Raw genomic sequence first — 56,577 nt, 5'->3', positions numbered from 1 at the left:
TCGATGCTGGCTGGCATCGCCATCTTCCCCGCCGTGTTCACGTTTGGCTTTGCCCCTAGCGCGGGACCGTCACTGGTGTTCATCACCATCCCCGCCGTGTTTTCGCAAATTCCCATGGGACAAGCGCTGATGGTGGTGTTCTTTATTCTGGCAGCCGTGGCCGCCACGGGCGCGATGCTGTCGCTGATGGAAGTGCCGGTGGTGATCTTCCATGAACGCTTTGGCTGGACACGTGCCAAGGCTACGGTAGTGACCATGCTGCTGCTGGCCATGCTCGGTTCCGTATGCGCGCTGAGTAACAGCACACTGGCCAATTTCAAGCTGTTTAACTTGAATATGTTTGATCTGTTCGACTTCGTCTCGTCAAATATCTTCCTGCCCGTGGGCGGCATCGCAATTGCCTTGTTTACAGGCTGGGCCTGGGGCAAGCAGCATTTCATCGATGCGATCAGCAATCACGGCCGGTTGCAGAACAAGACGCTGGCGCATGTGCTGCTGTTCCTGCTGCGCTTTGTCTCGCCTGTACTGATCCTGATGGTGATGCTGAAGGGCCTGAAAGTCTTTTAACTAGTTAAGTAATTAAAGCACCCGGGTGTAGGTCTGGCGCACCAGCACCCGGTCGCCGCAATCAAAATGCCACCATTCGCTGTTGATGCCAAAGAAGCCAGCCTGGAACATGGCGTCGCGCAATAAGCGGCGGTGTTCTACTTGCACCTGCGTAACTTCTCCTTTTTCCAGCAAAACCAGCTCCAGCGCCGGATGCGAGCGCTCACTCAGGTCGTCAAAGCCCGTGCCCATGTCCAATTCCTGCCCGTCCGGTCCGACGATGGTGATGTCGAGCGCCATGCCAAACGAGTGGATCGAGCCGCGCGACGGTTCCGCGATATAGCCGAGCAACTCCGTTCCCTGCAGCGCATCCCACAGTTGCTGCTGCACCCGTTGCGGGCGCAGGGCATCGAGCACCAATAAATGATGATCTGGGCGATGCGCGGCCAGCCAGGCCACGGCCTGTTCCAGTGCGGCGGCCGCATCGCGGTGCAGCCAGGCGCAATCGATGGGGCTATATAAATCGCGGCCGACAAAATTGTCGGGCGTAGCGTAGCGCAAGTCGACGGCGATGCCGGCAATACTGCTCAGGTGGCGAAATTGCGGATCGCTGCCGACCGCTTCCAATTGCAAACTTGCAACAGACATCAGACTCCTCTTTCCAGGCAGTTGCGCGCCGCCACGCCAATGCTGTCGGCCAGGCGCCGCGCGCCATGCGACAGCGGCGAGTGGCTCGCCGTCAGTAAATACAGTTGGATGGGGATGGTGGGCGCCCAGGGACGGCGCTGCAGGCGATCGGGCGAGCCGGAGGCGGCCGTAAACGGGTCGACCACGGCCATGCCGGCGCCCGCTTCCACCAGGGAGCGGGCAATTTGATAAGTTTGCACCACGGTACTGAAGACAGGGTGGATATCCTGCGCCTCGCAAGCGGCCACCACCAGTTCGCCCAGCGGATCGTTGTCCGCATGGCCGATCAGCTCGCCATTCAGGCCATGCGCCGTCAACGGCGTGCCGCAATCGGCCCCCTGCCAGGTGCCGGTCGGCGCAATCACCGTCATGACACCGTGCGCAATCGGTTCGGCCACGATGCCAGGATTGCGCGGGTCTTGCAGCGATACGGCCAGGTCCGCTTCACCGAGGCGCAGGGTATTGACGATCTCGCCGGTGTGATGGGTGGCCAGTTGGCAACGCGTGTGGGGAAAGTCGCGGCGCCACTCCGTCATGGCAAACGGCAAGACGCTGATGGCGAGCGTCGGCGTGGACACCAAACGGATGGTTTCCACCGCATGGCCCTTCAGGCTGGCCGCCAGGCGACGGATGCCCAATAAATCGCGGTTGAGCTTTTCCGTCTCGACAAACAGGCGGTGCGCCTCCGGTTTCGGGTACAGCTTGCCCCGCACGCGCTCGAACAGCGGCATGCCCAGTTGCAACTCACAGTGCTGCAAGACCTTGGTCACGGCCGGCTGCGAAATATGCAGCACCTGGGCCGCGCCGCTGATGGTGCCAACTTGCATGATGGCGTGAAACACTTCGATATGACGCAGCCGCATGAGCTATTCCTTTACCTTGCCATGGCCGCTTGGGCCGTCAACGTTCAGCATATAAGAAAAAGTCATGGGCTGAAACGGCCGTGCTACTTTGTTGCAACAGCCGGCGCCGGCGTCGTCAGCACTTCCAGCAAGGCCGCCGTTTCGCCATCCGGGGTGCCGTCAAACAATGTGTTGCGGTATTTCATCTGGAAGGCGATCAGCACATTGCGCGTCGCTTCGTCGAAGATGCCCGTATTCGGCGTCGCATAACCGTGCTGGGCCAGCTTCTTCTGGAACCAGACGGCATCCGGCACTTGCTGCTCAAAAATAAGGCGCTGCGCGGCAACACGGTTGGCATCGGGCCAGACGATCAGGCCAGCATCGGCCAGCTGGCGCCATGGAAACAGCGGTCCCGGATCCTGCTTGCGCTGCGGGGCGATTTCGTTGTGGCCGAGGATATTTTCCGGCGCGATGTTGTAGCGCGCCTTGATATCTTTCAACAACGGAATCAACTCATCAATCTGTGCCTGCGGGAACGGATACCAGAGGCGACCTTCCGGCGTATCCTTGTAGCCGGGGTTGACGATCTCGATGCCAATCGAGCTGACATTCAACTGTGTATAAGTCTTCCAGTTACTCACACCCGCGTGGTTGGCCTGGCGCGATTCGTCGACCAGCACGTAAAACTTCGGCTTGTCCGCGTCGGTCAGCAAATAATGGCTGCTGACCACTTGTTCCGTCAGGATCTTGATCGAGCGGGGCAAGTCGCTGACCGTGTAATGGATGACGATGAATTTCACGCGCGGGCTCTGGCTGCGCGCCGTCAAGCTATGGTCGAGGTGCGGCGCGGGCGTGGTACAGGCGGAGAGCAGGGCCACCAGCAGGGCGAGGGCGATTTTTTTCATGAAAGATCCATGTTCGGGTTAATAAAATAATCAGTCTTTGCCGGCATACAAGCCAGCCGTCCTGGCTGCCAGCTTGGCTGCGGCCTCATGCGAACGGCCAACTTTTTGCTCCATCATCAACGATACAGGCAAAGCGGCGCGCATGGCAGCTACGATGGCTGGGTGCAATTGCGCCGCGCGTCCCGCCAGCACCACAGGACGGGGGCCGTAGCGCGCCGTCAGTGCCAGCGCCAGGCGCGCCAGTTCCTGTCCCGCGCGCTGCAAGATATCCAGCGCCAGCGGGTCGGTTTCTGCACTGGCGGCCACGGCCAGCGCCAGCCGACCGATAGCGCCCCGGTCCTGGCCATACATGAAGGCACGCGACAGCGACCAGTCGCTGCCGCCCAGTTGTGCAAACACGGCCCCGGCCATGGGCGAGCTTTGCCAGCTGCCGGGCACCTCGTCTTCGCGGCGCCAGATGTGGCGCAAGGCTTCGCGCGCGATCCAGTAACCGCCGCCGCCATCGTCGAGCAGCACGCCGCGCCCGCCCGCGCGGTGAAAGCCGCCAGCCGCATCGATCCAGGCGGCAATCGAACCCGTGCCAGCGTAGACCAGATAACCTTCGCCCGGTGCAAAACTGTCGCGATAAGCGATATCGATATCGTTACCCACGCTGACGTGGGCGGCATCCAGCGCCAGCAAAGTGGCCAGCGTTTGCGCCAGGACAACATCGTCTCCGCCAAAGCCCGTCAAGCCAGCTACCACGGCGCGCGGCTGGCCGACAGCCAGCACGGTTTGGCACAGCCGGGCAAACGTGGCGTGCACGGCTGCGCGGCCCGCATCGCTGCTCATTTGCAAGGCAGACAAGCCTTCCACGGCACCGTCGGCCACGATGACGCCGTCAACGGTGGCCAATGCCCAGCGCGTCTGCGTGCCGCCCGCGTCGATGCCCAGGCCCAGCACGGGCAGCGTATTATTGGCTGTAGGAAAGGAAATCATGGCATGAGTGTAAAGCCAAGCGAAGCTTGCAGGCATGAAAGCTTGCGCATGTTTCATGCCTGCAGGTTATGGACTGCCGGTGAGCCGGCAACAATTACTTGGCGGGGGCCGTAAACGGTTCACGCACGGTGACGCGGGGACTTTCATTGCCGAGACGGTCCACGGCGCTGACCACCACCGCGTTGACTTTACCAGTGGCGTCATCGACCAGGGTCAGCTCGCCTTGCACGCCCGTGACCACGGTAAAACGCCAGTCTTCACCGTAGCGGGCCCAGACAGCGTACTGGGCTACGGGTTTGCCGCCGCCCGCCGCCAATTTAACGTTCAGGCTGCTGGAATCGCGGCGCAAGGCCAGCACAGGCGTCCCCGGCGCATCCTTGCCCAGCCACGGTGTAGCGGGAATCAGGGCTGGGCTTTGATACACGGTCGCTTTGAGTTGCTCGCTGACACCCTTGCGGTTCTGCATCAGCGGCGCCATGCTGAAATGCACTTGTCCATTCGCGCCGGCGCGCGTGCGCGTCACTTCGATCTGCTTGATGATCTCTTGCGGCGTGAAAGACTTGGCGGAATTGTCGATCCGGCTCGTGTACAGGCCGGGCCACACATGGCGGCCATACGGATTTTGCGCCAGCCAGTAGTCGAGCAGTACGCCAAACGCTTGCGGCGCCTGCGCCACGGGCCAGTACAGCTGCGGCGACAGATAGTCGAGCCAGCCCTTGGCCAGCCACAGTTCCGCATCCGCATACAATTTATCGTACTGGCTGAAGCCGACGATGCCGGCAGGGCGGCGGTCGGGACGGCCGATGCCAAACGGGCTGATGCCGAAGCGCACCCAGCTCTTTTCGCGGTGGATGCCTGTGTATAACGCTTCGATCAGCTGGTTGACATTCTGGCGGCGCCAGGAAGGGCGGTCCAGCTGGCCACCGGCCAGCAGATATTGCTGCCAGGAAGGTTCATCGGGAAACGGCAGTTCGCGCTTGGCGCCGCCATTGCCCGCATCCAGCGCGGCCGTCTCCGCACCGGCACCGGCGCCAGGCGCGTCGATCGGATACGGATAAAAGTAATCGTCGATGTGCACGCCATCGATATCGTAGCGGCGCACCACGTCCAGAACCACGTCCGTCGTGTGCTTGGAGGCGGCGGCGTCGCCCGGGTCCATCCACAGGTAGCGGCCGTATTGCTTGACGGACGCCGGGTTGGTGGAAGCAAAACTGTCGCGCGCCAGCGGCGACTTGGCTGTCGCGTGACGGGCCCGGTAAGGGTTGAACCAGGCGTGCAATTCCAGGCCCCGCGCATGCGCCTGCGCTACCCAGAAAGCCAGCGGGTCATACAGGGGCAATGGCGGCTGGCCTTGCTTACCGGTCAGGTATTCCGACCACGGTTCCAGCTGCGATGGGTAAATCGTGTCGGCGCTGGGCCGCACCTGCAGCACAATCGCGTTCAGATTCAAGGACTTGGCGCGGTCAAGGATGGCGATAGCCTCGGCTTGCTGCTTGGCCACCGGCAAATTGTTGCGGCTGGGCCAGTCGATATTGGCGACCGTCGAGACCCACGCGGCGCGAAATTCGCGCGGCGCCGGCGGCGGCACTTCGCCCGTGATGTGCTGCACGGGCGGCACGGCAGGCAAACCCGCGTCGCCCGGCGTCACTGCGGAGGGTAGCTTGGTGCTGGTACAGCTGCTGAGCAATGTGGCGGTGGCCAGCGCGGCCAGCACGCCGGCCGTGGCGCCCAGGCGTTTTTTGAAAGTAGACAACAAAACAATTCCTTGCAGTGGTGGAGCGCAGGTGTATCGGTGCGGGCATTTTACTGTGCGCCCGCCATCCTTGCGGGCGCACGGTTCAAAAGAATCAGGCCTCGGCCTTCTTGCCGAATTCGGGATCGATCTTGACCAGCGCGGCCATGATGAAAGCAGGAATGGTGGCGATGCACACCCAGATGAAGAAATGCTGGTAGCCGAGCATTTGCTGGATCCAGCCGCTCGCCATACCCGGCAACATCATGCCCAGGGCCATGAAACCCGTGCAAATGGCGTAATGGGCCGTTTTATGCGCGCCATCGGAGACCATGATCATGTACAACATATAGGAAGCGAAACCGAAGCCATAGCCAAATTGCTCAAGCGCAATGCCACCGGCGATCACATAGATGCTGCTGGGCAAGGCGCTGGCCAGGTAGACAAACACCAGATCGGGCAAGTGGACGGACAGCACCATGATCCACAGGCAGCGTTTCAAGCCGAAGCGGGAAATGATGAATCCGCCCAGCAAGCCACCGAGGGTCAGGGCGATCACGCCGATGGTGCCGTAGACCAGGCCCACCTGTTCCGTGCTGAGGCCCAGGCCCCCCTTGGCGACGGGGTCGAGCAGGAAGGGCGCGGCCAGCTTCAACAGTTGCGCTTCGCCGAGGCGGAACAGCAGCAAAAATCCCAAGATGACGAGAATATCCTTCTTCTTGAAGAAGGCGGCAAAAGTGGCGATGAACTCTTGCAAAGGAGAAATACCGGCACCCTGGATGCTGGGACGATCCTCCTTCGGTTTCGGCAAGACAAAATAGTGATACAGGAAGAGGGCGATGAACAGGCCAGCCAAAATCGCAAACACGACGGACCAGGCCAGCTGCACATTGCCCGTCGCATGCGTCAAATAGCCGGCTAGAAACACCAGGCCACCCTGGCCCGCAATCATCGCCAGACGGTAGAACGTGCTGCGCACGCCGACGAAGGCCGCTTGTTGGTGTTCTTCCAGGCCCAGCATATAAAAGCCGTCGGCGGCAATATCATGCGTGGCGGAACTGAAGGCCATCAGCCAAAAGATGGCCAGGCTAATCTGGAAAAAATGCGGCAAGGACGTCGTCAAGGCCACCAGCGCCAGCGCAGCGCCGATCACCAGCTGCAAGCCGACGATCCAGAAGCGCTTGGTGCGGTACATATCGATGAAGGGCGACCACAGGGGCTTGATGACCCAGGGCAAATACAGCCAGCTGGTATACAGGGCGATATCCGTATTGCTGAAACCATAGTTCTTGTACATGATCACGGACAAGGTCATGACCACTACATAGGGGATGCCCTGGCCGAAATACAGGGAGGGGATCCACAGCCACGGCTTATTGGTGCGCGCCGCGGTGGTTTGTTTCGCTAGCTCCATACATCCTTCTTTGTCTCCCAGACAGAAGAATGCCGCGCCATCGGATCAGGCCGCCAGTGCCGCCCGCACACTGCCGTCCGCGCCGGCCAACAATGCCTGTGCCTGGTTTGTGTTGATTTTTTTGATCAAGGCAACAATCGCCACCTTGACGTGAAATTGGCATTGCTCGAGCACGGTCCTGGCCTGCGCCTCGCTGGCGCCGGTGGCATGCATGGTCAGACGCACCGCCCGCCAGATCAGCTTGGCGTTGGTCGGCTTCAAGTCTACCATCAAGTTTCCGTAAGTTTTATGCAAACCCACCATCAGGGCGCTGGAAATCGTGTTCAGGGTGATTTTTTGTGCCGTGCCCGCTTTCAAACGCGTACTGCCGGAAATGACTTCCGCACCCGTGTCGAGCACGATGCCGCATTGCGCCTCGTGCGCCACCGGAGCATCCACATTATTGGCGATGCCGATGGTCAGGGCGCCCGCCGTGCGCGCGGCCAGCAGCGCGCCCATCACATACGGCGTGGCGCCGGAGGCGGCCAGCAGGATCACCACATCATTGGTCTGCGGCTGCAGGGCCAGCAAATCCCGCTCGCCTTGCTGCACATCATCTTCCGCCCCTTCGACGGCAGCAAACATGGCACCCGCGCCGCCAGCCAGGATGGCGACGGCCCGCTCGGGCGGCCAGGAAAAGGTGGGATGGAGTTCAACGCTGTCGAGTACGCCCAGGCGGCCCGACGTGCCCGCCCCCACATACAGCAGACGTCCGCCAGCGGCGATGCGGGGCAGGGCGGCCGTGATGGCGGCAGCAATGTCGGGCGAGGCCAGCCGCACGGCTTCGACGGCCCAGAACTGGTCATCGACCAGGGCCGCCACCAATTGCTCTACCGGGTACAGATCCAGATCCGGATGCCGCCGGCTCGGGGTTTCAGTTTTCAACATGATTTCAGAACATGGTTGAAGGTGAAACCAGTTTAATACCGATGTGCAAGTTCAGCCATGAAAGCTTGGCGTGCAGGCATAACGGGAGCTTATGGCTAATGCAGGAAGGTGGCGTACTACTTGTCCTGCGATACGCTCCCGTTTGTGTCTATACTTGGATTCGACGCCCAAATCCACGACACGCCCCATGATCGCTCGCCAATTGCTGTTCCTGTTTAGCGCCCTTGGCGCCATCAACGGTATTTTTTTGGCCGTCTATTTTTTCAGCCGCCGGCCCCGCTGCCTCGCCGACTGCATGCTGGGTGCATTGCTGCTTGCCGTCGGGGTGCGCACCGCCAAATCCGCTTTCCTCTTCTTTAACCCTGCGATCGCCCTTGAATTCCGCCAGCTGGGCCTGTCGGCCTGCCTGCTGATCGGTCCCTTGACCTATCTCTATGTACGCTCTTTCATCGCCGGGCACGCGCAACTGCCTGCCGGCCAACAATGGCGTTGGCATCTCGGCTTGTCCTTCCTGCTGATAGTCATTGGCGTTGCCTTTCCGTATTCCGCGTATCGTTCTGCCTGGGACCTGTCGAGCCATGCCATTCATGTGTTCTGGCTATGCTACCTGCTGGGAACTGCCAAGTTGCTCTGGCAAAGCCGCCATGCGTGGCTGAACGACGGACAGCGGATGGCCACCAGCAGCGTGCTCCTGCTGAGCGTCTTTGCAGGCAGCTGTGTCATGCTGGCGGCGTACGCGAGCACGCCGTTCACGTCCTATATTGTCGGCGCCTTGTCGTTCACCTTCTCGCTGCATGTGGCGGTCATGGTCTTTCTGCTGAGAAAGGAAACCTCGACGCCTGCCGAGCCGAAGCAGAAGTACCAGAATAGCCGTCTGACGCACGACGATGCGCTTGCCGTGCTCGCTGCGCTGGAACATCAGATGAGCGGGCAGAAATCCTATCTGAATCCGAACCTCACCCTGGCCCAACTGGCCAAGCGGGCGGGATGCACGCAGGCGCAGGTATCGCAGGTGCTGAATGACAAGCTGAGCAAGAGCTTCCATACCTACGTCAACGAATACCGTATCGCCGAAGCAAAACAGGTATTGACCGACGAGCCGCAACTGAACATGGATACCGTTGCCGAGCGCTGCGGATTCAATTCCAGTTCCACCTTCTACTCGACCTTCAAGAAAGTTACTGAGCAGACGCCAGCCAGCTTCCGCGCCCAATCTGGCCAGGCGGCCAGGGCCATTTCCGCGTAAAACCTCTCCGGAATCGCCATTCCGGAGTCTGAAATCATGTTTGGCGACATCAATTCCCCTGCATTTCGATAACTTATCGACCAGCAACGATCTGAAATAGTCGTTGCTCCGATAAACGCAGTTCTTCATTCAGGGTAAAGTCATGATTCAGTTTTTATTGCGCACGGTACTCGCCTGTTACTTGCTAAGCATCGCCGCCGTCGGCACCGCCGCAACCGCAGACCAGGACGACAATGCCATCCGGGAAACCGTGCGCTTGTATCTGCATGGCACCAGCTTCAACGTACAGGACGAGATCAACCAGGCCTTCCATGCCACCGCCCGCCTTTACCTGGACGGCAAAAACGATGCGGAATGGGAGTTGAGCGGTCAGGAATACACAAAACTCTTTTCCCAAGAGAAAATAGGGCAATTCAATGGACGCCACTGGCGACTGATCAAGGTAGATGTGAGCGGCAAGGTGGCCACCGCCAAGGCCGAGATCCACATTCCGCAGCAAGGGGTACGCTATGTGGATGTATTCCTGCTGAAAAAGATCGCCGGCAACTGGAAGATCGTCAGCAAGTCGGCCCATCGCGAGCCAGCAGCCCCGCGCCATGCACGCAAGGTGCTGCTGGTCGTGTCGAATGTGCATCAATATCCCGGCACGAAAATTAACGCAGGCAATAATTTTCCCGAGCTGGCCTATACCTATGATGCCTTTCGCAAAGCAGGGTACGCGGTCGACTTCGTCAGTCCCGAGGGTGGCGCCATTCCGCTGGAAATGATCGTCACGTCGGACGAGTTATTAAAAAGGCATCTTTACGACAGTGATTTCATGTGGGCACTGGCCCATACCAAGCCTGTCTCCGAGGTCAGGGCAGACGAGTATGCGGGCATGGCGTTCGTCGGCGGCGGCGCGGCCATCGTCGGCATCCCGGACAACAAGCCGCTGCAGGACATCGCCTTGCGCATCTACGAACAACAAGGCGGGGTGATCGCGGCCATCTGCCATGGCACCGAGGGCATCAAGAATCTGACGCTCAGTGACGGTACTTTCCTCATCCAGGGCAAGGTGCTCACCTCATTCCCCGATGCGTTTCTCAACAAGGAATCGCCGGTATACAAGGCCTATCCCTTTTCGGCAGAAGCCAGCATCAAGCGCCATGGCGGCATATTCAGGCATGGCGCCAATGGCAAGAGTCACGTCGAGGTCGATGGCCGGCTGGTGACCGGCATGAGCTGGGAATCGTCCGTCGGCGTGGCGGAATCCATGATCCGCCTGTTCCAGCAGTAGATTTATGGGGCGCGGCGCATTTCGGCGACGAAATCATAGTGATCGCTGCGGCAATACGAATGCGTGAGTTCCACCGCTTCGCCCGACTCCAGGTAGGCGATGCGCGTGATGAACAACACGGCCTGGCCATCGGGGATGCCCAGCTGCTTGGCCAGCACGTCCGTCGCATTCATGGCGCGGATGTGCTGCAAGGCGCGCACGGGGGCCTTCTTGATACTGCTCAAGTATTCATACAGCGAATCGCCCATTGCGGCCGGGTCCGGCACCACGCTGAAGGGCAGCACGCTCACTTCATACGCCATCACCACGTCGTCGGCCAGGCGCAGGCGCTCCAGGCGCGCCACTTTCGTATTTTGCGCCAGCCCCAGGCTCAGCTGTTCATCGCTGCTGGCGATGACGACTTCACGCTTGAGCCAGCGCGAGCCGGGGCGGTAGCCGCGCTGCTGCAGTTGTTCGGAAAAGCTCGACAGGTTCGACAGCGGCTGCTCGATGCGGGGTGCAATATAGTTGCCCGAACCACGGCGGCGCACGACGAGGCCTTGCTCGACGAGCTGATCGATGGCCTTGCGGGCAGTCACGCGCGATACGTCAAGCAGTTCGGACAGGGTACGTTCAGAGGGCAGGGCCTGGTCTACCTGGTAGCGGCCGTTGCGTACGTCATCGCTCAGCTTGCGGGCGATCTGCATATATAAAGGCGAATTGTCATTTAAATCGACCTTGAGTTCTACGCTGGTCTGGCTCATACAGTTCTCCTTGTCCTCCTAGTGTAATAGCGATGACGCTTGCGCGTAGCCCGTCCGCCCATGAATAAATGGAAAATAGCTATAAATAACGGTTATACACTTAAAAAAACAATGTTTTACCGTACGTATAGCTTTACATTATAGATAAATAAGCAATTTTCATTAGCGTAGCAAACCATCCCACCCTATGCTGGCAAGGCGTCCATCCACCATGACACAGGGAAAGCATGATCAACAAGATGACGGGTTTGCTGGGCTTGCTGATGCTGGGTACGACCTGGACGGCGCTGGCCACCCCGCTTGGCACCAGCACCAGCACGATGCGACACGACCAGCAGCGTGCGCTCGATGCAGCGCTGTCGGCCATCGTCGATGACCCGGCCCACCCGCTGGCCAGCCTGTCCGTGCTGGCCATTCGCCACGGCAAGGTATCGTATCAGCAACAATTTGGTTACCGGCACATCGGCGTTACGCCAGCGGACAGCTTGCCCGTAACGCCGGCCACCCTGTTTCGCGTCGCCTCCGTATCGAAGATGATGACCGCGCTGGGCCTGATGCGGCTGGTCGAGCAGGGCAAACTGAGCCTGGACCAGGATGTGGGCATCTATCTGGGCTTTTCCCTGCGCAACCCGCATTTCCCCCAGCAAGCCGTGACCCTGCGCAGCTTGCTCAGCCACACGTCCTCGCTGCGCGACGCGGGAGGCTACGCATGGGGACCAGAACGCAGCCTGCGCGACGTGTTTACAGCCGGTGGCAACCTCATGTGGGACAAGCACACCGCGCCGGGCGGCTATTTTACGTATGCCAACTTGAACTGGGGCGTGATCGGCACCGTGATGGAAAAGGTCACGGGCGAGCGCTTCGACCTGCTGATGCGGCGGCTGCTGCTCGACCCCCTCGATGTACGCGGCGGTTATTATCCGGCAGCATTTTCCACGGACGAGGTGGAGAATACGGCCACGCTGTACCGCAAGCGCACGCTGGAGACAGAAGTCTGGCAGCCGCACGGCCCCTGGATCGCCCAGGCCGATGATTTTTACAAGCGCCCATCGGCCGGCAAGGACAACTATGTGATTGGCAGCAACGCCACCGTCTTCAGCCCCACGGGCGGCTTGCGCATTTCCGCCGCGGGACTGGGCACCGTCATGCAGATGCTGCTCGACGGTGGCCGCCATCAAGGCAAGCAACTGCTGCAGCCCACCAGCATCGCGCTGATGTTTGGCCGGCAATGGCAATTGGCACCGGACGCCAGCAATGGCAACAGCGAGCGGGGCCTGTACCGCGCCTGGGGACTGGGCAACCAGCAATTCGATGCGCTGGCAGGGCAGGGCAACGGCCTGGTCGAGGGCGCCAGTTTCTCCGCCGTGGGGCATCTGGGTGAGGCGTACGGCCTCGTCTCCGCCTTCGTGCTCGATTTCAAGAACAAAAACGGCATGGTGGTCCTGGTGGGTGGCACGGGCAGCGACCCAGAACACTATCCGGGCACCTATTCCGCCATGGGGCGCAGCGAGGAATTGATACTCACCACCTTATACCGTGGTGCGATCGACAAGCATGAATCATCTCACTGAAACAGTGCATTCCTGAAAGTTATGGCTGCACCATGATGTTTCATTGGCTCCCTGAACGGCCAGCCTCTAAGCTCTTCCCGAATGCTTCCGCATCATGGGAGCGCAACGCAGCGAGGCAACATGCAGCAACAAGTCATCATCATCGGCGGCGGCGTCGTCGGTCTGACATCGGCCTGGTGGCTGGCCGAGGCCGGCTACAAGGTCACTGTACTCGAACGCAATGAACAGGTGGCCATCGCCGCCAGCTACCGCAATGGCGGCCAGCTCAGCTATCGCTATGTGGCGCCCCTGGCGGACGCGGGCGTGCCCTTCAAAGCACTGCAATGGCTGCTGCAAAAAGATGGCCCGCTGCGCTTCCGTCCCGAAGCGGACTGGCGCCAATGGCGCTGGATGGCCAGTTTCCTGCGTAATTGCAATGCTGCCAGCAATGCCCGCACGACGGCCAAGCTGCTGCAACTGGGAGAATTAAGCCGCACCGGCATGGCGCAACTGGAGTTGACGGTGCCACCCGAAGCGTATGCCTGGCGCGATGCGGGCAAGCTCATCGTCTATCGTTCGCCGGCCATCTTTCAGCGAGCCGTGGCCCGACCCGAGTCGGAAGAGGCGCGCATCGTCTTGTCTCCCGCAGAAGCGGTGCAGCGCGAACCGGCGCTGGCCGCCTTGCAGGGTGCCCTGGCAGGCGGCATCTTCACGCAGGGCGAAGCGGTGGCAGATTGCCACGCCTTTTGCCTGGCGCTGGAAGCGCGCTTGCTGCAGCACCCGAATTGTTCACTCTTGCTGAAAGGCGAGGCGCGCCGCCTCATCACGCGCAATGGCAAGATCGCGGGCGTCGACACCAGCCTGGGCCTGTTGCAGGCAGATCACTTTGTGCTGGCGGCCGGCATCCAGAGCCGCGACCTGGCCGCCACGGCGGGCATTTACCTGCCCCTGTATCCCTTGAAAGGCTACAGCCTGACGGCACCCATCCGCGCGCAAGACCGGGCGCCCGAGATCAGCATCACGGATTTCGAGCGCAAGGTGCTGTATGCGCGCATCGGCGGCGACCTGCGCGTGGCGGCCATGGTCGACATGGTGGGCGCCGACAACAGCATCGATTGGAAGCGCATCGCCGGCCTGACGCGTCTGGCGCGCGAAGCCATGCCGCACGGCGCCGATTACGAGCAGGCCACAGCCTGGGCCGGCCTGCGCCCCGCCACGCCGAACAGCGCACCGCTGGTGGGTGCCAGCAAGTACGCCAATCTGTGGCTCAACGTGGGCCATGGCCCGCTGGGCTTTACCTTTGCCGCCGGCACGGCGCGCATCCTGGCCGACCTCATGGCCGGCAAGGCGCCGCCGTTTGCGCTGGACTTCCTCAGCCCGAAAAAATAGCAGGCCAAGACGGCGCGCGCGCGCCGCTGCCGATATGGCGGATAATTGCGGAACTTTCTGATCCCTCTTTTCTGTTCCTTATTGCCAGCGCATGCCCACACCCTCGACATCTGCCGCCTGCCCCTGTGGCGGCGCCTCCTACGCCAGTTGCTGCGGCCCGTATATCGCGGGCGACGCCTTGCCGCCCACGGCCGAAGCCCTGATGCGCTCGCGCTACACGGCGTTCACCTTGCGCGACGAGCCCTACCTGCGCGCCACCTGGCACGCCAGCACCCGTCCCACCGACGCTTTATTTGCGGAAGAAGAAAAAGTCCACTGGCTGGGACTTGAGGTAAAATCTGCTTTACGTTTACGTCAACGTAAAGCAGAATCCGCAGATCAAGCCGAAGAGATACACCGCGACAGCGTGGAATTCGTGGCCCGTTACAAGGTCAACGGCCGCGCGCACCGCCTGCATGAAGTGAGTCGCTTCGTGCGCGAAGCTGGTGACGGTGGCATGCGCTGGTTTTATCTCGACGGCAGTTTTCCCGAATAGCGCGACCCGAGAGACCGGGCGATCATAACAAGGAACCGCAATGCCGCACATCGAAAGCAAACTCAATCCCCGCAGTGAAGATTTCAAGGCGAATGCCGCGGCCATGCAAGCCATCGTCGACGATTTGCGCGACAAGGTCGAGAAAATCGCGGCCGGTGGCGGCGAGGCGGCGGCCGCCAAGCACCTGGCGCGCGGAAAACTGCTGCCGCGCGACCGCGTGCAGATGCTGCTCGATCCCGGCACGCCCTTCCTCGAGTTTTCCCAGATGGCCGCCTACGCCATGTACCAGGACGCCAAGGGCGTCGATGCGGCGCCTTCCGCCGGCATCATCACGGGCATTGGCAGGGTCTCGGGCCAGGAATGCGTCATCGTCTGCAACGACGCTACCGTCAAGGGCGGCACCTACTACCCGATGACGGTGAAAAAGCACTTGCGCGCCCAGGAAATCGCCGACCAGAACAACCTGCCCTGCATCTACCTGGTCGACTCGGGCGGCGCCAACCTGCCGAACCAGGACGACGTCTTCCCTGACCGCGACCATTTCGGCCGCATCTTCTACAACCAGGCAAATCTGTCGGCCAAGGGCATTCCGCAAATCGCCGTGGTGATGGGTTCTTGCACGGCTGGCGGCGCCTATGTGCCGGCCATGAGCGACGAATCGATCATCGTCAAGGAGCAGGGCACGATTTTCCTCGGCGGCCCGCCGCTGGTCAAAGCGGCTACCGGTGAAGTGGTGACGGCCGAAGACCTGGGCGGCGGCGACGTGCACACGCGCTTGTCCGGCGTGGTCGACCACCTGGCGCAAAACGATTTGCACGCGCTGTCGCTGGCGCGCACCATCGTCTCGAACCTGAACCGCACCAAGCCGCAGCAGATGGCGCTGCGCGAGTCCGTGGAACCCAAATACCCGACGCAGGAACTGTATGGCGTGATCCCCGTCGACACGCGCAAGCCCTTCGATGTGAGGGAAGTAATCGCACGCATCGTCGACGGCAGCGATTTCGACGAGTTCAAGGCGCGCTACGGCACCACCCTGATCTGCGGCTTTGCGCATATCTATGGCGTCAAGGTGGGCATCATCGCCAATAACGGCATCTTGTTCTCCGAATCGGCGCTGAAAGGCACGCATTTCATCGAATTGTGCTGCCAGCGCAAGATCCCGCTCGTCTTCCTGCAAAACATCACCGGCTTCATGGTGGGTCGCAAGTACGAAAACGAAGGCATCGCCCGCAATGGTGCCAAGATGGTGACAGCTGTGGCTACGGCCGCCGTGCCGAAATTCACGGTAATCATCGGCGGCAGCTTCGGCGCCGGCAACTACGGCATGTGCGGCCGCGCGTTTTCTCCCCGTTTCATGTGGATGTGGCCCAACGCGCGCATTTCCGTCATGGGCGGCGACCAGGCGGCTTCCGTGCTGGCCACCGTCAAGCGCGACGGCATCGAGGGCAAGGGCGGGGCATGGAGCGCGGACGAGGAAGCCGCCTTCAAGCAGCCGATCAAGGATCAATATGAGCACCAGGGCCACCCCTACTATGCCACCGCGCGCCTGTGGGACGATGGCGTGATCGACCCGGCCGACACCCGCATGGTGCTGGGCCTGGGCCTGTCGGCGGCGCTCAACGCCGACATCCCGGACACGAAGTTCGGCGTATTCCGCATGTAAGGGGAAGAAAAATGGAATTTGAAACCTTAAAGCTGGTCATCGAGGGCAATGTCGCCACCGTGACCCTGAACCGCCCGGACGTGCGCAATGCCTTCAACGAGACGACGATCGCCGAACTGGCGCGCGCCTTCGAAGGGCTGGGACGCAGCGAGATGGTGCGCGCGATCGTGCTGGCGGCGAACGGCGCCGCCTTTTGCGCCGGTGCGGACCTGAACTGGATGAAGAAGATGGCCGGCTACACGCATGCCGAAAACCAGGCCGACGCGCTGCAGCTGGCGCAGATGCTGCGCACGATTTACCTGTGTCCCAAGCCCGTGGTGGCAAAGATCCAGGGCGACTGCTATGCGGGCGGTATGGGCCTGGTCGCCGCATGCGATATCATTCTGGTTGCGGAAGACGTGCATTTCTGCCTGAGCGAAGTGCGGCTGGGACTGATCCCGGCCACTATTTCACCGTATGTCATCAAGGCCATGGGCGAAAACGCGGCACGCCGCTATTTCCTGACCGCCGAGCGATTCTCTGCGCAGGAAGCGCTGCGCATCGGCTTTGCCCACGAGGTAGTCGCTGGCGACGCGCTGGACGCGAAAACAGCCGAGGTGCTCAAAGCGCTGACGGGCAACAGCCCGCATGCCGTGGCGCAAGCGAAAACGCTGGTGCGCGAGATCGCCGGCCAGCCGGTCGACGATGCGCTGCTGGCGGACACGGCCGAGCGCATCGCGCAGATCCGCGCCTCGGAGCAGGGACGCGAAGGCGTGCAATCGTTCCTCGACAAGCGCAAGCCGAGTTGGCTCATGGGCTAGCAATATCATTGGAGCAGTTTTGAAAGCAGAAAAACAATCGGGCTGGGTCGAACGCAGTCTGCGCAGCGTGTGGCACCCTTGCACGCAAATGCAGCATCACGAGACGGTTCCGCTCATCCCCGTCAGCCACGGCCGCGGCGCCTGGCTGTATGACCACGAAGGCCGACGCTACCTGGACGCCATCAGCTCCTGGTGGGTGAACCTGTTCGGCCATGCGAATCCGCGCATCAATGCGGAACTGAAGGATCAGCTGGACCGCCTGGAACACGCGATGTTGGCCGGTTTTACGCATGAACCGGTGGTCGAACTGTCGGAAAAACTCTCTGCCTTGACGGGCGGCGTACTCGGTCACAGCTTTTACGCGTCCGACGGCGCCTCGGCCGTGGAAATCGCCCTGAAAATGAGCTTTCACGCGTGGCGCAACAGCGGCAAGGGTGACAAGCAGGAATTCGTCTGCCTGAAAGGCAGCTATCACGGCGAAACCATCGGCGCGCTGGCCGTCACCGATGTGGCCCTGTTCAAGGATGCCTACGGCCCTTTATTACGCGCCTCGCAGACGGTGATGTCGCCCGACTTCCGCCAGGCCGCCGAAACCGAATCTGCCGAGGACGTGGCGCGCCGCGCCGCTGCCGACGTGGAACGCCTGTTCCAGGAAAAATCGGACAAGATCGCCGCCATCATCATCGAGCCGCTGGTGCAGTGCGCCACCGGCATGGCCATGCACGACCCGTTATACCTGTCGCTGGTGCGCACCCTGTGCGACCGCTATCAAGTCCATTTGATCCTCGATGAAATCGCCGTCGGCTGCGGCCGCACGGGCACCTTCTTTGCCTGCGAACAGGCCGGTATCTGGCCCGATTTCGTGTGTCTGTCAAAAGGCATCAGCGGCGGCTATCTGCCGCTATCCCTGGTGATGACGCGCGAAGACATCTACCAGGCGTTCTACAGCACCGATGTGCGTCGCGGCTTCCTGCATTCGCACTCGTACACGGGCAACCCGCTGGCCTGCCGCGCGGCGCTGGCGACCCTGTCGATTTTCGAGGAAGACGATGTGCTGGTGGCCAACCGGGAGCGTGCCGCCAAAATCACGCGCGCCCTGGCGCCGCTGGCGCAGCATGAAAAAGTAGCACACTTCAGGCAGCAAGGCATGATCTGGGCCTTTGACGCCATCGATGCGACGCCCGATTTTTCGCGCCGCTTCTTCAGCACGGCGCTGGAACACGAACTCCTGATGCGCCCCATCGGTTCGACCGTCTACCTGATGCCGCCCTACATCCTCGACGACGCAGAAATCGCGGGCCTGGGCCAACAGACGCTGGCCGTCTTCAACAGCGTGATCGGGGCCTGAGATGGAACTGATCGCGCGATTACAACAGCAGTTGCAAGGGCTGGAAGAGCGCAGCCTTATCCGCCGCCGCCGCACCGTCGACACGCCGTGCGCGCCGCGCCTGACGGTCGACGGACGCGACATGCTGGCCTTTTGCAGCAATGACTACCTGGGTCTGGCGTCGCATCCACGCATCGTGGAAGCGCTGAAAGAGGGCGCCGACCTGTATGGCGCCGGCAGCGGCGCTTCGCACCTGATCAGTGGCCACAGCCGCGCCCACGCGCAGCTGGAAGAGCGCCTGGCCACTTTCGTCGGCGCCAACCTGGAACAGGCGCGCGCGCTGTATTTCTGCACCGGCTACATGGCGAATTTAGCTGTGCTCACGGCCCTGGCGGCGGGCGACGCGGAGACCGAGATCTTCTCGGAAGCACTGAACCATGCCTCGCTGATCGACGGCACGCGCCTTGCCCGCGTCAAGACGCGCGTGTATCCGCATGCGGACCTGGACGCGCTGGCGGCCCTGCTCGCGGCCAGCACGGCAACAACCAAGATCGTCGTCACCGACAGCATCTTCAGCATGGATGGCGACCTGGCGCCGCTGCCCGCGCTGCTGGTCCTGTGCGAGCAGCACGGCGCCTGGCTGGTGGTCGACGACGCGCACGGCTTCGGCGCGCTGGGCGAGAACGGCCGCGGCGCACTCGAACACTTCGGACTACAGTCGCCGCATCTGGTGTATGTGGGTACCTTGGGCAAGTCGGCCGGCGTGGGCGGCGCCTTTGTTTGCGCGCACGAGGCAGTGATCGAAACCCTGATCCAGAAGGCGCGCCCTTACATCTTCACCACGGCCGCCGCGCCCGCGCTGGCGCATGCGCTCTTGGCCAGCCTGGACATCATCGTGGGCGACGAAGGCCGGCAGCGCCGCGCCCACCTGGCGACGCTGGTGGCGCAATGGAACGAGGGCTTGCAGCTGCAACGCTGGCAAGCCTTGCCGTCATTGAGCGCCATCCAGCCTGTCATCATCGGCGAAAATGCGGAAATGATGGGCATCGCCGCCCAACTGTACCAGCAGGGGCTGTGGGTCGGCGCGATCCGCCCGCCTACCGTGCCGGCGGGGTCGGCGCGCCTGCGCGTGACCCTGTCGGCCGGCCACACGGCGCAGGAAGTGGCGCAATTGATCAACGCAGTCAACACCCTGGAAAGGACTCGCCATGAGCCTTGATGATCCTGTCCTGGCAGAAGTGACAGCAGTACCGGCCGTGCGGCCGGCACCCGCTGCCACCGGCCTGCCTTCGCGCTTTGCCTGTTTCGTCACCGGTACCGACACGGAAATCGGCAAGACCCTGACGTCGTCGGCCCTGCTGCACGCGCTGGTCGCGCGCGGCGTGCGTGCCTGCGGCATGAAGCCCGTGGCCGCCGGCGCCGAGATGCGCGACGGCGAACTGCATAATGAAGACGCCGACAGCCTGATCGCCGCCGGCAACGTCACCATGCTGCGCAGCCTAACCACGCCCTACATGCTGAAGGAGCCGGCCGCGCCGCACATCGCCGCCGCTCTCGAAGGCGTGTGTATCGAATCGGTGCCGATTCTGGCCGCCTACCTGGAAATCGCCGCCGCCTCAGACGCCGTCGTGGTCGAAGGCGTAGGCGGTTTCCGCGTGCCGCTATCGGCCGGTTTCGACTCGGCCGACCTGGCGCAGCAGCTCGATTTGCCGGTGATCCTGGTGGTCGGCATGCGCCTCGGTTGCATCAGCCAGGCCTTGCTGACGTTGGAAGCCATCGAAGCGCGGGGCCTGACGGTGATCGGCTGGGTCGCCAACACCCTGGAAGTGGAAATGCGCTTCCTCGACGAAAATATCGATGCACTGATCGAGCGCATCCCGGCGCCGCTGCTGGGCAAGGTGCCGCGCCTGGCGCAGCCCTGCGCAGAAGCGGCGGCGTCGTATCTCGATTTCACCGGCTTGCCCAACTGGCCGGCGCAGCACCCAAACACTTAAACGTATCCAAAAATTAGAAACGAAGGAATCACATGTCTCACGTCCAAGAAACAGCAAAAACCGTCGAACTGCACCGCCCTGCGGCGCGCATCACCGTGCCGGAAGCGGCCACCTGGCCCGTCGCCGATGTGCTGGCCCTGTTCGACCTGCCATTCAATGACCTGATGTTCAAGGCCCAGCAAACGCACCGCATCAACTTCCCCGATGGCGACGTGGAACTGGCGACCCTGCTGTCGATCAAGACGGGCGGCTGCGAGGAAGACTGCGGCTACTGCCCTCAAGCAGCCCGCTACGACACGGGCGTGGAAGCGAAAAAAATCCTCGACATCGACACGGTGCTCGACGCGGCCCGCCAGGCGAAAGCCAACGGTGCCACGCGCTTCTGCATGGGCGCCGCCTGGCGTGGCCCGAAGGACCGCGACATGGAAAAAGTCGAAGAGATGGTAAGCAAGGTCAAGGCGCTGGGCCTGGAAACATGCGCTACTTTGGGCATGCTGGAAGAGGGACAAGCGGACCGCCTGAAAAACGCCGGCCTGGATTTCTATAACCATAACCTCGATACGGCGCCCGAGTTCTACGACAACGTCATCTCCACGCGCGAATACCAGGACCGCCTGGACACCCTGGGCCGCGTGCGCGAAGCAGGCTTGAAAGTGTGCTGTGGCGGCATCGTCGGCATGGGCGAGACGCGTCTGCAGCGCGCGGGCCTGATCGCCCAGCTGGCCAATTTGAATCCATACCCGGAATCGGTGCCCGTTAACCACCTGGTGCAGGTGGAAGGCACGCCTTTGTATGGCCTGGAAGCGCTCGACCCGTTCGAATTCGTGCGCACGATCGCCGTCGCCCGCATCACCATGCCGAAGGCGCGCGTGCGTTTGTCGGCGGGCCGGCGCCAGATGGGCGAAGCCGTGCAAGCCATGTGCTTCCTGGCTGGTGCCAATTCCATCTTCTACGGCGACAAGCTGCTCACCACCGACAACCCGGAAGCGGAAGACGACCGCACCCTGCTGGGTAAACTTGGCCTGCAGACGCGCGGCGCCATGCTGGACTCGGTGCAGAAAGAGAAGTGCGGCTGCTGATGCGGCCATCGGAATGCGCCCCACCAGGGCGCATTCCTTCATCGCGACACCTCAGATAAAAAACTTCCAGCCACGAGCTGCAAAGAGAGAGACCATGTTCACTAAAATCCTGATCGCCAACCGCGGCGAAATCGCTTGCCGTGTCGCCGCTACCGCACGCCGCATGGGCATCCAGACTGTCGCCGTGTATTCCGAAGCGGACGCCAACGCCAAGCACATCGCCGTGTGCGACGAAGCCGTCCTGATCGGCCCCGCGCCGGCCAAGGAAAGCTATCTGTGCGGCGACAAGATCATCGCTGTAGCGCTGGCGACAGGTGCGCAGGCGATCCACCCCGGCTATGGCTTTTTGTCCGAAAACGCCGACTTCGCCGACGCCTGCCAGGCTGCAGGCCTGGTCTTCATCGGCCCGCCGGCGTCCGCCATGCGCGCCATGGGCTCCAAGTCGGCCGCCAAGTCGCTGATGGAAAAAGCCAACGTGCCGCTGGTGCCCGGCTACCACGGCGACGAACAGGATGCGGACTTCCTGCACGGGCAGGCCGACAAGATCGGCTACCCCGTGCTGCTGAAGGCGTCTGCTGGCGGCGGCGGCAAGGGCATGCGCGTCATCGACAACAGCGCCGACTTCAAGGCCGCGCTGGCCTCATGCAAGCGCGAAGCGATCAGCTCTTTCGGCGACGACAAGGTGCTGGCAGAGAAATACCTGTCGCGCCCGCGGCATATCGAAATCCAGGTGTTCGCCGATACCCTGGGCAACTGCATCTACCTGTTCGAGCGCGATTGCTCGGTACAGCGCCGTCATCAAAAGGTGCTGGAAGAAGCGCCTGCGCCGGGCATGCCGGTTGAACGTCGCGCGGCCATGGGCGAGGCAGCCGTCGCCGCTGCCAAGGCCGTCGGTTACGTCGGCGCGGGCACGGTGGAATTCATCGCCAACCAGGATGGCTCGTTCTACTTCATGGAGATGAACACCCGCTTGCAGGTCGAGCACCCGGTGACGGAAATGATCACCGGCACGGATCTGGTGGAATGGCAGTTGCGCGTCGCCTTTGGCGAGCCGCTGCCGAAAAAGCAGAGCGAATTGACGATCCACGGCCACGCCATCGAGGCACGCATCTATGCGGAAAATCCGGAGAAGGGCTTTTTGCCATCGATCGGCACCCTGCGCCACATGCAGTCGCCGCAAGCCGTGACGTTCGAGCTGGGTGGCACGCTGGTTCCGGCCGCCGTGCGCATCGATTCGGGCGTGCGCGAGGGCGATGCGATTTCGCCGTTCTACGACCCGATGATCGCCAAGCTGATCGTCTGGGGCGCGGACCGCCGAGAAGCGCTGGCACGCATGACGCAGGCGCTGGCCGAATACCAGATCGTGGGCCTGGCCAGCAATATCGCCTTTTTGAAGCGCCTGGTCGAAGGCCAGGCATTTGCCAGCGCCGACCTCGATACGGGTTTGATCGAGCGCAATCAGGAGTCGCTGTTCCCCGCCTTGCAGCCGGCACCCGACACGGCCCTGGCGCTGGCGTCCGTCGCCCTGCTGCTGGAAGAAAAAGCGGCAGCCGAGGCGCAGTCGAGCCACCGCGCCGACCCGTGGGGCAATGCCCTGGGCTGGCGCTTGAACAGCACCCTGGGACGCAGCCTGGCGTTCGCCGACGAATTCGCGCTGGCCAGCGACGACAAGACCTATGCCGCGCGCATCGCCTACCAGACGGATGGCTGGCTGTTCAACGGCCAGCCCCTCACCCTGACGGCGCGCGCAGGCAACGAGCTGCACATCAAGCTGGGCGAGCGTGCCGTGCACGGCACGGTGCTGCGCGACGGGGAACAGTTCCACGTGTTCACCAATGGCTTGCACACCACCTTGCATTACAGCGACCCGATGGCGCATGCGGGCGAAGTGGAAGCGGAAGGCGGGCGCCTGACGGCGCCGATGCCGGGCAAGGTCGTCGCCGTGCTGGTGAACAAGGGGCAGGACGTCAAGAAGGGCGAGCCGCTGGTCATCATGGAAGCGATGAAGATGGAGCACACCATCGCCGCGCCGCACGACGGCCTGGTGGAAGACGTGCTGTACGCGGTCGGCGACCAGGTGGCCGATGGTGCGCCGCTGCTGGCCTTCAAGGCCGCCGCATAGAGGCTGCCACAATGCGCATCCTCTTACAACGTTCGGACGGCAAGGAAGCGGCGTGGATCAACGACTTCCGTGACTTGCTGCCCGAAACCGAGATTGTCTTCTGGCGCGAAGGCGACACGTTCGCGCCTTGCGACTACGCCGTCGTGTGGCAGCCGCCAGCGGCCATGCTGCCGGCATTGCGCGAAGTCAAAGCCATCTTCAACACCGGCGCCGGCGTCGACGCTCTTTTAAAATTTGGCGATGCGCTGCCCGCCCACGTGCCGCTGGTACGCCTGGACGACGCGGGCATGGGCGTGCAGATGGCCGAGTATGTGAGCCACGCCGTGCTGCGCCACTTCCGACGTCTCGACGACTACGAGGCGCAGGCGCGCGCCGGCATCTGGCAGCCGCTGCCCGCTTTCGACAAGGCGGATTTCCCCGTCGGCGTATTGGGCATCGGTGTGCTGGGCACACGCGTGCTGGGCGCGCTGGCGCAGTTTGAATTCCCGCTGCGTGGCTGGAGCCGCAGCCGCAAGCACCTCGCTGGCGTACAGTGCTTCGCAGGCGAAGAGGGGCTCGAAGAATTTTTGCGCGGCACGCGCGTGCTGGTGTGCATGCTGCCGCTCACGCCAGAGACGCACAACCTGCTCGACCGCACGCGCCTGTCGATGCTGCTGCCGGGCGCCTATGTCATCAATGTGGCGCGCGGCGCGCATATTGCCGAACCAGATTTGCTGACCCTGATCCGCAGCGGGCATATCGCCGGGGCGACCCTCGACGTGTTCCGCAACGAGCCGCTGCCGCAGCAGCACCCATTCTGGCAAGAACCGCGCATCACCATCACGCCGCATATTTCGGCCGCCACCCTGCGCCGCGAAAGCGTGGCGCAAATCGCCGCCAAGATGCGCCGCCTGCACGCCGGAGACTCTGTCGCCGGCATCGTCAACCGTTTGCAAGGATATTGAGATGAGCAATCAACCGAATTTGCCGAAACAGGTCAAGATCGTCGAAGTGGGCCCGCGCGACGGCCTGCAAAACGAAAAGGAAACTATCAGTGCGGCCGTCAAGATCGAGCTGGTCGACCGCCTGACCCTGGCCGGCTTCGCCAATATCGAGGCGGCGTCGTTCGTCTCGCCGAAATGGGTGCCGCAGATGGCCACCAGCGCGGAAGTGATGGAAAAAATCGCACGCCGCCCAAGCACGATTTATTCGGCGCTGACGCCGAACATGCAGGGTTTCGATGCAGCGCTGGCGGCAAAGGCCGATGAAGTGGTGATCTTCGGCTCGGCATCCGATGCGTTCTCGCAAAAGAACATCAACTGCTCGATCGCCGAATCGATCGCCCGCTTCGAAGGCGTGGCGAAGGCGGCCAAGGAACACGGCCTGCGCCTGCGCGGCAGCATCAGCTGCGCCTTCGGCTGCCCCTACCAGGGAGAAGTGCCGCTGGACGCCGTGGCCGACGTGGTGGGACGCATGCGCGACCTCGGCTGCGACGAGATCGACATCGCCGACACCATCGGCGTCGCCACACCGAGAAAAACGCAGGCGGTGATGGAACGCGCCATTGCGGCTTTCCACGTGGGCGGCCTGTCCGGCCACTTCCACGACACCTATGGACAGGCGCTGGCGAACATCTACGCCAGCCTGGAAACGGGCATTGCGATTTATCATTCGTCCGTCTCCGGCCTGGGCGGCTGCCCGTACGCCAAGGGCGCTACCGGCAATGTGGCCACCGAAGACGTGCTGTACATGATGCAGGGACTGGGCATTGCCACCGGCATCGACCTGGACCTGGTGGTGGACGCGGGCCAGTTCATCTCGCAGCAGCTGGGGCGCAAGGGATCGAGCCGTGCCGGCAATGCCATCGCGGCGAAACGGGCAGGCTGAGATCTGGGGTCAGACCCTCAATGCCGCTAGCGTCAAGCTCAGCGCCAACACAGCCGGGGGTCTGACCCCGGCTGTGAAGACTTCTGCAGTGTGAACGCAGCGATCAACCGTACAGACGAAAAAAAACCCAAGAGCCTGAACTCTTGGGTTTTTTTCTACAAATTTGGTCGGAGTACAAGGATTCGAACCTTGGACCCCCTGGTCCCAAACCAGGTGCGCTACCGGGCTGCGCCACACTCCGAAGACCAAGATAATACAGGCCGTATCGACTTCGGTCAAGGGTCAGGTGAAACTCTGTGTAAATTATTTACGCGCGGCACAGGAACCCCTGTATTTTTCAACATGCATGAAATATGCGACACTCACTACGCAAGTTTTCCCGATCAGACATGAAGGCGACGACGGCAATGGAGTTCAGAATAGAAAGAAGCGACGGCGGGTGGCCCATGCCGAACCGCCGCGGCATCGTGCTGGGTATAGCCGTGTCCTTGCTGCTGCATGGCGCATTGATCTATCTGTGGCGCCATGTGCGGCCACCTGTCCCGCCGGATACGGCACCGCGCGTGGAATCGATCGCCGTATGGATACGTCCGCTGGCCGCCAAGCCGCCCCCGCCACCGGTCGAAGTCGTCAAGCCGAAACGCGAACCCAAGCCCATCAGCAAGCCGAAACTCGCCGCTACGCGGGAGACGCCAGTGGCGGCCACGGTGCCGGCGTCCAGTCCGCAAGCCATCACGGTCGTGCCGGCCTCACCGGCCACGCCGGCGGCCAGTTCCGATGCCTTCAGGCAAGAAACCCCGGAAACACCGAAATTCGATATGGAGGCGGCCAGGAAGACGGCCCGCAAGGTGGCGGGCGAGCGCGATCCGTCCAAGGTGGGCACGGCCGTGGGGCAAATCCCCGACAAGCCGCTGCAAACGGAAACCCAGCTGGCACGCGATATCGCGCAAGGCAAGCGCGGCGATTGCCGCACCGCCTATGCGGGCGCAGGCTTGCTGGCGCCCGTGCTGATGTTGCTCGACAAGAAGGATAGCGGCTGCAAGTGGTGAGAGCCCGCTTGACTATACCCATATTGGGTACTAACATACCCAATATGGGTACTTTCGCAGATACATTGTTTTCCAAGACACAGCAACGCGTGCTGGCCTTGCTCTTTGGCCAGGCGCAACGGTCTTTCTATGCGAATGAAATCATCGCCTTCGCGGCCATCGGCTCGGGCGCCGTGCAACGCGAACTGGCCAAGCTGGTGAAATCGGCCCTGGTGACCGTCAAAAAAGTGGGCAACCAGAAGCATTACCAGGCCAACCGCGATGCGCCGATATTCGACGAGCTACGCAGCATCGTGCTGAAAACCTTTGGCGTCGCCGATGTGCTGCGCGTCGCGCTGCAACCGTACTGGCAAGAAATAGACCTGGTCTTTGTGTACGGTTCCATGGCCAAGGGCACGGAACACGCACACAGCGACATCGATCTGATGGTCATCGGCAGCATGGCATCGAACACCCAGTTGCTGGCAGCCTTGCAGCCAGCGCAGCAGCAGCTGGGGCGCAGCATCAACCCGACCTTGTACACGCCAGAAGAATGGCGGCAAAGAATAGACGACGGCAAGTCGTTCGTCGTGCGCATCCTCGAACAGCCCAAGATTTTTGTCAAAGGCTCCAACGATGACCTCATCGAGCTCACAGGCGCTGGCAAACCTGGCGCGCATCGGCCAGCTCAAGGCTGAGCCAGCGGACGCACGCGAACGCGCGGGCTTGCTGCGCTCGGCCACCTTGCGCCTGCGCGATGCCAGGCAGGTGATACTGTCGCTGGAAAGCCGCTTCGACCTGGCGTATAACGCCGCGCATGCGGCCGCCTTGTCTGCGCTGCGTCAACATGGTTATCGCAGCGACAACCGCTATCTCGTCTTTCAAAGCCTGGAGCACACGCTGGATTTTACGCCGCAGCAATGGCTGCTATTCAATCAGGCGCACCGGAAGCGCAATCTGGCCGAATACGAAGGCGATCTCGATGTCACCGAGGGCTTTGTCGACGAGTTGATCGTGCATGTGGAACAGTTACTCATGGCGGCCAGGGCACTGGATGTCCAGCCGCCATCCTGATCCCTTATTCCTGCCCCTTCAACTGCAGCGCCCGCTCATACAGAGCATTTTTCTTGCGCCCCGTGATCTGCGCCGTCAAATTCGCCGCCTGCTTGACGCTGCATTCGGCCAGCAGGATGTTCAGAATGCGCTCCGCTTCCACGTCTTCCGCGTCCTGCGCTTCCGTGGCGCCTTCCAGCAGGACGACAAATTCTCCCTTTTCGCGGTGCGCGTCGGCACGGATCCAGCTTTCCGCTTCGGACAGGGGACAGCGGTGGATTTCCTCGAACATTTTCGTCAGCTCGCGCGCAAACACCACCTGGCGCGTGGGTTCGAACGCTTCCACCAGGGCCGTGGCGCAATCGAGGATGCGGTGCGGCGCTTCATAGAAGACCATCGTCGCCGTCACGCCGCGCAGGCTGTGCAGCATGTTTTCGCGCTGCTTGGCCTTGGCTGGCAGGAAGCCGACGAAGTAAAACTGGTCATTCAATAGCCCGCTGGCGGAAATGGCGGTGATCGCCGCAGACGGGCCGGGCAGGGGCAGCACGCGCAAGCCGGCCGCGCGCACGGCGTCGACGATGCGCGCGCCGGGGTCGGAAACGGCGGGTGTGCCCGCGTCGGAAACGAGGGCGATGCGCTCGCCGGCGTGCAGGCGGGCAATCAGAGTCTGCGCCACTTCGCGTTCGTTATGTTGATGCGCCGCAATCAATGGCTTGTTCAGGCCAAAGCGCGTCAGCAGGTGCGCCGTGTTGCGCGTATCTTCACAGGCGACGGCGTCGGCAAGGCTCAGCAAGTGCAGCGCGCGCAGGCTGATATCGGTCACATTGCCGATCGGCGTGGCCACTATATACAATGTTGCGATAGGATAGACCTGGTGCGCGGCCTCTGTCATGATGGGCAGGCTGGCGATGGAACTGATTTCTTGTACGGTCATTTTGGAGGTTAAATGCTTGCTAATAGTGTGAAGTTACTGCTTGTTTGTGCCGCGACCGGCATGCTGAGCGCTTGCAGCACGCCTTGCGACGCGCCCGGGCAATTGTGCGCGCCTATTGAATCTAACACAAGGGCGCTGCCGCCACCGAAGCCGCTGCCACCGCCCGTGCCGCCCAAGCCGCCCGCGCCCGAACCGGTGACGTTTGCCGTGGCAGTACCCGATATTACCGCGTACGACGGCAACGGCGCCCCGCTGGCGCCCATCAACACCAAACCGGCGACCGGCACACCGCAAGACATGCCAGCGGCCACGGCGCCGGCGCCGTCCGACGGCCAGGTCCACCACATCGGCCTGCTGCTGCCGCTGCGCTCGGCTTCCCTGGGGCCGGCCGCCGAATTGCTGCGCGCCGGCTTCATGGCCGCATATGAGCGCGACCGCAGCGGCTTTGAAGTGACGGTGATCGACACGGGCGATGGCAGCAGCGACGTCCTGAACAAGTTTGCGCAAGCGCAAGAGGAACAGGACGTCGTCGTGGGGCCTTTGTCGCGCTCGGCCGTCACGGCCGTGGCAAATAGCGATCTGGTGCGCAAGCCGACGATCGCCCTGAATCATCCGGACAACCGCGGCGAGGCGCGCCTGCCGGCCAAGCTGCTGGTGATGGGACTGTCGATCGAGGCGGAAGCACGCCAGGTCGCCGCCTGGGCCGCCAGCGAACAGCCTGGCGCCAGCGCGCTGATCCTGTCAGCCGGTTCGCCCTCGCAGCGCCGCATCAGCGCCGCCTTCAAGCAGGAATGGCTGCGCCAGCGTGGCAAGATCGAGACGATGGACTTGACGGCCACGAATGGCTACCTGAGCGATGCCGAACTGGTGCAGCTGCGCGCGCGCCTGGCCGCAACGCCACCAGGCCTGCTGTTTGCCGCACTCGACGCCGACCAGGCGCGCCAGCTGCGCGTGGCCATCGGCAGCGATCTGCCCCTGTATGGCACCTCGTCATTGAATCCCGGCGCCGGGCGTGGCGCCAGCGGCCCCGAGCTTGACGGCGCGCGCCTGCTGGACCTGCCGTGGCAAGTGCAACGCAACCATCCGCAAGTGATGGTGTATCCACAGCCGCCGCAGCCAGGCGACGTCCGCCTGACGGCGGATATGCAACGCCTGTATGCGCTGGGCATCGATGCCTTCCGCGTGGCGCGCGAAGTGGCGCTGCGCCCGAACGCGCCGTTCACGCTCGATGGCGTCACGGGCCGCCTGGCCGTACGCTTTGAGAATGATCAAAGCGTATTCGAACGCACGGAGCAGGCCGCCACCTACCAGCAGGGCGTGCTGGGCACCTGGCCGCCGGCCGCGACCGCACCTGTCGCCGTGCCGCCAGCCCAATAAGGATGCGCCATGCCACCCCTGCCGTTCCAGAATAAACAGGCACGGGGACGGCAAGGGGAAGACGATGCGCTCGCGTATCTGTTGCTGCAAGGCTTGGTGCTGTTGCAACGCAACTATCTGTGCAAGGGCGGCGAGCTGGACCTGATCATGCGCGATGGCCGCTCCATCGTTTTCGTCGAAGTGCGGCTACGCAGCAGTACAGCCTTCGGCGGCGCGCTGGCCAGCATTACGCCAGCCAAGCAGCGGCGCATGGCGGTGGCTGCGCAAACCTGGCTGCTGGGGCAAAAAAGCGTGCCGCCATGCCGCTTCGACGCACTCGCTATCGATGGCGGGCGCATCAGCTGGCTGAAAAACATCCTCGATATGTAAGCATTTTTAACAGTGCTTGTCCGCCATGCCACGCGCCTGCACTATAATCGGCAGACTATGAATAATCAACGCATCCTCTCGCACTTCCACGAAAGTGCCGAACTCAAGATCCAGGCCGCCACCGTACTGGCGCAACCCATTGCGCAGGCGATCGACCTGATGTTTTACGCATTGTCCAACGGCAACAAGATCCTGGCCTGCGGCAACGGCGGTTCCGCCGCCGACTGCCAGCATTTTGCGGCCGAGCTGGTGGGACGCTTCGAACGCGAGCGCTTTCCGCTGCCGGCCCTGGCGCTGACGACGGATACGTCGATCCTGACGGCCGTGGCCAACGACTACAGCTACCGCGAGATTTTCTCGAAGCAGGTGCAAGCGTTCGGCCAGGCCGGCGACATCCTGCTGGCCATCTCCACGTCGGGCAATTCGGCCAACGTGATGGCCGCCGTGGAAGCGGCGCTCGAGCGCGAAATGCGCGTCGTGGCGCTGACGGGCAAGGATGGCGGCGCCATCGGCAAGATGCTGACGGACGCCGACGTGCATATCTGCGTGCCGGCCGAGCGCACGGCGCGCATCCAGGAAGTCCATCTGACCACCATACATTGCATCTGCGACGGCATCGACGTCGCGCTATTCGGAGGAGACGTGAATGACTAAATTCGGTACTGGCCCAGGCTGGAAACGCGTACAACGCCCATTGGCGACCGCATTGCTGTGCGGCGCCATGCTCACCTCGCTCACCGGCTGCATCGAACTGATGGTCGGCGGCGCCGTGATGGGCGGCGTTGCCGCGGCAGACCGCCGCACCCTGGGCGCCCAGACCGAAGACAAGTCGATCGCCGTCAAAGGCGAATCGCGCATCCCCTCCATCGTCGGCGATGCCGGCCATGTGAATGTCACCAGCTTCAACCGCCGCGTGCTGCTGACGGGCGAAGTGCGCGACGACGCGATGAAAAATGCCGTCGAGCGCGAAGTGCGCAATATCGAAGGCGTGGAATCGGTGGCCAATGAATTGATCATCGCCGGCCCGGCCAGCTACACCTCGCGCTCGAACGACGCGCTGATCACCACCAAGGTCAAGGCCAGCCTGGTGGACATGAAAACCATTTCGGCAGCCTCGTTCAAGGTCGTCACGGAAAACGCCACCGTCTTCCTGATGGGCCGCGTTACCCAGCGCGAAGGCACGGTCGCAGCCGATGTGGCGCGCGGCGTGGGCGGCGTGCAGAAAGTGGTCAAGCTGTTCGACTACATTTCGGAAGCGGAATTGAAGCAATTGCAACCCGACCCGCCGCAGCAGCGCACGACGGGCAGCGTCGGCGACAGGCCCCAGCAGTAAGCCTGTACGTCGTTTGACCTACGGCTTTGACGCGGGGATACGGCTATAATTGCCGCATCGCCGCGCTTCTCAAGTGAACATATTTCAACTTCTCCATGTCAACTTCGCCCTCCGCAAGCAAGTCCTGGATCAAACCAGCCCTGATCGCCGTCTTCGTGGCGGGCGTGGCGGCGGCAGCTTACCTGTCGCTGAATGACAAGCAAAGCGCGCCGGACGTGACGTTCCACGGCATCCATGGCGAGAAAATCACCTCGGCCAGCCTGCGCGGCAAGGTCGTGATGGTCAATTTCTGGGCCACCTCGTGCACCACCTGCGTGGCGGAAATGCCGGAAATGGTCGACACTTACAACAAGTATAAGGGCCAGGGACTGGAATTCGTGGCCGTTGCCATGAAATACGATCCGGCCAACTACGTGCTGAATTTCGCCGAAACGCGCCAGCTGCCATTCAAGGTGGCGCTCGACGTGACGGGCGAGGCGGCCAAGGCCTATGGCGACGTGGCCCTCACGCCCACCACCTTCGTGCTCGACAAGCAGGGCAAGATCCTCAAGCGCTACGTGGGCAAACCCGAATTCACCGAACTGCACAAGTTGCTTGAGACAGCCATCGCTGGCTAAGTCAGCGCACAAACACGGTATAAAACCTTGTTGCCAAGTGTTATCAACCTGTTATAACCTTCTCTTGCGTGACCCCATTCACCTTGTGAAGGCCAGCCGTGTCCCTAGCCGCTCAATCGCTTGACCCGCAACAACTCAAAACCTGGCTGCTTGCCGCCGGGAACAAGGACGCCACGGCGTTCCGCCAGCTATATAACTCCACCTCATCGAAACTGTTTGGCTTCGCGCTGCGTATATTGCATAAGCAAGAGCTCGCTGAAGAAGCCTTGCAAGAGGGTTTCGTCGCCATCTGGAACAACGCTGCCACCTACCAGAGCCATCTGGCGGCGCCGATGACCTGGATGGCCACCATCGTGCGCAACAAGGCGTTCGATGTGCTGCGGCGCAGCGACGATACCGTGGAAATCGATGCCGAACAGTTTGATAGCGAAGTCATGAATGCACTCCGAGACCCCCAGGCCACGCCGATCGAATCACTGCTGATGAGCGGTGACGCCAAGGCGCTGGCGTTTTGCATGTCGGCCCTGGAAGGGCTGCACCGGCAGGTGGTCGCCCTGGCGTTCTATCATGACCTGTCGCACAGCGAAGTGGCGCAGCAGATGTCGCTGCCGATCGGCACCGTGAAGACCTGGATACGCCGCAGCCTGGAACGGCTGCGCACGTGCCTGGCAAAACGGGAGACATCATGAATATCCGCGGCAATGACGTGCTGCGCCAGAAACTGGCGTCCGAATACGTGCTGGGTACCCTGAAAGGGGGTGCGCGGCGGCGTTTCGAAGGCTGGCTGTACAACGACGCCGATTTGCGCAATATCACGGCCGAATGGCGCCAGCGTTTGGAACCGATGGCGGAATTTGCCACGCCCGTGGCGCCGCCCAAGCGCGTGTGGCAACAGATCGAGCAGCGCTTGCACCTGGCGCCGCAGGGCGGCTGGTCTTTGTTCCGCGATTCGCTGTCGTTCTGGCGTTCGCTGGGCATGGCCTCGAGCGCCATCGCCGCGCTGCTGGTGATCGTCGTGGCCACGCGCCTGCTGGACGCGCCGCAAATCAGCTATGTGGCCAGCCTGACGGACGAGAAAGCGCAAACGGCCCTGCTGCTGACGGCCGACAGCCGCCATGGCGCACTCGAAGTGCGCATGGTGGGCAACGCGCCCGTACCGAGCGATAAGGATCTCGAACTGTGGGCCGTGCCGAAGAGCGGCAACCCGCGCTCCTTGGGCTTGCTGGCCGACAAGGGCAACGTGAAACTGGCCCTGTCGCAGCGCGCCATCGGCAACGACGTGGCCTTGCTGGCCGTCACCCTGGAACCGAAAGGCGGTTCGCCGAATCCGGACGGACCGACGGGACCGGTTTTGTACAAGGGTAACTGGGTGAAAATTTAACCCGAAGGCAGAAATCCGGGGTCAGTCCCTGCGGGATCGGAATTTGCCCCATTAGGACAAATTCCCCCGTCGGGTCTGACCCCAGCAGTTGATTTGGATTGCTTACCTTACTTCGGATACAGAATCATCTGCGTGCAGCGAAACAGGGCGATGGTCTTGCCCGTTTCCTTGCTTTTCACCACGGCATCCCACACTTGCGTGTTGCGGCCCTTGTGCTCGACTTTCGCCGTGCAGGTGAGCGTACCTTCGCGGGCCGTACCCAGGTGGTTCGATTTCAACTCGATGGTGGTGAAGTTGCTGGCGCCCTCAGGCAGGTTGACGATGCAGCCATAGCCGGACGCCGTGTCGGCCAGGGTCACCACGCTGCCCGCGTGCAGATAGCCGTTCGGCGCCAGCAAATGTGGCAGCACGGGCAATTCCGCCGTCAGCTGGCCGTCGCCCACTGCCGTGATGACGATGCCCAGGTGGCCGGGCAGGCGGCCTGTGCCGCGTTCATTCAACATTGCTACGGTGATATCGGGATTGCTCATGCGGGTCCTTGTGCGGGTGAATCCGGACAGGGATCTGCCGGAAAATACTATGATGATAGCAACTTTCCCCGCAGCGGTTTGGCGGCTGCCTATTTCCGGCTGCGCCGCCTTTTCCACCACACCAGTGTCCCCGTCAGCAGGAACAGCAGCGGCATCAAGCCAAAGACGGTAATGAAGGCGCGCCCGGCCACGCCGAACGCCTGGCCCGAATGCAGGGGGAATTGCCAGCCCAGGAAGCGCTCGCCATACGAGGCCGTGAGCGGATCGCGGATGCGCAGGGGCAAGCCGCTGCGCGCGTCCAGGGTCAGCCGCGTGGCACCGTCGCCGTGGGCAATTTCATCCGGCTGGCGCACGCGGATCTCGTACGGCTGGTCCTGTTTCGCCGGCAAGACGATGCGCGACACGCGCGCCTGCGGATACAGCAGCTGTGCAGCAGCCATGGCCTGGCCCGCATCGAGCAGGGCGCCGTCCTGCGCCGCATTCTTCAGTTTGGCCGTCTCGGGCACCGTCGACACGAGCGCCACCAAGGGCACCACCAGTTGCGGCAAATTGAAATAAATACCGGAAAAGGCGATCACGGCCAGCGCGGGCGCGGCAAAGAAGCCGACCGCCTTGTGAAATGTATAGTTAAAGCGGGGCCAGGAGCCGCCATGCGACACCGTCAGGGCGCGCTTGATCGCCGTCCACTGCAGGCGCGGCCACCACAGGTAGATGCCGCTCAAGGCCATCAGCAGCAGGGCCACGCCGGAAATCCCCGTAACCGTCTTGCCCGCATCGCCCGTCAGCAGATAGCGGTGTACATGAAACATGCCCGACATCAGCAGCGGACGCGTGAGACCGAAGCGGCCCCAGTCGCGCTCGCCTTTGACTTGCAAGGTGTAGGGGTCGACCATCACCTGGCGCACGATGGCCTGGCTGAAGGAGGAAGGTTTGCCTGGCTGGCGGTACGAGGCCACATACACGTCGCGCGCATCGGCGGGCGGATTGAGCTGGCTTGGCTTGCCGTAGGCGGGGTCGGCCGCGAGCCCATCCACCACCGCTTGCAGCGTGCGCGGCGTGACCTGGAACACCTGGCCCGGCGCGGGCTTACTCGCTTGCAACAGTGTGGGATTGAGCCAGGCATCGAGTTCCGGCATCCAGGCGATGGCGGACCCCGTCAAGCCCAGCACGACAAACAGAGCGCCAAACCACAGGCCCGCATACAGGTGCAGTTTGCTGATCAAGCACTTGCTGAGGCGTTGCGACATGGACACTTTGGGAAATTTTGGGCTGCGGAACGATAGCATGAAAGGCATGGAGTGAAAATCATTATCAGATGGCATTCTGTCGTGCCCACCCAGCGCAAATGAATTGCAACAAGCGCTGACAGCGAGGCGATTTTCTTGCTACTATGCGCCCATGTCTTCCCGCCAGCCCACCCGCAAGCTTGCCCATCACGCCGCCGCCGCCCTCGCGCGCAGGCCGTGGCAGCTGTGCGTGGCGCTGTTCAGTGCGCTGGCTCTCGTGTTCCTGCTGTCGACGGCCGCTTCGCACCTGCACAAGACGACGCTCGACGCGGAAGAGTGCGCGCTATGCGCCACGGTCATCGACAAGGTGGCCGATATCGGCGTGCCGCCGGCCGTCACCGAGCCACCTGCCCAGTTACTGCCCTACCGCTTGCTGGCCCTCGCGCCCGCCACCCTGGCGCCCGCCGCCGCCCTCATCCTGCCGCCCGTGCGCGGCCCGCCTGCCGCCTCGTTGTAGTTCCCACGCTGTTTTTCCTTTTTCAGGCTGCCCCTTGTCGCGCTTTCTTGCGCGCCGGGCCGCCTGGCGTTGACTATTTTTGAGGTTTACCATGCAACACACACCACGCCTGAGCGCGCTGTCGCTCGCCCTTGCCAGCCTGTTCACCGTTTCCGCCCATGCCACCGAGCCTGTCGAAGCCAAGACCGATGCTGCCCCACAAGATATGCAAAAGGTTGAAGTTACCTCCGCCCATTTGAAAAGCGCGCGCATCGAGCTCTCGCCGAAAGTCGGCACCACCATCTACAGCATCGACAGCCACATGGTCAACATGCTGGGCCAGGGTGACAACACGCCGTTCAATGAAGTGCTGCTGCGCCTGCCGGGCGTATCGCAGGATTCGAAGGGCTCGGGCGCCCTGCACGTGCGCGACGACCATGCCAACGTGCAATACCGCATCAATGGCGTGCAGCTACCGGAAAGCATCAGCGGCTTTGGCCAGTCCATCGACACGCGTTTGATCGACAAGACGGATTTCATGACGGGCGCCTTGCCGGCCCAGTTCGGCCTGCGCACGGCGGGCATCGTCGATATTGAAACGAAAGAGGGTGGACTGACGCCAGGCGGGCGCATCGGCATCATGGTCGGCAGCCACGACCACGTAGAGCCGAGTGCCGAATTTTTCGGCAGCGTGGGCAAGTTCAATTACTACCTGTCCGGCAGCTACCTGGGCAATGCCCTGGGCGTGGAAAACCCGCAAGCCACGCGCAGCGCCTTGCACGACAAGACGCGCCAGAACAAATCGTTCGGCAGCCTGTCGTATTTCCTTGATGACAACACCCGCCTGGGCGCCATGTTCGGCACGTATAACGGCCGCTTCCAGATTCCCAACAACCCCAACCAGGCGCCCGCCTTCTCGCTCGATGGCCACAGCGATGCGCAGGCAGGCACATCGACCTTGCCGTCATCGCAATTGAATGAAAACCAGCGCGAAGTGAACCGCTTCCTCGTGCTGTCGCTGCAAAAGAGCCTGGGCGACGTCAATTACCAGGTATCCGCCTTCCACCAGTATTCGGAACTGCACTTCACGCCCGATGCCATTGGCGACCTGATCTACAACGGCGTTGCCTCGGATGCGCGCCGCGCGAACAGCGCCTCCGGTGCCCAGTTCGATATCAGCTACAAGCTGCACCCGGACCATACCGTGCGCGCGGGCCTGGCCTACACGCGCCAGAAGACGACCAGCGACAACATGGTGGCCGTCTTCCCCGCCATGGACGGCGCGCAAACCTCCACCACGCCGATCAGCATTCTCGACAACAGTGGCAAGACAGGCACGCTGGCCAGCTTTTACCTGCAGGATGAATGGCATATCAGCAAGCCCCTGACCCTGAACTATGGCGCCCGCTTCGACAAGGTCTCGGCCTACACGAGCGAGCAGCAATGGAGCCCGCGCGTCAACCTGGCGTATCAGCTGGCGCCGGGCACGGCCCTGCACGCCGGCTATTCGCGCTACTTCACGCCGCCGCCGCAGGAACTGGCGGCGCAAGGCAGCATCGACCTGTACGCGAACACGACGAATGCGCCGGAAATCGGCCAGTCGGACAACGTCAAGGCCGAGCGCACGCATTACTACGACGTCGGTATCAGCCACCAGGTGAGTTCGAAACTGACCGTGACGGCGGACGTGTACTACAAAAAGATCAACAACCTGCTGGATGAAGGCCAGTTCGGCCAGGCGCTGATCCTGACACCGTTCAACTATGCGGACGGCTATGCCAAGGGCCTGGAATTGTCGGCCATCTACAGCGAGAAAAACTGGGGCTTGTTCCTCAACGCCAGCACGCAAAAAGCGCAGGGACGCAACATCAATTCGGGCCAGGCCCTGTTTGGCGCCGATGAGTTGAACACCATCAGCAAGCACTATGTTTACCTCGATCATGACCAGAAATACACGCTGTCCGGTGGCGGCCATTATCACTTTGGCGATTCACAAGTGAGTGCTGACTTCCTGTACGGCAGCGGCCTGCGCATGACTCCAGACGGCGGCATGCCCAATTCCGGCCATCTGCCGAGTTACTTTACCGTCAACACGGCGCTCACGCACACGTGGAAAAACACGCCGGTCGGCAAGGTGGAAGGACGCCTGGCCCTGATCAACCTGTTCGATAAATCGTACCTGCTGCGCGACGGTTCCGGCGTGGGCGTGGGGGCGCCGCAGCATGGTGCCCGCCGCAGCATTTACGCCGGCCTGTCCACAAGCTTCTAAAAGTTACGCGCGAAGACAGCGGCAGGGAGCAACGCCTGCCGCTGTCGGTTGCCGTCATACACTGCTACCGCCCAAGGATCACGACTTTGACTTGCGCGAACGGCGTCAGGTCGAAGGCCCGAAGGATAGCCTTGCCCGGCAGAAAACACGGTCACGCCGCATATTCCGCCTTGACGAGGCGGCCAGGCGTATATCCATGCGTCACATCATAGCTAATTTATCAACCATGCTTTTTCAGCATGCAAATATCGGATGTTCGGCAGCATGGCGTGCATAACGCTGCGGGCAGGCAAAAAAAAGCCGCCAGCGTGAGCAGGCGGCTTTGATGTGGCACAAAAGGCTTAGAAATTCAGCGCCGATTCCACGCCGGCGCTATGCGCCTGTTCATCCGCGTGGTACGAGCTGCGCACCATGGCGCCCACGGCGGCGTGGGTGAAGCCCATTTTATACGCTTCTGCTTCGAACATTTTAAACACGTCCGGGTGCACGTAGCGGCGCACGGGCAAGTGGCTGTTCGATGGTGCCAGGTACTGGCCGATGGTCAGCATGTCGATGTCGTGCTCGCGCATGTCGCGCATGACTTGCAGGATTTCCTCGTCCGTCTCGCCCAGGCCCACCATGATGCCGGACTTGGTTTTCACGTCCGGGTACATGGCCTTGAAATCCTTCAGCAGTTTCAGCGAGTGCATGTAGTCAGAGCCGGGACGCGCTTCCTTGTACAGGCGCGGCGCCGTTTCCAGGTTGTGGTTCATGACGTCAGGCAAGCCATCCTTGAACAGGTTCAACGCTTTTTCCAGGCGGCCACGGAAGTCGGGCACCAGCACTTCGATGCGGGTGTTCGGCGACAGGGCGCGCGTTTGCTGGATGCACTCGACGAAATGGCCGGCGCCGCCGTCGCGCAAGTCATCGCGGTCGACGGAAGTGATGACGACGTAATTCAGGCGCAGCTTGGCGATGGTTTTCGACAAGTTCGATGGCTCTTCCTTGTCCAGCGGATCAGGACGGCCATGGCCGACGTCGCAGAACGGGCAGCGGCGCGTGCACTTGTCGCCCATGATCATGAACGTGGCCGTGCCCTTGCCAAAGCATTCGCCGATGTTCGGGCAGCTGGCTTCCTCGCACACCGTGACGAGCTTGTTTTCGCGCAGGATGTCCTTGATTTCATAGAAACGGGTCGATGCCGAAGCGGCCTTGACGCGGATCCAGTCCGGCTTTTTCAGGCGCTCGACTTGCTCGATCGGAATGATCTTGATCGGGATGCGCGACGTCTTGCTGGCGCCTTTTTGCTTTTCGCTCGGGTTGTACGCGGGAGCGGCAGTAGCGGCGGGGGCGGTGCTGGAAATGGTCTCAGAAGTCATGGCTGCAAGCCCTTGAGGGGCATGTTGGTTTGTTTGCTCAGGCATCCGCTGCCTGAGGCGCGCCTGCGGCGCTGTGTACTTCGCTTACATCGAGTAATACGGTCAATTCATGGGCCAGGGCCCGCTGCACCTCGGCCAGCGGCACCGACACGCCCATGCTGCGCATGTCCACCGTCTTCAGGCCGGAATAACCGCAGGGGTTAATCCAGGAAAACGGCGCCAGGTCCATCGCCACGTTGAGCGATACGCCATGGTAGGTGCAGCCGTTGCCGCGCACTTTCAAGCCCAGCGCGGCGATCTTCGCACCCTTGCTTGGTCCGCCGGCGATATAGATGCCGGGCGCGCCATCGATGCGCTCGCCAGCAAGATTATACGCCGCCAGCACGTTGATGATGGCTTGCTCGATTTTATGCACGAACTGGCGCGCATACAGCTTGCCGCCCGGCTTGTTGCGGCGCAAGTCCATCAACAGGTAAATCACCACCTGGCCGGGGCCGTGGAACGTCACTTCGCCGCCACGGTCCGTCTGCACCACGGGGATCGCGTCCGCGCCGGCCAGCAGATGGCCGCGGTCGGCCGCCAGGCCCAGGGTGAACACGGGCGGATGCTCGACGATCCACAGTTCGTCGCGCGTGTCCGTCGTGCGCGCGTCGGTAAACGCGCGCATGGCGGCAAAGGTCGGCTCGTAATCGACGCGGCCCAGCTCGCGGATCAGCGCCGCTTCGGTTCGGGTGGTGGTCATGACAGATTCTGTAATCAGCTGCCGGCGCCCTGCGGACGCTGCGGCGAAGCCGTGATTATAAGCCAGGCCGCCGTTTCATTCAGCCCCGGGCACAGGCAACAGCAGCAAGCTGCCCAATTTTTGTGCAGCGTGGCGCACCTGAGCCAGGCTCAGCGCCGTGTAGCCCAGCAGCACGGCCGGTGCCAGCCTGGCGCTATGGCAAAAATCACCGAGCGGCTGCAGCGCCAGTCCCTCCTGCGCGGCGCGCGCGCAAAACGCCCGTGCGTCGCTGTCCGGTGGCAGCCACAGCACGCAATGAAAACCCGCCTGCTGGCCCGAAATCGTGTAACGGCCTGGGGCGACCTGCTCCAGGCAAGCCAGCAGCAGGTCACGCCGCTCCTTGTAGGCCAGGCGCGCCTGGCGCAAATGGCGAACGAAAGCGCCTTCCTCCATCCAGGCGGCCAGCGCCAGCTGTTCCGTCACGCCCACGGAACGGCCCGTCAACTGCACGATGCGCAGCAGTTGCGGGCGCAAGGGGGGCGGCAGCACCATGAAGCCCACGCGCAGGCCGGCAAACAGGGTCTTGTTAAAACTGCCACAGTAGATCACGCGCTGGTACTGGTCCAGCGCCTTCAGGGCCGCGAGCGGGGCGCTGTGATAATTGAATTCACTGTCGTAATCGTCTTCCACCACCCAGGCACCGCTGTCATTCGCCCATTCGAGCAAGGCCAGGCGGCGCGTGACGGACATGGTCACACCCAGCGGCGACTGGTGCGCCGGCGTCACATACGCGAGGCAGGCGTCGGTGTGCGCGGCCAGGGCGGCGCAATCGATGCCCTCGGCATCGACGGCAATGTCCACCGGCACGGCGCCCGCGAGGGCGAACAGGGCGCGCGCGGCTGGATAGCCGGGCTCTTCCAGGCAAACCTTGTCGCCATCGCGCACGATGCTGCGCGCCAGCAAGTCGATCGCGTGGCGGATGCCGGTGGTGACAACGATGTCTTGCGGATCGCAGCGGATGCCGCGGTACTTGGCGAGGAAATCGGCGATCTGCTGGCGCAGTTCGGGCAGGCCGGACGGATCGGCGCTGCACAACTGCTCCGGCGTGGCGGCGGCCAGCGCCCGCGTGGCGCACTTGGACCAGGCGGCCATGGGAAACAGGCTGGCGTCGGCGCGCCGCGCCACGAAGGGCAAGCCGTCGCGCACGCCCGTGTCCGAAGCGAGTGCGGGCACGCTAGCCGGTGCGGCCGGGGTGGCATCGGCGAAGCCTGCCATCAGGAAGCGTTCCGGCACCACGGCGCACACGCGCGTGCCGGAACCGGGCACGCGCGTCACATACGCTTCCGCGTGCAGGCGGTCGAACACGGTTTCGATTGTGCCGCGCGACAACTCCCACCGTTCGGCCAGGGTGCGGCTGGACGGCAAACGGCTGCCCGCCGGCAGCATCTTCGTCAGGATGGCCGAGCGCAGCGCTTCATACGCGCCATCCTGCTTGTTGACGCCCGCCTTGGCTAGCCAGCTAGTGGGACGAGGCAAGTCCAGGGCGTGCGGTGATTTTCCTCGCGGCATAATAATCGTCCAAGTGGTCCAATGAGTTTTCTGATGACTGGCACTTCGCATTACACCACAAACCTTCTACTCTCACCGTTCCGGTGCGCCAGCGGGGCGCACACTTGCAGAGATCGAGTAAAACAATGCAGAAACAACTCGCTGTATGGGCCTGGGGCGGCATCGTGCTGCTGCTGGTCTGCCTGTCGCGCATCAGCATCGACATCTATTTGCCTTCGCTGCCGGCCATGGCCGATGCCCTGCATGCCAGCGATGCCCAGTTGCAACTGACCCTGAGCCTGTTCATGGCCGGCTCGGCCGCCTCGATGCTGGCTTGCGGGCCGCTGGCCGACCGTTATGGGCGCCGTCCCGTGCTGCTGGCCGGCACGGGCATTTATGTGATTGCCAGCATCGTCTGCAGCGTGACCTCCGATGTGCACGTGCTGATCGCCGCGCGCGTGCTACAAGCGTTCGGCGGCTGCAGTGGCACCATCATCGGCAGGGTCATGGTGCGCGACCGCTTCGACCCCGCCACGCAGGCGCGCATGCTGGGACGCATCTCGATGGTGATGGGCCTGTCGCCCATCGTGGCGCCGCTGGCCGGCAGCGTGCTCGATGCAGCATTCGGCTGGCGCGCCGTGTTTGGCCTGCTGTGCCTGCTTGGAGCGCTGTCGCTGTGGCTGATCGCCGCCTACGTGCCGGAAACGAAACCCGCCGACGCCGTGCCACAGGGCAATACCCTGGCGTTGTACCGCCGCCTGCTGGGCGACGCGTATTTTCTACGCTATGCGCTGGCCATTGCTTGTGTATATTGCACGTATTTTCCCTTCATCGCGGAATCGTCCGTGTTGTTGCAAAGGGGTATGCATCTGTCACCGCACGCGTATGCGCTGGTGTTCGCGCTGACGGTCAGCGGCTATGTGGCGGGGTCGAGCCTGTTCCGCGCACTGGGACCGCGCCTGGGCGCCGATTATATGCTGGGTGTGGCGGTGCTGATCAATGTGGCGGGTGCGGCCAGCTTGTTGCTGGCAGGCAGCCTGGCGCCGCAGCACGTGGCCTCGCTGGTGGCGCCCATGCTGCTGGTGATGGTGTCGGTGGGCATGGCCATTCCCGCTTGCCAGCTGGCCGTGCTGCAGCCGTATGGCGCCCAGGCGGGCAGCGCCTCGGGCCTGTTCTTCTTCGTGCAAATGCTCATCACGGCCGCCTGCGGCGCCGTCATCGCCGCCATCACCGACGGCAGCGAAAAGCCCCTGCTGTGGGTGACGGCGGCGGCCAGTGGCGCCTTTGCCGCCGTCTGGCTGCTCACGAAGAGCCGGGCCAGCGTGGCGGCAGCCAGCCTTACATGACGATCTTGACCATCGGGTGGCCCGACAGCGCCATGTACAGGGCGTCGAGCTGCTCGCGGCTGATGGCGCGCACGGTCACGGTCAGGCCCGTGTAATTGCCCTTGCCCGATGGGCGCTCTTCCATGCGGCCCACGTGGAAGGTCGGATCGTGGCTGATGACCAGTTCCAGCATGGTCGGCGCGAAGTCGACATGCGTCGGACCCATGATCTTGATGGGAAAATCGCTCGGGTATTCGATCAGCGATTCGCTGGGAGGAATCGTGACTTCGGTGGGTGGGGTGGTTTGCATGGGAAATCCAATCAGTGCCGGTCAGAACAGGCGGCGCAGCATACATCGCGCGGCGACTGCATAAAAGCGTATTGTAGCCAACTTTGGGGGCGCATGCGCCCGTTGCCATGGTGCCGGCGTGGCGGAAAAAAAAAGCCAGCTTGGTAAGCTGGCGAAAACTATTTCGTTTGAACAAAATAGCCGGAAAAATCGGTGCTGTCACGCAGTGGAGAAGCAGTGGTCGTACTGTAGACAAAATACGCCGGCCTTACCCCCTGCATGTGACGAACTGCCGCTTTTTCAGCCTGAGTGACGATACGGCGCGACAGACGGCACAGCCGTCAGCGTTCCGCTTCCTGCATCCGGCCATTGCGGCCCGGACCGCCGCGCTCATTGCCTCGGTCATTGCTCCGATCACGGGGCGGCCCGCTGCGTTCGCCGCCACGCGCTTCCTGAGGTGGACGGGCGGCGGGTGCCGGTGGAGGCGGCGGCGCTGGACGCGGGGCGGCCACGGGCGGCGGGGCAGGCAAGGACGGCGGCGGCGCCGTCTGCAGCATTTCGCGGCGGGAGCCACGCTCTCCGCGCTCCCAGCGATTGCCGTCCGGGCGTGGCTGCGGCCGCTCCTCGCCACGCCAACCGGGACGGCCCACCTGGTCTTGCACGGGTGGCAAGGCCGGCATCGCCGGCATCACGGGTTGGGCCGGTATCGGCGGCTGTTGCGGCTGGGCCGGCACGGGCGGCCGGTTCGGCTGCATGGGACGCGGCGCCATATGCGTCTGGCCATCGTCCGTCTGCAAGCGGCCCGGGCGGTTGACCCAGTCGCGCCGGAAACCGTTGTCGCCGCGCGGCACCTCGGCAGGGCGTTGCCAGTTGCCCGCCGGCGCAGGCGCCGTGCTCAAGGGCAAGCTTTGCAAGACGGGTGGCGGCATGGTGGTGCGGTTGCGGCGCGGCACGCGGCCGCGCTCGCGTCCCGGTGCCCAGCCCCAGCGGTGGCCCAGCAGCACCCAGCGGCCGTAATGCGAGGGCGCATAGCCCCACGGCGCATTATCGACCCAGGTCCAGCCCCACGGCGCGATCCATGTCCAGCGCCCGTCGCTGTAGGGTGCCCAACCAGCCGGCACCGTGCTGGGCAGCCACAAGGGGCCGTATTGCGCATCATCCTGCCAGGCGCCGTAGCGGTCCAGCTCTTCATAGCCGGTGGTATCGTCCGTGACATAGCGCAAGGCCGGCGTGGCGACGGGCAAGGCTTCGGGCCAGTTGTCGAAGGCGATCCTCTGCAAGGCACCCGTGCGCAATTCCGCGTCCGTCAGCTCGGCCCGCTTGCCGGCACGCAAGGTCACGCTGCCTGTCGCGCCATCCACGTCGGCCGCCCCTTCGAGCACGCTGACGACGCTGGTGCCGGGCTGGCGTCCCGCATCGACGCGCACCCAGCCCGGTTGAGTGAGATTCACGCGCGCCTGGGCGGTGGTCAGTTCGAAGCCGCGCAGCGCATTGGGATTGCGCACGCGCACGCTGACTGTGCCATAGCTGAGGTGCAGGGTGAAATGGTCGTCATCGAGCTCCCTTACTTCCAGCTCGGAATCGCCGTCGAGGCGCACGGCAGCCGCGCCCACGCGAAATTCCGCCAGCGCTGCGCGCATGGTGCTGAGCCGGTTATCCGTCGTGACAGGCCAGTTCAGCAGGGCGTTTTGCGCCTCGCCATCGCCGGCGCGCACCAGCACCTGCCCTTCGACGGTGGAAATGCGGCCCACGCGGGCCGGCAGGTCCTGCGCCAGGGCGAAGGTGCACGCCGACGACAGCAGCATGGCGCACACAGTGTTCAAGAGGGGGAGAGACAGGATCGGACGCATGGCAGCGCTCCAGGCAGGACGTACAATGATGATTGCTATCGATTACATCCGCATCGGGCGGGCATCGCAAGCGGGCTTACAAATGTTTGCATATTGATCTGGCTCAGGATGCCGCCTGGCTGCCGCGCTTGACGAAGAACAAGGCGGCGCCAACGGCCATCAACAGGCCGCCAAAGAAGCGGTTCTGCTTTTTCACGGCCTTGGCATCGCGGAAAAAGCGCTGCATCGACGAAGCCAGGAAGGCGTAGCTGTGCATGACGATCTGATCGATCGTGCACATGGTGACGGCCAGGATCAGCAGTTGCGGCAACAGCGGCGCCGTGGGGCTGATAAATTGCGGCAATACCGCCACCATGAAGATGATGCCTTTCGGATTCGTCACATTGGTCAGAAAACCTGTCAGCACGCGCCGGCCCATGGACGGCACCACCGCGTCGGCATGCAGGTCGCCCGTCACCGCCACCCTGGCGCGCCATTGCGACAAGCCCAGATAGATCAAATACAAAGCGCCCACCGTCTTGACGATATTGAACGCCACTTCAGAGGCCAGCAGCAAAGAGCCCACGCCGGCGCCGGCGATGCCCAGCACCACCAACAGCCCCAGCTGCAGGCCCAGGATGGTGGCGCTGGCCTTCTTCACCCCGTAGGACAGGCCATGCGACATCGACAGCACGGCGCCCGAGCCGGGCGAGACGGCGATGATGGAGGCAGCAATGACAAAAGTGATCCAGGTGGCGAAATGCATGCGGTGTCCAAAAAAATGGTGACGATGAGCAATTTTAACCCGGCCCGTGCGGCCCTGCCGGCCCTGCCTGAGGTAAGATCGCAAGGATGACTTACCCACGTCACCCCTTGCCGTACAACCAAGAATAACATCATGAAAAACAACACTTTCCTCGCTCTAATATTTTCTGCCACCACTGCGGGAGCGCGCTGAGATGGCCGGCTCCAGCCTGCTGGCCCTGCTAGACGACATCGCCAGCATCCTCGACGATGTTTCCCTGATGACCAAAGTGGCCGCCAAGAAGACGGCCGGCGTGCTCGGTGACGACCTGGCATTGAACGCGCAGCAGGTGGCCGGCGTGCGCGCCGAGCGCGAACTGCCTGTCGTCTGGGCCGTCGCCGTCGGTTCTCTGAAGAACAAGGCCATCCTCGTGCCGGCCGCGCTGGCCATCAGCGCGTTTGCGCCGTGGGCCATCACGCCGCTCTTGATGGTGGGTGGCGCCTACCTGTGCTTCGAGGGTTTCGAAAAGATCGCCCATCAATACCTGCACCCGGACGACAGCCACAAGGCCGAGCTGGCACAGGCGCTGCGCGACCCGCAGGTGGACCTGGTGGCGCTGGAAAAGGACAAGATCAAGGGCGCCATCCGCACCGACTTCATTTTGTCGGCGGAAATCATCGTCATCGCCCTCGGCACGGTGGCTGCCGCCACCTTCGCCGAGCAGGTGGCCGTCGTCGTCGGCATCGCCATCATCATGACGGTGGGCGTGTATGGCCTGGTGGCTGGCATCGTCAAGCTCGATGACGCGGGCTTTTATCTGGCGGCGCGCAAGGGCGCGGGCGCGCTGATGAATGGCGTACGCGGTTTTGGCCGCATGCTCGTGTCGGCGGCGCCGAAACTGATGAAATTTCTCTCCGTGGTGGGCACGCTGGCCATGTTCATGGTGGGCGGCGGCATCTTGACGCACGGCTGGCCGTGGGCCAGCGCCATGTTGCACCACGCGGAAGAAGCCGTCGGTGGCGTGGCCGGCATCGGCCCCGTGCTGGCAGCCGTCACGCCCAGCCTGATCAACGCGGTGGCCGGCGTCATCGCCGGTGGCCTGGTGCTGGCCGGCGTCACCGCCGTATCGGCTTTGTGGCGCATGGTCAAATCAAACAAATAAGCTTTCTGGTCTGATGGGGCGGCAGGCGCATCCGTGCCTGCCGCCCCGGCCATGCCGGCGGCGCCTGCCTGCCCATGGAGACCCTATGCAGCCTTCCCCCATCCAACGCCCCAGCAACGCCTTCATCGGCGCCTCCTGGGCGGCCCTGCTGATCGGCGCCATTACCTATTTGTCCGGCCTCTGGAACGCCACGATGGCCCTCAACGAGAAGGGCTATTACTTTACGCTCCTCATGTATGGCCTGTTCGCCGCCGTCTCGCTGCAAAAGTCCGTGCGCGATGTGGCGCGCGCGTCGGTCGCCACGCCAGCCGACGCGCCGGGAACTTAAGCACCAGCGGCGCGTCTATCTCTATATCCATAGCGGGAGAGGACGATGAGCGACCAGCAGAAACGTTTACAGATGGCGCTGGAGGCGGCGCACATGGCGATATGGGATTCGCGCATCGTCGCTGGCCGGGTCATCGACGGCACGGTCATCTGGTCGGCCAGGGGTGCAGCCCTGCTGGGCCTGGAGGAGCGCGCCCTGACCCATTCCTTCCCCGCTTTCCTCGACTGCGTGCATGCCGATGACCGCGACAAGGTGGTCGGCGTGCTGCAGGACGGCGTGCGGCGGCGCGGCGCCTACGCCCTGCAATACCGCGTCATCTGGCCCGACGGCAGCGAACACTGGCTGGCGGCCAAGGCGCAGGTTTTCATGGATGGCGGCGGTCATCCCGAGCGCACCCTGGGCGTCATCTGGGATGTCACCGAGCACATATTGCGCGAACTCATGATCGCCGAGCGCAAGGAACTGGCCGAAGTGACGCTCAGCTCCATCGGCGACGGCGTCATCACCACCGATCCGCAGGGCAAGACGCGCTACCTGAACCGCGTGGCCGAGCAACTCACGGGCTGGAGCAGCCAGCTGGCCGAGGGGCTCGACATCATGGAAACGCTGTGCCTGGTCAATGAACACCTGAGCCAGCCGCTCGAGCACGTCGCCATCAAGTGCCTGCGCCAGCGCCAGGCCATCGGCGTATCCACGCACACGCAACTGATCACGCGCGAAGGCCGGCGCATCGCCATCGAAGAATCCGCCGCGCCCATCTGGTCGCGCGACGGCGATATCCTCGGCGCCGTCGTCGTGTTTCGCGACGTCAGCCACGAACGCAAGCTGAGCCAGCAATTGTCGTGGCAAGCCACGCACGACGCCCTGACGGGCCTGATCAACCGGCGCGAATTCGAACACCTGGTGGCGGGCGCCCTGCATACGGCCAAAGAAAGCGGCCACGCGCATGCGCTGCTGTACCTCGACCTGGACCAGTTCAAGATCATCAACGACACCTGCGGCCATGGCGCCGGCGACGTGCTGCTGCAGTTGCTGGCCAAGATGCTGCAGGGACAGATGCGCGACAGCGACATCCTGGCGCGCCTCGGTGGCGACGAACTGGGCGTGCTGCTGCCCCACTGTCCGCTCGAGCATGCGTGCCTGATCGGCGAACAGCTGCGTCAGTCCGTGCGCGAATTCCCGTTCGCCTGGGACGAACACAGCTTCGAACTGGGCGTGAGCATCGGCATCGCGGAAATCAACCAGGACAGCAAGTCCATGAGCGAGCTGCTGAGCGCCGCCGACCAGGCTTGCTACCTGGCCAAGGAGCAGGGCCGCAACCGCCTGCACGTGTACCAGGAGTCCGACGTCATGCTGGCGCAGCGGCACGGTGAAATGCTGTGGATTTCACGCCTGAACGAAGCGTTCGCACACGACTATTTCCGCCTGTACGCCATGCCCATCGTGCACCTGCGCGACAGCCCGGAACAACATGACGAAGTGCTGATCCGCATCCGCAACAGCCAGGGCGACCTGATACTGCCCGGCGCCTTCATTCCCGCCGCCGAACGCTACGACATGATGCTGTCCATCGACCGCTGGGTCATCCGCGCCGTCTGCCAGCATATCCAGAGCGTGCGCGACAGCCTGCCGCCTTTGGCCGCGCTGGCGGAAAGCCGGCGCCGCACACCGGCCCTGTATTCCGTCAACCTGTCAGGCATGTCGCTGGCCGACACGGGCCTGCAAGACTACATCACCGGGCAATTCGTGCAATACGCGATTGCGCCCGAACAAATCTGCTTTGAAATCACGGAAACGGCCGTCATTGCCAATTTGCCAAAAGCGCAAGTATTCATGCGCCAGCTCAAGGCCATGGGCTGCCGCTTCTCGCTCGACGACTTCGGCAGCGGCTTTTCCTCGTTCGGCTACCTGAAAGCGCTGCCCGTCGACTACCTGAAAATCGACGGCGTCTTCGTGCGCGGCATCGCCACCAATGCCATCAACCGCGCCATGGTCAAGGCCATCAATGAAGTAGGCCACGTGATGGGCTTGAAAACGGTGGCCGAATACGTGGAAAACGCGGAAACCCTGGCCATCATCCGCGAGCTGGGCATCGACTACGCACAAGGCTACGCCGTGGGCAGCCCGCGGCCGCTGACGGCAGGCGTCGATTAGCCACCGCCGGCAACCATTAACTTTAAAACAATGCCGCATTGCTATCGCTAAATGCGTGCGAGCACGACCAATCTGGAGGATTTTGATCTACATCAATAAATTTGCGCAAGCGACTCCTTACACTGATCTCCATTCTTGCAATCGTGCAAGTCTTACTCACCAATGAGCTCTTTAACTGATCAGGAAGCCGCGACCATGCGCCAAAATTTGCCAGTGACTAACCGTGAAGTCCTCGTCTTGGACGATCAGGCCATCGTGTCGAAAACGGATATGAACGGCAATATCGTGTATGTGAATCCGTACTTCAGCCAGGTCAGCGGCTTCAGCGAGGCAGAGCTGATCGGTTCCCCGCAAAATATCGTGCGCCACCCGGACATGCCGGCCGAAGCGTTTGCCGACCTGTGGGCATCGATCCAGGCTGGCACGCCGTGGACGGGCCTGGTCAAGAACCGCTGCAAAAACGGCGACTTTTACTGGGTGCGCGCCAACGTCACGCCCATCCGCGAAGCGGGCAAGACCATCGGCTACATGTCGGTGCGCGTGAAGGCCGACAAGGATCAGGTCAAGGCGACCGAGGAAGCCTACGCGGCCATCCGTAACAAGGAAGGCGGCAAGATTGTCATCAAGAACGGACAAATCGTGCGCCCTGGCCTGGCGCACCTGCTGCACAACCTGACGCACATGTCGCTCAACTTGCGCATCTGGGCCGCCACGTCCATCGTCAACTGCCTGCAGTTACTGGTGTGCGTCATCAGCCTGTTCGCCAGCGGCGGCAAGATCACCAATTACGCCATCTTCGGCGCCACCCTGTTCGGCTTCCTGATCAACGTTTTCCTCTGGTACACCTTGCGCACGTCCGTGCTCAAGCCGCTGGGCAAGGCCTTGAATGGCGCGCGGGCGATTGCCGCCGGCGACTTGTCGGGCAGCTTTGAAACGGACAGCACGGATGAAGTGGGGCAATTGCTGCGCGCGCTGCAACAGATGAACAGCAACCTGATCGCCACCATCCGCGACGTGCGCATCAACGTGGAAACCATGGCCGTGGCCACCAAGCAAATCGCCGTCGGCAATATGGACCTCTCGGGCCGCACGGAATCGCAGGCGGCCAGCCTGGAAGAGACGGCCTCGAGCATCGAGGAATTCTCGTCGACGGTGAAACAGAACGCGGACAACTCGGTGCAGGCGAACGAGCTGGCCGTGGCCGCCTCAAAAGTGGCCGTGCAGGGCGGCGAGATCGTGGCCGAAGTGATCACCACCATGGACGACATCAACACTTCGTCGAAGAAAATCGTCGACATCATCGGCCTGATCGAAGGCATCGCCTTCCAGACGAATATCCTGGCCCTGAACGCTGCCGTGGAAGCGGCACGCGCCGGCGAGCAGGGCCGCGGCTTCGCGGTGGTGGCGGGCGAAGTGCGCAACCTGGCGCAGCGCTCGTCCGTGGCGGCCAAGGACATCAAGCAACTGATTGAAATTTCCGTCGGCAAGGTGGGCGCCGGCATGCTGCAGGTGAACAGAGCCGGCGCCACCATGGAACAGGTGGTCAGTTCCGTCAAGCAGGTGACGGCCATCATGCAGGAAATTTCCATCGCCTCGCGTGAACAAAGCATCGGCGTCGACCAGGTCAACCAGGCCATCGCCCACATGGACCAGGTGACGCAGCAGAACGCGGCCCTGGTGGAAGAAGCCGCCGCCGCCGCCACGCGCCTGGCGGAAGAAGCCGCCAGCCTGTCGCAAGCCGTGAGCCTGTTCAATTTCGGCAAGATGCCGCCACCGCGCCGCGTCGCCATGCCCGGCGGCAAGAGTGGCGCCGCGAACACCGGCAAACCCGCCGCGCTGAAACGCCTGGCCGCCTAACACCTTTCAAGACCTTACACACATCATGCCTACACTACTCAGCAGTGCTTCCGCCGACCTGGACGCCGTCGTCGAATTCGACCCGGTCATCATCGGCAAGATGAGCCAGTCCGGCCCCCGCTACACGTCCTATCCGACCGCCGACCGTTTCAGTACCGACTTCGGCTACGGCAATTTTCTCGAAGCACTGGCCGCGCTGCGCATGCGCGGCGGCCGCCGTCCGCTGTCGCTGTACGTGCACGTGCCGTTTTGCGACACCCTGTGTTACTACTGCGCCTGCAACAAAATCATCACGAAAGACCGCAGCAAGGCCGCCACCTATCTCAGCTATCTGAAACAGGAAATCGCCATGCAGGGCAAGCTGTTTGCCGGCATGAACCAGATCGAACAGCTGCATTTCGGCGGCGGCACGCCCACTTACCTGAGCGAAAAGCAGATGGATGAACTGATGCTGCATTTGCGCCAGCATTTCGAGTTTGCTTCCGATGAAGACGGCGAGTATTCGATCGAGATCGACCCCCGCACCGTCTCGCGCGAACGCGTGTTTTCGCTGCGCGCGCAAGGCTTCAACCGCATCAGCCTGGGCGTGCAGGATTTCGACGCCGACGTGCAGAAGGCCGTCAACCGCATCCAGCCGGAAGCGGAAACGGTGGCCATCATGCAGGCGGCGCGCGACGCCGGTTTCCGCTCGATCAGCATCGACCTGATCTACGGCTTGCCCAAGCAAAGCCTGGAGACCATGACGGAAACCTTGCGCAAGGTGATTTCCGCCAGCCCCGACCGCATCGCCCTGTACCACTACGCGCACATGCCGCACCTGTTCAAGCCGCAGCGCCGCATCCTCGACGCCGACATGCCCGACAGCGCCACCAAGCTGGCCATGCTGGGCCTGTGCATCGCGCGCCTGACGGCCGCCGGCTATGTGTACATCGGCATGGACCATTTCGCCAAGCCGACGGACGACCTGGCCGTGGCGCAACGCCAGGGCCGCTTGCACCGCAACTTCCAGGGCTATTCGACGCGCGCGGAAGCGGACCTGATCGCCTGCGGCGTGTCGGCCATCAGCTCCGTCGGCGCCGTCTACAGCCAGAATGAAAAAACGCTGGACGCTTACTACGAAAAGCTCGACGAAGGCGTGCTGCCGATCGCCCGGGGCATCAAGCTCGATACGGATGATTTATTGCGCCGTATCATCATCCAGATGCTGATGTGCAATTTCGAATTGTCGATCGCCACCATCGAACAGGCGCATCCCGTGAAGTTCCGCAGCTATTTTGCCGCCGAGCTGGAAAAGCTGCGCGAACTGGCCAGAGATGGCTTGCTCGTCATCGAGGAAGACTGGCTGACGGTAACGCCGAAAGGGCGCTTGCTGATCCGCAATATCTGCATGGTCTTCGACCGCTACCTGACGCAGGCCCGCGCGAACGCGGCGCCGGACGCGGTGCAGCCGCTGCGCTACTCGAAAACGGTGTAACACCGCCCGATGAACGCCCTCAGCCTCGTGCCCATGTTCCTGGTCGGCCTGGCCGGCAGCGTACACTGCATCGGCATGTGCGGCGGCATCGTCGGCGCACTGTCGCTGGGCGGTGGCACGCCGGCCGCTCCTGTCCGCCCGGTCATTTCCATCGCCGTGGCACGCCCCGCATTGCAGACAAGCTTGCAATCGAACATGCTGCGCGTGCTGGCGTATAACGGCGGGCGCATCGTCAGCTACATGCTGGCCGGCGCCATGGCCGGCAGCCTGGCCGGCGCGGGCATGCTGCATATGGCGTCACTGCAAGTGGCCGGCTACTGGCTGGCCAACCTGATGCTCGTCGCCCTGGGCCTGTACCTGATGGATGCCTGGCGCGGCCTGGCCCACCTGGAAGCGGCCGGCAATGTCGTCTGGCGCCGCGTGCGCCCCCTGCTGAAACCGTTGATGCCGATGGATACGCCATTCAAGGCGCTGGCCGTGGGTGGCCTGTGGGGCTGGGTGCCGTGCGGCATGGTCTACAGCGCCCTGCTGACGGCCATGCTGCAAGGTTCGGCCATCGACGGCGCGGCCGCCATGGCTGCCTTCGGCCTGGGCACCCTGCCCATGCTGTTTGGTATGGGCTTGCTGGGCACGCGCCTGCGCGCGCAGATGCAGCGCCGTCCCGTGCGCATTGCCAGCGGCTTGCTGGTACTCGGCTTCGGCCTGCTGGGCCTGCTGCGCGCCGCGAATGGCGTCTCGCTGGGCTGGCTCGACGCCCTGTGCGTCACGGGCCATCCATGAAAAGACGCATGAAAACAAACCTATGAATGCTGTTTTAAAACCGTCCGCCTGCTTCCATTGCGGCTTGCCCGTGCCAAGTGGCTCGAACTGGTACGTCACTATCGATGAGCTGCCGCGCGCCATGTGCTGTCCCGGCTGCGAAGCGGTGGCGCAAACCATCGTCGACATCGGCCAGAGCGCCTACTACCGCGACCGCGACGAATACGCCGTCAACGCAGCCGATGCCACCATGGTGCCGCCTGAGCTGCGCCTGTACAGCAATGACGATGCGCAATTCGCGCGCGACGCCAGCAGCTGCGAAGCGACACTGTCCGTCGAAGGCATCCGCTGCGCCGCCTGCGTCTGGTTGATCGAACGTCAATTAACGCGCCTGCCCGGCGTGCAGGCGGCCAGCCTGAACGTCGCCACCGAGCGTCTGTACGTGCGCTGGAGCCGCGCGCAGTGCGAGCCGGGCGACATCCTGCAAGCCGTGCGGCAAGTCGGCTACACGGCGTATCCGTATGACGCCGTGCGCCATGGTGAGCGCCTGCAAAAAGCCAGCAAGACCCTGGGCCGCCAGCTGTTCGTGGCGGGCCTGTCGATGATGCAGGTGATGATGTACGTGGCGCCCGCCTACCTGGCCGCCGAGGATGGCACCCTGGACGACAGTATGGCCAGCCTGATGCGCTGGGCCAGCCTGCTGCTGACCTTGCCGGCCATCTGCTATTCGGCCATGCCCTTCTTCCAGGGCGCCTGGGCCAGCCTGCGCGCACGCACCCTGGGCATGGACGTGCCCGTCGCGCTGGGCATCCTGGCGGCCTTCTTCGGCAGCGTGGTGGCGACCTTTACGGGCCGCGGCGAGGTGTATTACGACTCGGCCACGATGTTCATCTTCCTCTTGCTGTGCAGCCGCTATTACGAGCTGCAGGCGCGCCGCAAGGCAGCCTCGGCGCTGGAACGGCTGCAGCATGCCTTACCCGCCTCGGCCTCGCTGATGGCGGGCTTTCCCGACAACCGCGCCACCACCCTGGTGCCGGCCGGCACGCTGGATGTGGGCGACATCATCCTCGTGAAACCGGGCGAGGCGATCGCCGCCGACAGCGTCATCATCGAAGGCACGAGCGCGCTCGATTTATCGCTGCTGACGGGCGAAAGCGCGGCGCAGCGGCGCAAGACGGGCGAACAGGTGCCGGGCGGGGCCATCAACGCAAGTGCCGTCCTGACATTGCGCGTACTGAAACCGGCGCGTGAAAGCACCCTGTCGGACCTGTTAAAACTCATCGAGCGGGCTGGCAGCGGCAAGCCGCAGATCGCGCAGTGGGCCGATAAAGTGGCCGCCTGGTTCGTGCTGGGCCTGCTGCTGTTTGCCGTCGCCGTGTTCGCCTTCTGGAGCTGGCACGATGCGTCGCGGGCCTGGCCCGTGGCCATCGCCGTGCTGGTCGTGTCGTGCCCGTGCGCGCTGTCCCTGGCCACGCCGACGGCGCTGGCGGCCGCCACCGACAGCCTGCTGCGGCGCGGCGTGCTCATCGTCCAGCCGCATGTGCTGGAAACCCTGCACCGCGCCACCCATATCGTCTTCGACAAGACGGGGACATTGACCCTGGGCCGGCCTGTGCTGCAGCAAATCGAGGGACTCGGCAGCATGACGGAAGACGCTTGCCTGCAACTGGCCGCCGCGCTGGAAGCGGGCAGCGCCCATCCGCTGGCGCAGGCGATCCTGGCAGCCGCCGAAGGGTTACCAGGACAGCAATCGCGCGCGCATGCGGAAAACCTGCAGGAAGTGCAGGGCCAGGGACTCGAAGGCGTGATCGATGGCGTGCGCTACCGCCTGGGCAATGCGGCCTTTGTCGCCGCCATCGCCGGGCCGCCGCTGGGCGACACGGCCGTCGGCGTGCAGGGCATGACGCCGCTGTACCTGGGCACGCAGGGGCGCTGGCTCACGCGTTTCCTGCTCAGCGATGCGCTGCGCCCGGAAGCGCGCGAAGTAGTCGCGTATTTCCAGCGGCGCGGCAAGCAAGTCGTGCTGCTGAGCGGCGACCAGGAAGCGCTGACGCAAAGCGTGGCGGCGCAACTGGGCATCGACACGGCGTGCGGCGAATGCCTGCCCGATGAAAAGCTCGATTTCGTGCAGCAGTTGCAGGCGACGGGTGCCGTCGTGGCGATGGTCGGCGACGGCATCAACGACGCGGCCGTGCTGAGCGGTGCCGACGTCTCGTTCGCCATGGGTTCCGGCGCCGCGCTGGCGCAGGCGCAGGCGGACACGGTGCTGCTGTCGAGCCAACTGGTTTCCGTGCTCGATACGGCGAAAACGGCCGCGCGCAGCATGCGCATCATCCGCGAAAACCTGGGCTGGGCAACCCTGTACAATCTGACGGCCATCCCGGCCGCCGCGCTGGGTTTCCTGAACCCCTGGCTGTCCGGCGTCGGCATGGCTGCCAGCTCGGCGGTCGTCATCGCCAACGCCCTGCGCCTGCGGAAAGCCTGAACCATGGAAGCACTCTACCTCCTCATCCCCTTAAGCGTCGTGGTCGTCTTCATCGCCCTGTGGGTGTATTTCACGGCCTCGGACAGCGGCCAGTTCGACGACCTCGTCGGACCCGGCCTGCGCGTGCTGCAGGACGACGATACGCCGCCGCCCGAAGCCCCCGCCCCTGCGCCCACTCAACGCGAATAGCCTTGCGACCCCGGCCGCGCATCGAAGCGCCGGCCCCACCACGGTAAAAACACGGTATTGCCGCCGCGTGCGCGGAACCACGGCTGCTCATGGTCGATGGGCCGCACCACGGCCGGCGGC

Annotated in this window: 52 protein-coding genes, 1 tRNA gene and 1 pseudogene (1 of these 54 cut by a window edge); 36 read left to right on the top strand and 18 right to left on the bottom strand. The window is 63.0% G+C overall.

Features of this window, described 5'->3' with window-relative positions:
- Positions 1-567 carry the final stretch of a sodium-dependent transporter gene (locus ACQ4WN_RS12930; RefSeq protein ID WP_436551899.1) on the top strand. The gene continues 813 nt to the left of window position 1, outside the view, so the window shows 567 of its 1,380 coding nt (coding positions 814-1,380); the start codon falls outside the window, past its left edge; it ends in the stop codon at positions 565-567.
- Positions 568-579: 12 nt separating this feature from the next.
- Here the strand turns inward: ACQ4WN_RS12930 and ACQ4WN_RS12925 are convergent, their stop codons facing one another.
- The 7 genes from ACQ4WN_RS12925 to ACQ4WN_RS12895 form a co-directional block, all read right to left on the bottom strand.
- Complete coding sequence (locus ACQ4WN_RS12925) at positions 580-1,194, bottom strand: M15 family metallopeptidase (RefSeq protein WP_436551898.1); 615 nt, start codon at positions 1,192-1,194, stop codon at positions 580-582.
- Positions 1,194-2,096: a LysR family transcriptional regulator gene (locus tag ACQ4WN_RS12920; protein ID WP_436551897.1), complete on the bottom strand. Its 903-nt coding sequence runs from the start codon at positions 2,094-2,096 to the stop codon at positions 1,194-1,196. Before ACQ4WN_RS12920 ends, ACQ4WN_RS12925 begins: the two co-directional genes overlap by 1 nt.
- A gap of 83 nt (positions 2,097-2,179) precedes the next feature.
- Complete coding sequence (locus ACQ4WN_RS12915) at positions 2,180-2,980, bottom strand: N-acetylmuramoyl-L-alanine amidase (RefSeq protein WP_436551896.1); 801 nt, start codon at positions 2,978-2,980, stop codon at positions 2,180-2,182.
- 30 nt (positions 2,981-3,010) lie between these two features.
- Entirely contained in the window at positions 3,011-3,958 is a 948-nt protein-coding gene (locus tag ACQ4WN_RS12910; protein WP_436551895.1) for an N-acetylglucosamine kinase, read from the bottom strand.
- 94 nt (positions 3,959-4,052) lie between these two features.
- Positions 4,053-5,714, bottom strand: a complete 1,662-nt coding sequence (locus ACQ4WN_RS12905; protein ID WP_436551894.1) for a glycoside hydrolase family 10-like protein — start codon at positions 5,712-5,714, stop codon at positions 4,053-4,055.
- A gap of 91 nt (positions 5,715-5,805) precedes the next feature.
- The gene (locus tag ACQ4WN_RS12900; protein WP_436551893.1) at positions 5,806-7,104 is read right to left on the bottom strand and encodes an MFS transporter; all 1,299 of its coding nucleotides are present in this window, start codon (positions 7,102-7,104) and stop codon (positions 5,806-5,808) included.
- Positions 7,105-7,149: 45 nt separating this feature from the next.
- Positions 7,150-8,031: an N-acetylmuramic acid 6-phosphate etherase gene (locus ACQ4WN_RS12895; RefSeq protein WP_436551892.1), complete on the bottom strand. Its 882-nt coding sequence runs from the start codon at positions 8,029-8,031 to the stop codon at positions 7,150-7,152.
- 187 nt (positions 8,032-8,218) lie between these two features.
- On the opposite strand from ACQ4WN_RS12895, the gene ACQ4WN_RS12890 reads away from it, so the two are divergent.
- Together ACQ4WN_RS12890 and ACQ4WN_RS12885 are read left to right on the top strand one after the other, a co-directional pair.
- Entirely contained in the window at positions 8,219-9,277 is a 1,059-nt protein-coding gene (locus ACQ4WN_RS12890; protein ID WP_436551891.1) for a helix-turn-helix transcriptional regulator, read from the top strand.
- Positions 9,278-9,419: 142 nt separating this feature from the next.
- On the top strand, positions 9,420-10,553 hold the full coding sequence (locus tag ACQ4WN_RS12885; RefSeq protein ID WP_436551890.1) for a nuclear transport factor 2 family protein: 1,134 nt from the start codon (positions 9,420-9,422) through the stop codon (positions 10,551-10,553).
- Between the two features lie 2 nt (positions 10,554-10,555).
- Here ACQ4WN_RS12885 and ACQ4WN_RS12880 read toward each other — a convergent pair whose 3' ends face one another.
- Positions 10,556-11,296 (bottom strand): GntR family transcriptional regulator, encoded by a 741-nt coding sequence (locus tag ACQ4WN_RS12880; protein ID WP_096232721.1) that lies wholly within the window; start codon positions 11,294-11,296, stop codon positions 10,556-10,558.
- Between the two features lie 227 nt (positions 11,297-11,523).
- Between ACQ4WN_RS12880 and ACQ4WN_RS12875 the strand changes: the two genes are divergently transcribed.
- The 12 genes from ACQ4WN_RS12875 (at position 11,524) to ACQ4WN_RS12820 (ending at position 25,621) form a co-directional block, all read left to right on the top strand.
- Complete coding sequence (locus tag ACQ4WN_RS12875) at positions 11,524-12,867, top strand: serine hydrolase domain-containing protein (RefSeq protein WP_436551889.1); 1,344 nt, start codon at positions 11,524-11,526, stop codon at positions 12,865-12,867.
- An 81-nt stretch (positions 12,868-12,948) separates the two neighbouring features.
- On the top strand, positions 12,949-14,235 hold the full coding sequence (locus tag ACQ4WN_RS12870; protein WP_436551888.1) for a D-amino acid dehydrogenase: 1,287 nt from the start codon (positions 12,949-12,951) through the stop codon (positions 14,233-14,235).
- A gap of 91 nt (positions 14,236-14,326) precedes the next feature.
- A complete protein-coding gene (locus tag ACQ4WN_RS12865; protein ID WP_436551887.1) occupies positions 14,327-14,770 on the top strand; it encodes a YchJ family protein in 444 nt (147 codons plus the stop codon).
- 40 nt (positions 14,771-14,810) lie between these two features.
- Positions 14,811-16,433 (top strand): carboxyl transferase domain-containing protein, encoded by a 1,623-nt coding sequence (locus ACQ4WN_RS12860; protein ID WP_436551886.1) that lies wholly within the window; start codon positions 14,811-14,813, stop codon positions 16,431-16,433.
- An 11-nt stretch (positions 16,434-16,444) separates the two neighbouring features.
- Positions 16,445-17,233, top strand: a complete 789-nt coding sequence (locus ACQ4WN_RS12855) for an enoyl-CoA hydratase/isomerase family protein (protein ID WP_436551885.1) — start codon at positions 16,445-16,447, stop codon at positions 17,231-17,233.
- A 19-nt stretch (positions 17,234-17,252) separates the two neighbouring features.
- Positions 17,253-18,581: an adenosylmethionine--8-amino-7-oxononanoate transaminase gene (gene bioA, locus ACQ4WN_RS12850; protein WP_436551884.1), complete on the top strand. Its 1,329-nt coding sequence runs from the start codon at positions 17,253-17,255 to the stop codon at positions 18,579-18,581.
- A gap of 1 nt (position 18,582) precedes the next feature.
- Positions 18,583-19,779: an 8-amino-7-oxononanoate synthase gene (bioF, locus tag ACQ4WN_RS12845; protein ID WP_436551883.1), complete on the top strand. Its 1,197-nt coding sequence runs from the start codon at positions 18,583-18,585 to the stop codon at positions 19,777-19,779.
- Entirely contained in the window at positions 19,769-20,554 is a 786-nt protein-coding gene (bioD, locus tag ACQ4WN_RS12840) for a dethiobiotin synthase (protein ID WP_436551882.1), read from the top strand. Before bioF ends, bioD begins: the two co-directional genes overlap by 11 nt.
- Positions 20,555-20,586: 32 nt before the next feature.
- A complete protein-coding gene (bioB, locus tag ACQ4WN_RS12835) occupies positions 20,587-21,633 on the top strand; it encodes a biotin synthase BioB (RefSeq protein ID WP_436551881.1) in 1,047 nt (348 codons plus the stop codon).
- 94 nt (positions 21,634-21,727) lie between these two features.
- Entirely contained in the window at positions 21,728-23,755 is a 2,028-nt protein-coding gene (locus ACQ4WN_RS12830) for an acetyl/propionyl/methylcrotonyl-CoA carboxylase subunit alpha (protein ID WP_436551880.1), read from the top strand.
- An 11-nt stretch (positions 23,756-23,766) separates the two neighbouring features.
- Positions 23,767-24,699 carry a 2-hydroxyacid dehydrogenase gene (locus tag ACQ4WN_RS12825; protein WP_436551879.1) on the top strand — a complete coding sequence of 311 codons (933 nt, stop codon included), beginning with the start codon at positions 23,767-23,769 and terminating at the stop codon, positions 24,697-24,699.
- A 1-nt stretch (position 24,700) separates the two neighbouring features.
- A complete protein-coding gene (locus ACQ4WN_RS12820) occupies positions 24,701-25,621 on the top strand; it encodes a hydroxymethylglutaryl-CoA lyase (RefSeq protein WP_436551878.1) in 921 nt (306 codons plus the stop codon).
- Positions 25,622-25,785: 164 nt separating this feature from the next.
- Here the strand turns inward: ACQ4WN_RS12820 and ACQ4WN_RS12815 are convergent.
- Positions 25,786-25,862, bottom strand: a tRNA-Pro gene (locus tag ACQ4WN_RS12815).
- 205 nt (positions 25,863-26,067) lie between these two features.
- Between ACQ4WN_RS12815 and ACQ4WN_RS12810 the strand changes: the two genes are divergently transcribed.
- Genes ACQ4WN_RS12810 through ACQ4WN_RS12800 form a run of 3 tightly spaced genes read left to right on the top strand, consistent with a single transcriptional unit; the run spans position 26,068 to position 27,723 of the window.
- On the top strand, positions 26,068-26,670 hold the full coding sequence (locus ACQ4WN_RS12810) for a hypothetical protein (RefSeq protein WP_436551877.1): 603 nt from the start codon (positions 26,068-26,070) through the stop codon (positions 26,668-26,670).
- Between the two features lie 44 nt (positions 26,671-26,714).
- Positions 26,715-27,347: a nucleotidyltransferase domain-containing protein gene (locus ACQ4WN_RS12805; protein WP_436551876.1), complete on the top strand. Its 633-nt coding sequence runs from the start codon at positions 26,715-26,717 to the stop codon at positions 27,345-27,347.
- Positions 27,286-27,723 (top strand): hypothetical protein, encoded by a 438-nt coding sequence (locus ACQ4WN_RS12800; RefSeq protein ID WP_436551875.1) that lies wholly within the window; start codon positions 27,286-27,288, stop codon positions 27,721-27,723. Before ACQ4WN_RS12805 ends, ACQ4WN_RS12800 begins: the two co-directional genes overlap by 62 nt.
- Before the next feature lie 4 nt (positions 27,724-27,727).
- On the opposite strand, the gene rsmI is transcribed toward ACQ4WN_RS12800, so the two are convergent.
- Positions 27,728-28,636, bottom strand: a complete 909-nt coding sequence (rsmI, locus tag ACQ4WN_RS12795) for a 16S rRNA (cytidine(1402)-2'-O)-methyltransferase (RefSeq protein WP_166446200.1) — start codon at positions 28,634-28,636, stop codon at positions 27,728-27,730.
- Positions 28,637-28,801: 165 nt separating this feature from the next.
- Between rsmI and ACQ4WN_RS12790 the strand changes: the two genes are divergently transcribed.
- From ACQ4WN_RS12790 to ACQ4WN_RS12760, 7 genes are all read left to right on the top strand, one after another.
- Positions 28,802-30,013 carry a penicillin-binding protein activator gene (locus tag ACQ4WN_RS12790; protein ID WP_436551874.1) on the top strand — a complete coding sequence of 404 codons (1,212 nt, stop codon included), beginning with the start codon at positions 28,802-28,804 and terminating at the stop codon, positions 30,011-30,013.
- Positions 30,014-30,022: 9 nt separating this feature from the next.
- Complete coding sequence (locus ACQ4WN_RS12785; RefSeq protein WP_436551873.1) at positions 30,023-30,382, top strand: YraN family protein; 360 nt, start codon at positions 30,023-30,025, stop codon at positions 30,380-30,382.
- Positions 30,383-30,439: 57 nt separating this feature from the next.
- On the top strand, positions 30,440-31,036 hold the full coding sequence (locus ACQ4WN_RS12780; RefSeq protein WP_034752465.1) for a phosphoheptose isomerase: 597 nt from the start codon (positions 30,440-30,442) through the stop codon (positions 31,034-31,036).
- Positions 31,029-31,715 carry a BON domain-containing protein gene (locus tag ACQ4WN_RS12775; RefSeq protein ID WP_436551872.1) on the top strand — a complete coding sequence of 229 codons (687 nt, stop codon included), beginning with the start codon at positions 31,029-31,031 and terminating at the stop codon, positions 31,713-31,715. Before ACQ4WN_RS12780 ends, ACQ4WN_RS12775 begins: the two co-directional genes overlap by 8 nt.
- 95 nt (positions 31,716-31,810) lie before the next feature.
- A complete protein-coding gene (locus ACQ4WN_RS12770) occupies positions 31,811-32,332 on the top strand; it encodes a peroxiredoxin family protein (RefSeq protein WP_436551871.1) in 522 nt (173 codons plus the stop codon).
- Between the two features lie 98 nt (positions 32,333-32,430).
- Entirely contained in the window at positions 32,431-33,021 is a 591-nt protein-coding gene (locus tag ACQ4WN_RS12765) for a sigma-70 family RNA polymerase sigma factor (RefSeq protein ID WP_436551870.1), read from the top strand.
- Complete coding sequence (locus tag ACQ4WN_RS12760; protein WP_436551869.1) at positions 33,018-33,713, top strand: anti-sigma factor; 696 nt, start codon at positions 33,018-33,020, stop codon at positions 33,711-33,713. Before ACQ4WN_RS12765 ends, ACQ4WN_RS12760 begins: the two co-directional genes overlap by 4 nt.
- 107 nt (positions 33,714-33,820) lie before the next feature.
- Here ACQ4WN_RS12760 and ACQ4WN_RS12755 read toward each other — a convergent pair whose 3' ends face one another.
- Both ACQ4WN_RS12755 and ACQ4WN_RS12750 read right to left on the bottom strand, forming a co-directional pair.
- Positions 33,821-34,243: a PaaI family thioesterase gene (locus ACQ4WN_RS12755; protein WP_076564607.1), complete on the bottom strand. Its 423-nt coding sequence runs from the start codon at positions 34,241-34,243 to the stop codon at positions 33,821-33,823.
- Positions 34,244-34,332: 89 nt separating this feature from the next.
- A complete protein-coding gene (locus ACQ4WN_RS12750; protein WP_436551868.1) occupies positions 34,333-35,490 on the bottom strand; it encodes a PepSY-associated TM helix domain-containing protein in 1,158 nt (385 codons plus the stop codon).
- A gap of 151 nt (positions 35,491-35,641) precedes the next feature.
- Between ACQ4WN_RS12750 and ACQ4WN_RS12745 the strand changes: the two genes are divergently transcribed.
- Positions 35,642-35,986, top strand: coding sequence for a hypothetical protein (locus ACQ4WN_RS12745; protein ID WP_436551867.1), 345 nt, complete (start codon positions 35,642-35,644; stop codon positions 35,984-35,986).
- A 91-nt stretch (positions 35,987-36,077) separates the two neighbouring features.
- Positions 36,078-38,234 (top strand): TonB-dependent receptor, encoded by a 2,157-nt coding sequence (locus ACQ4WN_RS12740; protein WP_436551866.1) that lies wholly within the window; start codon positions 36,078-36,080, stop codon positions 38,232-38,234.
- Between the two features lie 341 nt (positions 38,235-38,575).
- On the opposite strand, the gene lipA is transcribed toward ACQ4WN_RS12740, so the two are convergent.
- The 3 genes from lipA to pdxR all read right to left on the bottom strand — a co-directional run bounded on the left by lipA (position 38,576) and on the right by pdxR (position 41,882).
- Positions 38,576-39,592, bottom strand: a complete 1,017-nt coding sequence (gene lipA, locus ACQ4WN_RS12735; RefSeq protein WP_436551865.1) for a lipoyl synthase — start codon at positions 39,590-39,592, stop codon at positions 38,576-38,578.
- Between the two features lie 37 nt (positions 39,593-39,629).
- Positions 39,630-40,334 (bottom strand): lipoyl(octanoyl) transferase LipB, encoded by a 705-nt coding sequence (gene lipB / locus ACQ4WN_RS12730; protein WP_436551864.1) that lies wholly within the window; start codon positions 40,332-40,334, stop codon positions 39,630-39,632.
- Positions 40,335-40,409: 75 nt separating this feature from the next.
- Complete coding sequence (gene pdxR / locus ACQ4WN_RS12725; protein WP_436551863.1) at positions 40,410-41,882, bottom strand: MocR-like pyridoxine biosynthesis transcription factor PdxR; 1,473 nt, start codon at positions 41,880-41,882, stop codon at positions 40,410-40,412.
- A gap of 125 nt (positions 41,883-42,007) precedes the next feature.
- On the opposite strand from pdxR, the gene ACQ4WN_RS12720 reads away from it, so the two are divergent.
- Positions 42,008-43,207 (top strand): multidrug effflux MFS transporter, encoded by a 1,200-nt coding sequence (locus ACQ4WN_RS12720; protein WP_436551862.1) that lies wholly within the window; start codon positions 42,008-42,010, stop codon positions 43,205-43,207.
- On the opposite strand, the gene ACQ4WN_RS12715 is transcribed toward ACQ4WN_RS12720, so the two are convergent.
- From ACQ4WN_RS12715 to ACQ4WN_RS12705, 3 genes are all read right to left on the bottom strand, one after another.
- Positions 43,200-43,496 carry a DUF493 family protein gene (locus ACQ4WN_RS12715; protein ID WP_070223235.1) on the bottom strand — a complete coding sequence of 99 codons (297 nt, stop codon included), beginning with the start codon at positions 43,494-43,496 and terminating at the stop codon, positions 43,200-43,202. The genes ACQ4WN_RS12720 and ACQ4WN_RS12715 overlap by 8 nt on opposite strands.
- A gap of 320 nt (positions 43,497-43,816) precedes the next feature.
- The gene (locus ACQ4WN_RS12710) at positions 43,817-45,325 is read right to left on the bottom strand and encodes a DUF6600 domain-containing protein (RefSeq protein WP_436551861.1); all 1,509 of its coding nucleotides are present in this window, start codon (positions 45,323-45,325) and stop codon (positions 43,817-43,819) included.
- A 103-nt stretch (positions 45,326-45,428) separates the two neighbouring features.
- Positions 45,429-46,070 carry a LysE family transporter gene (locus ACQ4WN_RS12705; RefSeq protein WP_436551860.1) on the bottom strand — a complete coding sequence of 214 codons (642 nt, stop codon included), beginning with the start codon at positions 46,068-46,070 and terminating at the stop codon, positions 45,429-45,431.
- A 193-nt stretch (positions 46,071-46,263) separates the two neighbouring features.
- On the opposite strand from ACQ4WN_RS12705, the gene ACQ4WN_RS12700 reads away from it, so the two are divergent.
- The 8 genes and pseudogenes from ACQ4WN_RS12700 (at position 46,264) to ccoS (ending at position 56,457) form a co-directional block, all read left to right on the top strand.
- Positions 46,264-47,211 (top strand): DUF808 domain-containing protein, encoded by a 948-nt coding sequence (locus tag ACQ4WN_RS12700; RefSeq protein ID WP_436551859.1) that lies wholly within the window; start codon positions 46,264-46,266, stop codon positions 47,209-47,211.
- A gap of 85 nt (positions 47,212-47,296) precedes the next feature.
- Positions 47,297-47,491: pseudogene (locus ACQ4WN_RS12695) on the top strand (YiaA/YiaB family inner membrane protein); the annotation flags it as partial.
- 93 nt (positions 47,492-47,584) lie between these two features.
- On the top strand, positions 47,585-49,693 hold the full coding sequence (locus tag ACQ4WN_RS12690) for an EAL domain-containing protein (RefSeq protein WP_436551858.1): 2,109 nt from the start codon (positions 47,585-47,587) through the stop codon (positions 49,691-49,693).
- A 195-nt stretch (positions 49,694-49,888) separates the two neighbouring features.
- Positions 49,889-51,550 (top strand): methyl-accepting chemotaxis protein, encoded by a 1,662-nt coding sequence (locus tag ACQ4WN_RS12685; protein WP_436551857.1) that lies wholly within the window; start codon positions 49,889-49,891, stop codon positions 51,548-51,550.
- A 25-nt stretch (positions 51,551-51,575) separates the two neighbouring features.
- On the top strand, positions 51,576-53,024 hold the full coding sequence (gene hemN, locus ACQ4WN_RS12680) for an oxygen-independent coproporphyrinogen III oxidase (protein WP_436551856.1): 1,449 nt from the start codon (positions 51,576-51,578) through the stop codon (positions 53,022-53,024).
- A 9-nt stretch (positions 53,025-53,033) separates the two neighbouring features.
- Complete coding sequence (locus tag ACQ4WN_RS12675) at positions 53,034-53,804, top strand: sulfite exporter TauE/SafE family protein (RefSeq protein WP_436551855.1); 771 nt, start codon at positions 53,034-53,036, stop codon at positions 53,802-53,804.
- A gap of 22 nt (positions 53,805-53,826) precedes the next feature.
- On the top strand, positions 53,827-56,268 hold the full coding sequence (locus ACQ4WN_RS12670; RefSeq protein WP_436551854.1) for a heavy metal translocating P-type ATPase: 2,442 nt from the start codon (positions 53,827-53,829) through the stop codon (positions 56,266-56,268).
- Between the two features lie 3 nt (positions 56,269-56,271).
- Positions 56,272-56,457 (top strand): cbb3-type cytochrome oxidase assembly protein CcoS, encoded by a 186-nt coding sequence (gene ccoS, locus ACQ4WN_RS12665; protein WP_436551853.1) that lies wholly within the window; start codon positions 56,272-56,274, stop codon positions 56,455-56,457.
- The last annotated feature ends 120 nt before the right edge of the window (positions 56,458-56,577 follow it).

It is taken from the genome of Janthinobacterium pasteuri (assembly GCF_051380775.1).
Taxonomy (GTDB): domain Bacteria; phylum Pseudomonadota; class Gammaproteobacteria; order Burkholderiales; family Burkholderiaceae_D; genus Janthinobacterium.
This window is presented reverse-complemented; position numbering and strand designations above follow the sequence as displayed.

Bases quoted from the DNA above. Each gene is read 5' to 3' on its own strand.
- ACQ4WN_RS12800 (WP_436551875.1), top strand. From the start codon at position 27,286: ATGACCTCATCGAGCTCACAGGCGCTGGCAAACCTGGCGCGCATCGGC.
- rsmI (WP_166446200.1), bottom strand. From the start codon at position 28,636: ATGACCGTACAAGAAATCAGTTCCATCGCCAGCCTGCCCATCATGACA.
- ACQ4WN_RS12740 (WP_436551866.1), top strand. From the start codon at position 36,078: ATGCAACACACACCACGCCTGAGCGCGCTGTCGCTCGCCCTTGCCAGC.
- ACQ4WN_RS12825 (WP_436551879.1), top strand. From the start codon at position 23,767: ATGCGCATCCTCTTACAACGTTCGGACGGCAAGGAAGCGGCGTGGATC.
- ACQ4WN_RS12895 (WP_436551892.1), bottom strand. From the start codon at position 8,031: ATGTTGAAAACTGAAACCCCGAGCCGGCGGCATCCGGATCTGGATCTG.
- ACQ4WN_RS12870 (WP_436551888.1), top strand. From the start codon at position 12,949: ATGCTTCCGCATCATGGGAGCGCAACGCAGCGAGGCAACATGCAGCAA.
- ACQ4WN_RS12675 (WP_436551855.1), top strand. From the start codon at position 53,034: ATGAACGCCCTCAGCCTCGTGCCCATGTTCCTGGTCGGCCTGGCCGGC.
- ACQ4WN_RS12875 (WP_436551889.1), top strand. From the start codon at position 11,524: ATGATCAACAAGATGACGGGTTTGCTGGGCTTGCTGATGCTGGGTACG.
- ACQ4WN_RS12915 (WP_436551896.1), bottom strand. From the start codon at position 2,980: ATGAAAAAAATCGCCCTCGCCCTGCTGGTGGCCCTGCTCTCCGCCTGT.
- ACQ4WN_RS12910 (WP_436551895.1), bottom strand. From the start codon at position 3,958: ATGATTTCCTTTCCTACAGCCAATAATACGCTGCCCGTGCTGGGCCTG.
- ACQ4WN_RS12855 (WP_436551885.1), top strand. From the start codon at position 16,445: ATGGAATTTGAAACCTTAAAGCTGGTCATCGAGGGCAATGTCGCCACC.
- ACQ4WN_RS12745 (WP_436551867.1), top strand. From the start codon at position 35,642: ATGTCTTCCCGCCAGCCCACCCGCAAGCTTGCCCATCACGCCGCCGCC.
- bioB (WP_436551881.1), top strand. From the start codon at position 20,587: ATGTCTCACGTCCAAGAAACAGCAAAAACCGTCGAACTGCACCGCCCT.
- ACQ4WN_RS12900 (WP_436551893.1), bottom strand. From the start codon at position 7,104: ATGGAGCTAGCGAAACAAACCACCGCGGCGCGCACCAATAAGCCGTGG.
- ACQ4WN_RS12685 (WP_436551857.1), top strand. From the start codon at position 49,889: ATGCGCCAAAATTTGCCAGTGACTAACCGTGAAGTCCTCGTCTTGGAC.
- ACQ4WN_RS12775 (WP_436551872.1), top strand. From the start codon at position 31,029: ATGACTAAATTCGGTACTGGCCCAGGCTGGAAACGCGTACAACGCCCA.
- ACQ4WN_RS12710 (WP_436551861.1), bottom strand. From the start codon at position 45,325: ATGCGTCCGATCCTGTCTCTCCCCCTCTTGAACACTGTGTGCGCCATG.
- pdxR (WP_436551863.1), bottom strand. From the start codon at position 41,882: ATGCCGCGAGGAAAATCACCGCACGCCCTGGACTTGCCTCGTCCCACT.
- ACQ4WN_RS12830 (WP_436551880.1), top strand. From the start codon at position 21,728: ATGTTCACTAAAATCCTGATCGCCAACCGCGGCGAAATCGCTTGCCGT.
- ACQ4WN_RS12920 (WP_436551897.1), bottom strand. From the start codon at position 2,096: ATGCGGCTGCGTCATATCGAAGTGTTTCACGCCATCATGCAAGTTGGC.
- ACQ4WN_RS12805 (WP_436551876.1), top strand. From the start codon at position 26,715: ATGGGTACTTTCGCAGATACATTGTTTTCCAAGACACAGCAACGCGTG.
- ACQ4WN_RS12750 (WP_436551868.1), bottom strand. From the start codon at position 35,490: ATGTCGCAACGCCTCAGCAAGTGCTTGATCAGCAAACTGCACCTGTAT.
- ACQ4WN_RS12865 (WP_436551887.1), top strand. From the start codon at position 14,327: ATGCCCACACCCTCGACATCTGCCGCCTGCCCCTGTGGCGGCGCCTCC.
- ACQ4WN_RS12890 (WP_436551891.1), top strand. From the start codon at position 8,219: ATGATCGCTCGCCAATTGCTGTTCCTGTTTAGCGCCCTTGGCGCCATC.
- ACQ4WN_RS12780 (WP_034752465.1), top strand. From the start codon at position 30,440: ATGAATAATCAACGCATCCTCTCGCACTTCCACGAAAGTGCCGAACTC.
- ACQ4WN_RS12700 (WP_436551859.1), top strand. From the start codon at position 46,264: ATGGCCGGCTCCAGCCTGCTGGCCCTGCTAGACGACATCGCCAGCATC.
- ACQ4WN_RS12925 (WP_436551898.1), bottom strand. From the start codon at position 1,194: ATGTCTGTTGCAAGTTTGCAATTGGAAGCGGTCGGCAGCGATCCGCAA.
- ACQ4WN_RS12715 (WP_070223235.1), bottom strand. From the start codon at position 43,496: ATGCAAACCACCCCACCCACCGAAGTCACGATTCCTCCCAGCGAATCG.
- ACQ4WN_RS12670 (WP_436551854.1), top strand. From the start codon at position 53,827: ATGAATGCTGTTTTAAAACCGTCCGCCTGCTTCCATTGCGGCTTGCCC.
- ACQ4WN_RS12860 (WP_436551886.1), top strand. From the start codon at position 14,811: ATGCCGCACATCGAAAGCAAACTCAATCCCCGCAGTGAAGATTTCAAG.
- ACQ4WN_RS12810 (WP_436551877.1), top strand. From the start codon at position 26,068: ATGCCGAACCGCCGCGGCATCGTGCTGGGTATAGCCGTGTCCTTGCTG.
- lipA (WP_436551865.1), bottom strand. From the start codon at position 39,592: ATGACTTCTGAGACCATTTCCAGCACCGCCCCCGCCGCTACTGCCGCT.
- ACQ4WN_RS12690 (WP_436551858.1), top strand. From the start codon at position 47,585: ATGAGCGACCAGCAGAAACGTTTACAGATGGCGCTGGAGGCGGCGCAC.
- hemN (WP_436551856.1), top strand. From the start codon at position 51,576: ATGCCTACACTACTCAGCAGTGCTTCCGCCGACCTGGACGCCGTCGTC.
- ACQ4WN_RS12885 (WP_436551890.1), top strand. From the start codon at position 9,420: ATGATTCAGTTTTTATTGCGCACGGTACTCGCCTGTTACTTGCTAAGC.
- ACQ4WN_RS12770 (WP_436551871.1), top strand. From the start codon at position 31,811: ATGTCAACTTCGCCCTCCGCAAGCAAGTCCTGGATCAAACCAGCCCTG.
- ACQ4WN_RS12820 (WP_436551878.1), top strand. From the start codon at position 24,701: ATGAGCAATCAACCGAATTTGCCGAAACAGGTCAAGATCGTCGAAGTG.
- bioD (WP_436551882.1), top strand. From the start codon at position 19,769: ATGAGCCTTGATGATCCTGTCCTGGCAGAAGTGACAGCAGTACCGGCC.
- lipB (WP_436551864.1), bottom strand. From the start codon at position 40,334: ATGACCACCACCCGAACCGAAGCGGCGCTGATCCGCGAGCTGGGCCGC.
- bioF (WP_436551883.1), top strand. From the start codon at position 18,583: ATGGAACTGATCGCGCGATTACAACAGCAGTTGCAAGGGCTGGAAGAG.
- ACQ4WN_RS12880 (WP_096232721.1), bottom strand. From the start codon at position 11,296: ATGAGCCAGACCAGCGTAGAACTCAAGGTCGATTTAAATGACAATTCG.
- ACQ4WN_RS12720 (WP_436551862.1), top strand. From the start codon at position 42,008: ATGCAGAAACAACTCGCTGTATGGGCCTGGGGCGGCATCGTGCTGCTG.
- ACQ4WN_RS12760 (WP_436551869.1), top strand. From the start codon at position 33,018: ATGAATATCCGCGGCAATGACGTGCTGCGCCAGAAACTGGCGTCCGAA.
- ccoS (WP_436551853.1), top strand. From the start codon at position 56,272: ATGGAAGCACTCTACCTCCTCATCCCCTTAAGCGTCGTGGTCGTCTTC.
- ACQ4WN_RS12705 (WP_436551860.1), bottom strand. From the start codon at position 46,070: ATGCATTTCGCCACCTGGATCACTTTTGTCATTGCTGCCTCCATCATC.
- ACQ4WN_RS12785 (WP_436551873.1), top strand. From the start codon at position 30,023: ATGCCACCCCTGCCGTTCCAGAATAAACAGGCACGGGGACGGCAAGGG.
- ACQ4WN_RS12755 (WP_076564607.1), bottom strand. From the start codon at position 34,243: ATGAGCAATCCCGATATCACCGTAGCAATGTTGAATGAACGCGGCACA.